This window comes from Mesorhizobium mediterraneum, assembly GCF_002284565.1.
In the GTDB taxonomy this organism is placed as follows: Bacteria; Pseudomonadota; Alphaproteobacteria; order Rhizobiales; family Rhizobiaceae; genus Mesorhizobium; species Mesorhizobium mediterraneum.
The window spans coordinates 56,963-112,655 of sequence record NZ_NPKI01000037.1; the positions used below are offsets into that span (position 1 = coordinate 56,963).

A 55,693-nucleotide genomic window follows, 5' to 3' on the forward strand; every position below is an offset into this window, starting at 1 on the left:
ATCCGCAAGACTGGCTGACCGAAGACCTCGCCGCCACCGGCCAGAAGCAGGCGTCCTGGCGCTCCGACCCCAAGCAGGCCGGCGCTGGCGGTGCGCTGGGCGACATCGGCACGCATGCCTACAATCTCGCGCGCTTCGTCTGCGGGCTGGAGCTCGATTCGCTATCGGCAGATCTCGATGCCTTCGTGCCGGGGCGGCAGCTCGATGACAATGTCAACGTGATGCTGCGCTTCAAACCGGTCGGCAAGTCGCACCCGGCCAAGGGCATGATCTGGGCGAGCCAGGTGGCGCCCGGCCACGAGAACGGGCTGAAGCTGCGCATCTATGGGTCGAAGGGCGGGCTTGAATGGGTGCAGGCCGATCCGAATTATCTCTGGTACACGCCGTTCGGCCAGCCGAAGCAGTTGATCACCCGCAATGGCGCTGGCGCGCTGCCCGTCGCCGGGCGCGTCAGCCGGGTTCCGTCAGGCCATCCGGAAGGCTATCTCGAAGGTTTCGCCAACATCTACCAGGAGGCGGCCCGCGCCATCCGCGCGGCGCGCCGCAAGGGCGGTAAGCCGGCTAAGGATGTCGTCTTCCCGACCATCCAGGATGGCGTCGAAGGCATGGCCTTTATCGAGGCCTGCGTGAAGTCGTCGAAGAAGAATGGAGCCTGGACGAAGCTTTAATCGCTGCGCCCGGTTAACGGGAAGCCCCCTCACCCGGATTGCCAGCCGAATTGCAAGGGCAATTCGGGGCAATCCGACCTCTCCCCGAGGGGAGAGGAGATCGCCGGCGCTGGCGTCTGCCTCTTCTCCCCAGCGGGGAGAAGGTGGCCGCGAAGCGGCCGGATGAGGGGGCTTGTGGCGAAGTCGGCGGAGGAGCCAGCCGGCTGTCAAAGGGGAGGGAGCGTCGATGAAAATCGGCATGTGCATGTTTTTGTGGACGACGGCCGTATCGAAGAAACACGAGTCATTGCTCAGAGATATCAAGGCGACCGGCTTTGATGGCGTCGAGATTCCGGTCTTTTCCGGCACGCCCGACGACTACACAAAACTTGGCGAACTGCTCGACCGCATCGGACTGGAGCGCACCGCGGTTTCGGCAATGGGCGATCCGGCGATGAATCTGATCTCGGCCGATGGCGGAACGCGCAAGGTCGGCATCGATTATATGAGATGGGCGATCGACTGCTCAGCTGCGCTCGGCGCCAAAACGTTGAGCGGCCCGCTGCATTCGACACTCGGCGCATTTTCCGGCAGCGGGCCGACGGCGGCGGAGAAGAAGCGCTCGGTCGCCTCGCAACGCGCCATCGGCGACCACGCCGGCAAGAAGAACGTCACAATCGGGCTGGAGGCGCTCAACCGCTTTGAATGCTATCTGCTCAACACCATGGACGATTTGTCGGAGCATGTCGACGCAATCGACCGGCCGCACATCAAGGCGATGTACGACACCTTCCACGCCAATATCGAGGAAGCCGACCCGATCGGCGCCTATACGCGCAACCGCAGGAATATCGTCCATATCCATATTTCGGAGAACGATCGCGGCGTGCCTGGGCGCGGCCACATTCCGTGGAAGGAGACGTTTTCGGCCATCCGCAAGAGCGGCTATGACGACTGGCTGACGATCGAGGCCTTCGGCCGCTCGCTGAAGGATTTGGCGGCGGCAACCAAGGTCTGGCGCGACTTTTCGGAAAGTCCGGAAGCCGTCTATCGCGACGGCTACAAGCACATCAAGAGCGGCTGGAAGAGGGCTGGTGCTTAGGACGCAGCTAAGCCTTCCTCTCAGGCGACCCGAGCTGCCGGCGGCAGGCCGGCGGGCGCTCGCTCGCGCCGCTCCTTGTTGCCGTTTCCGACCGATCCCATCAGTTTGCGGCGGAGAAAACTGGAAATGTTGTCGAAGATAAAGACGACAACCAGGATCAACAGAACCATATAGAAAACATTGGCCCAATTGGTGTTGGTGCGCATGGCCTCCCACAATTTCAGGCCGATGCCGCCGGCGCCGACAGCGCCTATGATCGTCGCTGACCGGGTGTTCGATTCCCAGAAATAGAGGGATTGGCTAAGGAATACCGGCAGAACCTGGGGCAGCACGCCATAGCGCTGCACCATTGCCGGCGTGGCGCCAACCGAGCGGATGCCCTCGCGCTGCTTGTCGTCGATGTTTTCCAGCGCCTCGGAATAGAGCTTGCCCAGGGTTCCGGTGTCGGTGAAGAAGATCGCCGACATGCCGGCCAGCGGCCCCGGACCGAAGCCACGCGTGAAGAACAGCGCCCAGATCAGCATGTCGACCGAGCGCAGGAAATCGAAGAAGCGTTTTGTTGCCTGGTTGGCAATCCGGCTCGGCGTGACGTTGCGCGCAGCCAGGAAGGCGAGCGGAAAGGCGACGATCGATGCCAGCACCGTGCCGACGAAAGCCATGACGATGGTCTGCAAAAGCTTCAGCCAGACGTCGCCGTGCTGCCACTCGGCGTTGTTGAGGATGTTGTCCCAGGCGAGCGCCGCGTTTGATCGCGACGGATCGATGCGTGCTCCGGAGATAATCAGTGAAGCGACCTCGCCGAACGGCTTTCCCCAGAATGGCGAGTTCGTGTCGAACACGAAATTGGCCCAGCCGAAGAAACGCCTCCAGGCAACGACTTCGTCGTTTTGGACTTCAGCGCGACCGAGAAATCCGAACGAGACATAGGCTGTCGAGCCTGGCCTGCGCTGCTCGATCCAGTCAGGCAGCGGTGTGCGCGGCGTCACAGAGCTGTCCTTGGCAATGTCGAAAATTACGCTTTCGCCGCCGCGCGTCACGGTGACAAGGTTTGGCGTGATGGCGATCTGACCACTGCCAAGAGTGACAGTCGCCGCCACAACTGCGTTTTCGCGCACCGTTTCAGGCACAGCCGGAGCGGATTGGTTTGACGGGGCGGCCGGGTTCTCGGCAGTTGGCGCACCAGGCGCCATAAACGATTCCTGCGACGACTTGTTCGTCGCGGCCGCCGGTGCAGGTGCGGCGTCGACCCGCCGCTCGATCACCGCCATCTGCTTGGCCACCCAGTCGGGATTTGGATTGGATCCCAGCTTGGAAAAGCGGGAGTAGTCGATCGTCAGATGGTTGTCTTTGAATTCGATGTCAGGCCGGATTTCGTAAGACACCCAGTCGGCGAGATACGCGCCGGCAAGGTTCCAGTTCGCTTTTTCGAGAACGGTAACGACCGAGAAGAACCAGGCGCAATAGAATGTGTAGAGGATGCAGAGAACGATACCGAGCGGGGCGGCATAGCGCTTCCATAGGGGTAGCCGGAACGCGTCCGGATGGCGAGTGGCGATGTCGTTGATGGCGTCGGCGTTCATCGCATTACTCTCCGCGCCCGTATGCGAACGCTTGCCGGCCGACAAGACGATGTCTCAGCCACGCCGAAAACTGATCGACGCCGACAATCGTGCAGAACAGCAGGAAGACGATGGCGATGGTCTTGGCCTCATGGCCCCGGCTGATCGAAAGACGCAGGGATTCGCCGATGCCGCCGGCGCCGACGGCGCCGAGAATGGTCGAAGCGCGCACATTGATCTCGAAGCGGAGCAGGAAATAGCTCATGAAGTTGGGCAGAACCTGAGGCACAATGCCGAACCACACGCGTTCGACCCAGTTGGCGCCAACGGCTCGCAAACCTTCTTCAGGCTTCATGTCGGCATTCTCGACCACTTCGAAGAACATTTTTCCGAGCGCACCGACGGTGTGGATGCTAACCGCGAGGATCGCCGGAATGGGTCCTAGCGAAAAGACCGCCAGAAAGAAGCCGGCGATGACGATTTCCGGAAAGGCGCGGACGATCTCAAGGAAGCGGCGCGTGGTGAAACGGAGCCAGCGGCTGGCCGTGATATTGCCCGCAGCCAGGAAGCAGAGCAGGAAACCGAATGTGGAGCCCACCAGCGTCGAAAACAGGGCGATGTTCAGCGTCTCGATCATCCGGTAGAAATATTCCGGAACGTAGATGCTTTGGGTCAGATAGACCCGGCCTTCTGGGTAGTCGAACTTGAGGCTGCCATCGTCGTAGGGGGACGGCAGGTCGAACAGCGCGCGCACCGGATCGAACCAGTCGCGCGGCTTCAATTCCGTGAAAAAGTCGGCGATATATGGAAGGCGGTCGAAGAACTTTCCGGCGTTGGTTTCGTTGGCGAACCAGAGCGAGCCAGAGAGCGCGAGAAACAGGAAAACCAGGCCTCCGATCGTGTAAAGGCGCCGGCGGGCGGCGAGGTCACGCCAGTGCCGCTCGACAGTGGCTCCCTCCGGTGAAAGCGCAGGCGCACGATAAACGTCGGTCGCACTCATTTATCGATCCCTGGCCCATGATGCGGCAACGCCGCCGGCGGCACATGGCCCCGGCGGCGTTGTGGCAGTTTACTTACGAGCCGATCTTCGCCTTACGGGCGTCGATGATTGCCTGATAGAATTCCGGGGTGACCGGCGAATAGCCCTTGAAGTCGCCGCCCTGTATCGCCGAGAAACAGGCTGGATCGGTTTCCGGAAGCTTGGTCAGGAAATCGGTGACCTTCTGTTTGGCGCCGGCATCGATCGACGCACGCAGCACCAGCGGGCCGTTCGGGATCATCGGCGACTGCCACAATTCGACAAGATCGTCCATCTTGAGGACGCCCTTGTCGACCATCTTGCGCAGATTGCCCGAGCTGTAGCCGTCCTTGAAGTCGCCGACGCCGGAGGCCCAGGTGGTGCCGGCATCGAAGGTGCCCTTCAGGACCTCGAGGACGAGCTGTTCATGGCCGCCACCAAAACCGGTCGACGCGAAGTAGCTCTTCACATCCATGCCGATGTCCTTGGGCAGTGAAGTGACCGGGATCAGGTAACCCGAAGTCGAATCGGGATCGGCGAAACCGAGTTTCTTGCCCTTCATGTCGGCGAGCGTCTTGATGCCGGAATCGGCACGGGCGACCATGACCGAATGATAGCCGGTCGAACCGTCGGTCTGGACCGTCGTCAGGATAGGCTCAACCGCGTCCTTGTTTTCGAGATAGATCTTGGCATAGGCGGAAGCGCCGAGCTCGGCATAGTCAAGCGTGCCGCCGAGCAGGCCCTGGATGACGCCGTCGTAGTCGGCGGCCGGGAACAGCGAGACTTTCTCGACACCGAGGACTTCCTTGATGTGGTCGGCGAAGCACTGGTAGTTGCGCAGACGGTCGGCTTCGTTCTCGCCGCCCAAAATGCCGACGCGGAATTCCTTCAGGTCCTGTGCCTGAACCGCGCCCATCGCCATGGCGACGATGGAAACAGCACCGAAAAGCATCTTTCTAAACATGTCGCGTCTCTCCTGTTGGTTCCGGCATCGCGCCGGTAGCGTTCGAATTTTGACAGCGCCCTTGACGCGGGCCGGCGATCCAGGCGCTCTTTTGCTTGTCCATGATCGTTTCCGGATACCGGTATCCACTTGTCGGGATCATGGAACTAGTAGCCCGGAAATGCGGGCTCGAGCGGTCCGGCGGATGCGGCGATTTTTTGCTTGATGGTGACGCTGGTCGAGGTGATGGCCTCGGAGATTTCGCCACCATTGCTATCGGCACCATAGACCAGGCGCACGGCCTCGCGGTTGAGGTCTTCGGGTGGGCCGTCGAACACGACCTTGCCGGCGGCCATGCCGATGATGCGGTTGCAATAGGTGCGCGCGGTATCCAGCGTGTGCAGATTGGTGACGACGGTGATGCCCTCGCGCAGATTGATGTCCTGCAGCGAATCCATAACCACCTTGGCGTTGAGCGGGTCGAGCGAGGCGATCGGCTCGTCAGCAAGGATCACCTTCGGCTGCTGCATCATGGCACGGGCAATCGCAACGCGCTGCTGCTGGCCGCCGGACAAGGTGCCGGCCGGCTGCAGCGCCGTGCGGGCAATGTCGAGACGCTCGAGCGCCGCGATCGCCTCGGCCCGTTCCTCGCGAGAAAAGACACCGAGCAGATTGACAACGGTCGAGCGGTGATTGAGCCGGCCGAGCAAGACGTTGGTCAGCACGTCGAGACGCGGCACCAGGTTGAACTGCTGGAAGATCATGGCGCAGTCGCGCTGCCAGCGCCTGAGCAGCGAGCCGCGCAGGCTGGAGACTTCGGCGCCGTCAAAGAAAATCGACCCTTGGCTGGGATCGATGAGGCGGTTGATCATGCGCAAAAGGGTCGACTTGCCGGCACCGGAACGGCCGATGATGCCGACCATCTGACCATGCGGGATCGAGATATCGACATTGCTGACGGCGGTGTTCTTGCCAAACCGGCGGGTGACGCCGCGGATTTCAAGCGTGGCTGAGGTTGCTGACATAGGCAAGTTCCAGTCCAGTCGCGTTTCGAAGGTCTGTTAACCTTCGCTAGCGCAGCCGCATGAACCTGCGGTGTCGGATTGATGTCAGTTTTGTTACTGCCCACAGGCAGAGACGTCGCGCCGTCAGCCCAGGACAAGAAGCTCCTCGAAATGCTTCATGTCCTTGAAGCTGCAAAATGCCGGAGGCCGCAGCTCGATCACCGGAGCCTGAAGGGCGAGCAGCGAGAGGCAGTCATCGAATAGCTGTTGCCATTGCGAGGCCCTTTCGTCGTCGAGGCGCCGGATCTGGTAGGCGAAAGTTATGTGGAAAGTATAGCTGTCGTGATCGGGATGCCGGTATCCGAACGGCACCGACAGGGCATCGCGCCACGCGCGCATGATGCGCTCGTCCTGGTCCGACACGCCGGTAACGGTAAGCCCGGTCGGCACGACATCGACAACCCTGACTTTAAACGCGCCATGGTCCCCGACGCCATTCAGGCGCTCCAGATAGAGCCGGGTCATGTCGTCGATGCTTGTGTCGAGGGGCACATCCTCAGGCCAGTAGGGAAGCCGGCGGCGATATTCGATGATGCCCTGGAACAGCGTCATATGCAGGCTGGAGATCGGCGTGAAGGCCAGCCTGTCGGCATCGGGCATAACGCGCATCCGCTCACGCACTTCGATGACCGCCGTTTCGGAAGCTGAGCCGCTGACGAGATGGCAGACGACCGTGTTGCCGGGCTCGGTCAGGAAATTGCCTGACGTGTCGTAGCGCGTGCCGAGATGCACGGGAGGGTTCGGGTTCGAGCCGGCAAAGAATCCGGCGAGCGAAGGTTTGATGGGCATGGCGATCTCCAGGGAAAGACCGCCTTTGTCCGAGTCATGTGTCAGGGATATGAATGGTGTGGTGGTGGGAGTGAGTAGTGTGTTGGGAGTGAGTAGTGAGTAGTGAGTAGTGAGTAGTGAAAAGAGAGACCTTCGTCCAATCCGCGACTTCCTATCTCCTACTCACTACTCACTACTCACCGTACTTCTCCAGAAACGCTTCCGCCGAAAGCGCGCGAAAATCGTCGAGCGCGGCGCGCAGCCTGATATGGTCCCAATCCCACCAGGCGAGCGCCTGATAACGTTCCGCCGTGCGGCGGTCGAAGCGTTCGCGGATCGGTTTCGCCGGCACACCGCCGACGATGGTGTAGGGCGCAACGTCCTTCGACACCACGGCGCCGGCGCCGACCGCCGCGCCATCGCCGACGGTTACGCCGGGCAGGATGGTCGAGCCGTGGCCAAGCCAGGTGTCATGGCCGATGGTGACGCGCTTGGCGCGACGCTGAGCGAAGAATTCGCTCTCGTGTTCGGCGTCGTCCCAATAGTCCGAGGCGCGATAAGTGAAATGGTGCAGCGTCGGCCGCCAGGTCGGGTGATTGGTGGCGTTAATGCGGACGCTGGCGGCGATGTTGGCGAACTTACCGATCGTCGCGCACCAGACACCGCAGTCCTGCATCATGTAGGAATAGTCGCCAATTGTGCTCTCCGAAACCCGGCAGCGGTCGGCGATCTCGGTCCAGCGGCCGAGCGTCGAGTTCTCGACTTCCGCCGTGTCGTGGACCAGCGGTGTTTCCGACAGCTTTCTGGTCATGCGGCGATTTTCCCGGCGGCAAAGGCGGTCACGTCGATGACGCGGTCGGCGACCGCCTCGCGCACGTCGTGGTCGTGGAAGATGCCAAGCAGGGCGACGCCGGTTGCCTTCTTGGCCGCGATCAGCGCAATCACCACATCGCGGTTCCTGGCATCGAGCGAGGCGGTCGGCTCGTCGAGTAGCAGGATCGGGTGCTCGGTGATGAAGCCGCGCGCGATGTTGACGCGCTGCTGTTCGCCGCCGGAAAACGTCGCCGGCGGCAGCATCCAGAGTTTTTCCGGCAAGTTGAGCTGCGCCAGCAAGGCGCGCGCCTTGTTGCGCGCAACCTCACGGTCCGCGCCGCGCTCGACCAGCGGTTCGGCGACGACATCGAGAGCGGAGACGCGCGGCACGGTGCGCAGGAACTGGCTGACATAGCCGATCGTGAGCCGGCGCACGGCAAGCACGGTGCGCGGGCTGGCCGTTGCGAGATCGATGAGCCCATCCTCGTGCTGGACGATGATCTGGCCTGCGTCGACGGCGTAGTTGCCGTAGAGCATCTTCAGGATCGAGCTCTTGCCGGCGCCAGAGGGGCCGCCGAGCACTGCACATTCACCGCTCCTGATCGAGAACGAGACGCCGGCGACGACAGGCAGTTTGATGCCGTCGCGCAGATGCATGGTGAAGCTCTTGGCGACATCGGAGACGACGACAGGGGTTGCCATCAGAAGGTGCTCCAATCGTCGTTCGTTGGCGGGACAGCACCCCCCTCTGGCCTGCCGGCCATCTCCCCCTCAAGGGGGGAGATCGGCTGTCGTATTCGGTTTCGCCATTCTCCTGCGTTGCAGAAGGGGCGAGGCATGAAAGCTGCTAATCTCCCCCCTTGAGGGGGAGATGGCCGGCAGGCCAGAGGGGGGTGACTTGGCGCCATCGTCAAACCTGCAAAATCGAGGAAACCAGCAATTGCGTATAAGGCGCGCGCGGATCGTCGAGCACGCGGTCGGTGAGGCCGCTTTCGACGACGCGGCCATCCTTCATCACCATCATGCGTTGCGACAAAAGCCGCGCCACCGCGAGGTCGTGGGTGACGACGACGGCCGCGAGGCCGAGATCGGTAACCAGGCCGCGCAACAAATCGAGCAGGCGCGCCTGCACCGATACGTCCAGGCCGCCGGTCGGCTCGTCCATGAACACCAGCCGCGGCCCGGTGACGAGGTTGCGCGCGATCTGCAGGCGCTGGCGCATCCCGCCGGAAAAGGCGCGCGGCTCGTCGTCGATGCGGTCTTCGTCAATCTCGACGCGCGACAGCCAGTCGACGGCGGTGGCGCGGATTTTTCCATAGTGACGGTCGCCGACCGCCATCAGCCGCTCGCCGACATTGGCGCCGGCGGACACCGTCATGCGCAGTCCGTCGGCGGGGTTCTGGTGGACGAAGCCCCAGTCGGTGCGCATCAGGAAGCGGCGCTCGGCCTCGCTCATCCGGTAGAGCTCGCGAAACTGGCCGTCGCGCATGCGGTAGCTGGCGGCGCCGGAACTCGGCAGCAGCCGGGTCGACAGGCAGTTGAGCAGCGTCGTCTTGCCGGAACCGGATTCGCCGACCACCGCCAGCACCTCGCCCGGCCACAGGCCGAAGGTGACGTTCTCGCAGCCGACGCGCGAGCCATAGAATTTGGAGAGCGCTGAAACGCGCAGCAGCGGCTCGTCGGTCATTGCGCCGGCTCCGTTTTTTCCAGGGCAAGAGGGGTTTCAGGCGCAAGGCGGCCGCGATGGCCTTGTTCGCGCCGCTTCTCGCAATGATCGGTGTCGGAGCACACGAACATGTGGCCGCCATGATCGTCGAGGATGACCTCGTCGAGATAGACGTTCTCAGCCGCGCACAACGCGCAGGGCTGGTCGAAGGTCTGCACCTCGAACGGATGGTCCTCGAAGTCGAGGCTGACCACATCGGTGAAAGGCGGCAGCGCATAGATGCGCTTTTCGCGGCCGGCGCCAAATAGCTGCAAAGCCGGCGAACGATGCATCTTCGGATTGTCGAATTTCGGTGTTGGCGAAGGGTCCATCACATAGCGGCCCTCGACTTTGACCGGATAGGCGTAGGTGGTGGCGATGCGACCGTGCCTGGCAATGTCCTCGTAGAGCTTCACATGCATGAGGCCGTATTCCTCCAGCGCATGCATCTTGCGCGTTTCGGTCTCGCGCGGCTCGAGGAAGCGCAGCGGCTCGGGGATCGGCACCTGATAGACCAGCACCTGGCCCGATGTCAGCGGATGTTCTGGGATGCGGTGGCGGGTCTGGATGATGGTCGCCTTCGCCGTCTCGGTGGTGACAGCGACATTGGCGACCTTCTTGAAGAAGGCGCGGATCGAAACGGCATTAGTGGTGTCGTCGGCGCCCTGGTCGATGACCTTCAGCACATCGTCCGGGCCGATGATCGAAGCGGTGACCTGGACGCCGCCGGTGCCCCAGCCATAGGGCATCGGCATTTCGCGCGAGGCGAACGGCACCTGATAGCCGGGAATGGCGATGCCCTTGAGGATCGCCCGGCGGATCATCCGCTTGGTCTGCTCATCGAGATAGGCGAAGTTGTAGGTGGCGATGTCGGTCGGTTGTGCGGTCATTCCGCTGCCTCCCTTTTCTCCTCGGCTTTGCCGGCGTTTTCGCGAGCATCATGCTCGGCGCGCATGCGGCGCACGAGGTCGAGCTCGGCCTGGAAGTCGACATAGTGCGGCAGCTTCAGATGCTCGACGAAGCCGGTCGCCTGGACATTGTCGGAATGCGAGATGACGAACTCCTCGTCCTGGGCCGCGGCGACGACATCTTCGCCGAATTCCGAAGCGCGTAACGCCCGGTCGCACAGCGCCATGGCCATCGCCTTGCGCTCGCTCTGGCCGAAGACGAGGCCGTAGCCGCGGGTGAATTGCGGGGGCGCCTTGGCCGAGCCCTTGAACTGGTTGACCATCTGGCACTCGGTGACGCGAACGGAGCCGAGCGGTACCGCGAAGGGCAGCTCCGCGACATCGAGTTCCAACTCGACCTCACCGATGCGAACCTCGCCGACGAAGGGGTGGTTGCGGGCATAGCCGCGCTGGGTGGAATAGCCGAGTGCGAGGAGAAAACCCTCGTCGCCGCGTGACAGCGCCTGCAGGCGGATGTCGCGCGCCATCGGGAATTCCAGCGGCTCGCGGGTGATGTCGCCGGGGACATGGTCCTGCGGCATGTCGCCGTCGGGCTCGATCAGGCCTTCGCGGGCGAGGATGGCGGAGACACGGGGCATGGCTTCCGCCTCGCTGGCACGCTGCTGCGGCTCGGCGACGTCGCGGCCCGCGGCAAGCTCGGGATCGAGCAGCCGGTGGGTGTAGTCGAAGGTCGGGCCGAGAAGCTGGCCGCCGGGAAGATCCTTGTAGGTCGCCGAGACACGCCGCTCGACCAGCATCGCGCCGGTGTCGATCGCCTTGGTGTAGCCGAAGCGTGGCAGCGTCGTGCGATAGGCGCGAACCAGGAAGATCGCCTCGATCATGTCGCCGCGCGCCTGGACGATGGCGAGCGCCGCCAATTCCCTGTCGTAGAGCGAGCCTTCGCTCATCACCCGGTCGACGCCGAGCGCAAGTTGCTCGACGATCTGGTCGAGGCGAAGCGCCGGCACCGAGCGGTCGCCGCGCCGGCGGTCGGCGAGCAGGGCGTGGGCGTTGGCAATGGCCGCTTCGCCGCCCTTTACCGCGACATACATATCACGCCTCCATCGTCTTGATGCGCGTCGTGCGCGGCAGGCAGGCGACGCCGTCCGGGGTGGCGAGGACGATGTCGACGCCACGCGGAAAGCGCTGGTTGTTCTGCTTCCACTGTTCGACGAAATGGCGCGGCATCTGTGCCGGCGCGATGCTTGCAGTCTTTTCGATGCCAGGACCTTCGAGCAACAGAGGGGCGCCTGAAACGAGATCTCCGACTTGCAGGATCAGCGTCGTGGAGCGGTCGGGATAATCCTGGGTGCCTTGTGAGAAGCCGTCGAGCGCCATCATTTCGGCCGGCGTGGCGATCAGCGCGAAATGCGCATCGGCCGGCGTGTTGGCCAGGGGCGCGCCGGTGTGGAAGCCGAGCCAGGATTTCACCGCTACCGGGGCCTGCAAAACGGGGTCGAGCCACAGCGGCGTGTCGTTGTCGCACAGCGCCAGCGCAATGGCGCCCGCGGTGGCTGATAGCGGCGCCGGCGGGCGGGCAAAGACCGGCAGAGGCTGCAGGGTGCCCGGCCGCGCCATTGCGTCCATCACGGCGCGGAACACCGTCTGGGCGTCGAACACCGGATCGGCAAAGCCGCCTTCGATCGCTTGGGTTACGATGTCCATCAGTCTTCTCCGCGTACCATGGTGAAGAAATCGACCTTCGTTGCCGCCGTCTCGGCGCGACGCCGTTCACGTGCGCTGGCCAGTGCGGCCTGCAGCGGCGCAATGAGTTTGGTCTCGACCTCACGGCGCAGGGCAGGGTCCTGCCAGAGCGCGTCGGCGATCGCCGCCAGTTTTGCTTTCTGCCTGTCACGGCCCAGCGCGTAGCAGTGGCCGACCTGTCCGGAGGCGAGCCGGACGGTAGCGCGGGTGACCGTCGCCTCGCCAACGTTGAACGGCGCGCCGCCGCCGCCGATGCGGCCGCGCACGGTGACCAAGCCGGTTTCGGGGCCGCGCAGGAGTTCCGCCTCAGAAGGCAGGCCGGCTTCGTTCCACAGCCGGACGATATCGTCGCCGGTCGATTGCGCCAGCGTTGCCATAACGGCCTTGCGCTGAGCCTGATCGCGCGCTTCCTGTCCTCGCATGGTTAACATTCCCTTGCATCGAAAATTTGTCTATTGATATAGACAATTATACAACTTATACCTATTATCTAATGCGTGTCTATGACGGGTGCATGACACGGGCGAAAAGATCGGGGCAAGACATGATCGGGCAGCCCAGCAGCATAGAGCGGCGCAGCGGCGTCTCGCTGTGGCGGCAGATCGCCGATCAAATCCTGCGTTCGATCGCCGTCGGCGACTTTGCCGAGAATACCGCGCTGCCGCCGGAAGTCGCGCTGGCCGAGCGCTATGGTGTCAACCGCCATACGGTGCGCAGCGCCATCGCAGCACTGGTGCAGGATGGCGTGCTCAGGGCCGAGCAGGGGCGCGGCACTTTCGTGCTTTCGCGCAAGCGCCTGTCCTATCCGATCGGCGCCCGCACCCGTTTTTCGGAGGGCTTGCAAGGGCAAGCGTCTGAGCGCCGCAGCGTGCTGCTCGAGTCGGCGGTCGAGCCGGCCAGCCGGCGTGTCGCCGAAGGCTTAGGTCTAGCCAAGGGTTCCAGCGTCATCCGCCTTGAGACACGCGGTGAAGCCGATGGACAGCCGGTCTCGCGTGCCACCGGCTGGTTCGATGCAAAACGCTTCGCAGGCATCGAGACCGCTATCGCGGAAACTGGATCGGTGACCGCTTCGCTCCAGCGTTTCGGCATCAGTGACTATCTCAGGCAATCGACGGTGCTGTCGGCGCGCCACGCGGATGCCGCCGACCTTGCCGATCTCGATCTGCAGCCCGGCGCCATCGTGCTGGTCACGGTCGCCGTCAACGTCACGCCGGACGGCCAGCCGATCCAGTTCGCCGAAACGCGGTTTCCGGCTGAGCGCGTCGAGCTCAAACTGTCGGCGCTGTAGGTAGTGCCGGCCTTATACGAGACCGTGATTTATCTGACCCACGCTGATATCATACCAGCTCGGTCGCGCTTACATGTCAGCGGCTTGGCGTTTGAGGACCGCCTTCCCCCACTCCGTCTCGGCTTCGCCGAGCCACCTCTCCCCCCTCCGGAGGGAGAGGAAGGGAGCCCGCTGACGGCGAGAGAAGTAGGGAGTCTGGTTGAGGAGCGTTGGCTGCAATAGGCTCGCACCCTTCCTCTACCCCGTCGCTCGGGGGAGAGGTGGCTCGGCGAAGCCGAGACGGAGTGGGGGTCGACCTGCGCGGGGCGTTGTCATTCGGGCCGGGCTCACCGCCTGCCGTGTTATGACCCGACTTCGATCACCGCCTTGATCAGGCCGGATTTCTCATGCGCCCAGCGGGCGAGGTCGCGCGGCGTCTCGCCCAGCGTCGTGCGATGGGTGACGAGCTTTGCCAGCGGCACGGCGCCATCGCGGATCGAGGCGGCGACATGGTCGAAATCGGCGCGCAGCGCATTGCGGCTGCCGATCAGCGTCATTTCGCGCTTGTGGAATTCGGGATCGGAAAAGACGATGTCGTCCTTGACGACACTGACCAGGACCAGCGTCCCGCCATGGGCGACATGGGCGAAGGCCGACTGGACGGACTGGGTGTTGCCGGTGGCGTCGAAAACCACGTCAAAACCTTCGCCGCCGGTCGCCTCCCGCACCAGATCGGTCGCAGACGTCCGCGAACCGTCGAGGGTCGCGAAGCCGAGTTCGCTAGCGGCGAAATCCAGCCTCTCCGCGCTCATGTCGAGCAGCGTCACGTCGAGACCGGCGATGCGGGCAAACAGCGCCGTGCCGAGCCCGATCGGCCCGGCGCCAATGACCAGGGTGCGCGCGCCTGGCTGTGCCAGCGAGCGCCGCACGGCATGCGCTCCGATCGCCAGGAATTCGACGGCGGCGGCATCGGCCAGCGACAGGCCGTTTGCCGGATAAAGATTTTGCGCCGGCACCAGGATGCGTTCGCACATGGCGCCGTCACGATGCACGCCGAGCACCTCGATCTTCACGCAGCAATTCGGTTTTCCTTGCCGGCAGGCGATGCATTTGCCGCAAGCGAGATAGGGGTTGATGACCACCGGCTCGCCGACGGCCAGATCGACGCCGTCGCCGGCCTCGATCATAGTGCCGGAAACCTCGTGGCCCATGATGCGCGGGTAGGCCAGGAACGGATGCTTGCCCTCGAAGATGTGATAGTCGGTGCCGCAGATGCCGACATGACTGACCGCGACCAGCGCCCAGCCCGGCGGTGGCGTGCTCGGCGCCGGACGGTCTTCCAGAACAAGCTCGCCGGGCGACCGGCAGACGACGGCTTTCATGCTTCAATCCAGTCTGTTCATGGAACCGCCGTCCCCGCTAGAGCCGGGCCGGCGGTTGTTAATATGGTCTACTTGCCGCGGCGGCGCAGGCCGTCGAAATAGACGATGACGATGATCAGCACCCCGGTGATGATGCGTTGCCAGAAGGCGTTGACGTTGAGCAGATTGGCGCCGTTGTTGATGGTGGCTAGGATGAAGGCGCCGAGCAGCGGTCCATGCACCGATCCGACGGCGCCGAACAGCGAGGTGCCGCCGATCACCGACGAGGCGATCGCCTGCAATTCCCAGCCCTCGGCCTGCGTCGGATTGCCGATGCCGATGCGCGACGCGAGCAGCACGCCGACGAAAGCCGCGCAGAGGCCTGAGAGCGTATAGGCCATGTAGATGGTGCGCTGGACATTGACGCCGGACAGACGCGAGGCCTCGGCGTTGGAGCCGACCGAGAACAGATACCGGCCCCAGCGGCTGTGATGCAGGAAGATATAGGCCGGGATGCCGACCAGGATCACCATCCAGAACAGATTGGGGACGCCGAGAAACGAGCTGCGCGAAAACAACTGGAAGGCGTCGTTGTTGATCGAGATCGAGTTGCCGTTGGTCATCAAGAGGCCGATGCCGCGCAAGGATGTCAGCGTCGCCAGCGTGATGATGAAGGGCGGCAGGCCCATCCTGACGATGCCGAAGCCGTGGAACATGCCGATGGCGACACCGACCAGCAAGGTGACCAGGATGGCGAGGAAGACCGGCACCCCGGCGTTGATCAGCATCGCTACGATGACGGTGGCGAAGCCGACCACGGCGCCGACGGAAAGGTCGATGCCTCCGGTGATGATGACGAAGGTCTGGCCGACCGCCAGGATGGCTATCATCGAGCCCTGCCGCAGCAGGTTCGAGATATTGTTGGCGGAGGCGAAGCTCGGCGTCGCCACCGACAGGATGATCCACAAAAGAACCAGCAGCGCCAGCAGCGTCAGCCCGAACAGCGCGTTGTAGTTGCGTTTCGGCCTTTCGGCCGGGATCGCCTCGGTGCTCATATCTGTCCTCCCGGTTTTTCTTGTTTCTCGGCGAGCGCCTGATTGAGAATGTCCTCATGATTGGCGGTGCGGAAACCATGCGTGGCCACCAGCTTGCCGCGCCGGAATACATGCAGCGTGTCGGCCAGTTCATAGACCTCGGGCAGATAGGACGAGATCAGGATGATGCCGGCGCCCTTGGACAACAGTTCGCCGAACAGACGGTAGATCTCCGCCTTGGTGCCGACATCGACGCCAACTGTCGGCTCGTCGAAGATGAACAGCTTGGCGCCGTGCGCCAGCCATCTGCCGATGACGATCTTCTGCTGGTTGCCGCCGGACAGGCTGGAGGCGAGCGCGTTGCGCGTCGGCGTCTTGATCCTGAGATTGGCGATCTGGCGATCCGCCTCGGTCTTCTCCTGTGCGCTGGAGATCAGCAGATTGCTGGAGATGCGCTTGTAGATCGGCAGATTGAGATTGAGGCCGACCGGCAGGTTGAGGCAGAGGCCCTGGTCACGGCGGCTTTCCGGCGCCAGCGCCATGCCAAGCCTGATAGCGTCATGCTCGGAGTTGACCTGAACCTCCTTGCCCTCCCAGAGGATCTGGCCGGCCGACTTGCGATGACGGCCGTAGAGCGTGGTGACGAACTCGCTGCGCCCGGCACCGATCAGGCCGTAGAGCCCGACGATTTCGCCGGCCCGGACCGTCATCGAGACATTTTCGAAGCCCTTGCCGGAGAGATTCCTGGCTTCGAGGAGCGTCGCGCCCGGGGTAAAATGCTCCTTGTGATAGACTTGCTCGATCGAGCGGTTGATCATCATCTTGACCAGCTCGGCGTCGTTGGTCTCGGCGATGTTCCTGGTGCCGACAAGCGTGCCGTCGCGCAGCACCGAGACGCGGTCGGCGAGCTCGAACACCTCTTCCATGCGGTGGCTGATGTAGATGATGGTGACGCCTTCGCCCTTCAGCCGGCGGATCAGCGTGAACAGCTGATCGGCTTCCTTCCGGGTGAGATAGGCAGTCGGTTCGTCGAAGATCAGGAACTTGGTGCCGCGCACGGTGGCGCGGGCGGCGGCGATCAGCTGCTGCTGGCCTATGGTCAGGTCACCCAGCACGACATGCGCCGGCAGATCGAAGCCGAGATCGTCGATGATCTTCTGCGCTTCCCTGACCATGGCCCGCTGCTGCAGGATGCCGAAGCGGGAATCCTCCTCGCCAAGGAACATGTTGGCCGCGACAGTGAGATGGCGGCACAGAACGACCTCCTGATGCACGGCATTGATGCCGAGCGCCATCGCCTCATGCGGCGTCGCCAGCGCTGCCGGCTTGCCCTCCCAGATGACGTCGCCGGAGGTGCGCGGCATGACACCGGTCAGCAGCTTGATCAGGGTGGATTTGCCGGCACCGTTCTCGCCGACAATGGCGTGGATTTCGCTGGCCTTGAAGGCGAGGTTAACCGGCTTCAGCGCGTGCGTGCCAGGATATCGCTTTTCCAGTCCCTTGAGTTCGAGGATCGTCCTGCCCGGCTCCAGCGTTAGGGCCGGATGCAGTTCCTGCGCCGTCGACGTCATGACAATCCTCCCAGATTGGCCTCACGATTGGCACTTGGTTGGAGTGTTTCCGGGGCAGAAAGGCCCCGGAAACAATGCACCTACGCCGATGCTCAGTCGAGTTTCGGATTGAGCAGCGCGTCGATCTTCGGATCCTTCATATTGGCCTTGGTGACCAGGTTGGCGCCGGTGTCGACATTGGCCTCGACCTTCTCGCCCTTCGAGGCGGCGAGCGCCGTCTTGATGCCGTCATAGCCCATCCGGTACGGATCCTGGACGACGAGAGCCGAAATGACGCCGTCGTTGAGGAACTTGATCAGCTTCTCGTCGCTGTCGAAGCCGACGAGCCCGACCTTGCCGGCCAGGCTGTTCTCGGCGATCGCCTGACCGACGCCCTGCGCCATGATCAGGTTGGAGGCGAAGATGCCCTTGAGGTTCGGATTGGCGGTGATCAGGTCGGTCGCGATGTTGAGGCCGGTCGTGGCCTGGCCGTCGGCATATTTGTCGGCGACGAGCTTGAGGCCCGGATATTTGGCGGCAAGCTGCTCCTTGAAGCCCTGGGCGCGCTGTTCGAGCGACCCGGCACCCGGAAGCGCGGTGATCAGGGCGACGTCGCCCTCGACTTTGCCGCCATTGGCCTCGCCGATGGCTGCCGCCAGGCCGTCGGCGGCGACGCGGCCGCCCTGGATGTTGTCGGTGGTCAGGAACGAGGTGAAGGCCTTGGAATCGGCGCCGGAGTCGATGCCGATGATTTTGACCTTGCTGGCAGCCTCATCGATCGGCTTGCCGAGCGCCTTGGCTTCGGTCGGTGCGATGACGACGGCGGCCGGGTTGCCGGCGACGGCGTTTTCAAGGATCGAGATCTGGCCGTTGACATCGGTCTCCGCCTGGGCACCGAGTTCCGGCACGTTGACGCCGAGGTCCTTGCCGGCCTTGCGGGCGCCGGCCAGAACGATCTGCCAGTAGAAAGAGGTGGTGTCCTTGACGATGATCGGAATGGTCACGTCCGCCGCCGAAGCCGGCGCCGAATGCATCACGCCGGCAAGCATCGAGGCGGCAGCGAGCGCCACGAATGCGCGGCGGTTGAGAATGCTGGTCACGAATTTCATTAGGTTTCCTCCCTAAGTCGCCCGGTGAACGTTGCGGAAGCTCGGTTTGGATAGGCGCTGCCCAAACGGAACTTTATCAATAAAAAACATTTACCGCATTTTGATAGTGCATAGGATGGGCCGGCGCAAGCGGTGTTTCGTATCGGTCTCCAGATGGCTAGACCGGAAGGGGCCTCCTTGCCGATCCTCATTTCCAACCCTACAGATCCTCTTCGAAAGGTATGGAATATTAATTCCACCAACCAGTCAATATGGAATATTCATTCTTTTTTGAGGCGTACGATTGTGACGCCTCCTGATCGCACCGTCCGCCGTTTAACCGGCGAACGGCGAAGGCCGCGGCGCATCAGCCAAGTTTCTGTACGACTGTGTAGGGATCATATTTGGCGAACTCTGTTTCGGGCACCGGGATGTCGAGCAGTTGGAGATTTCGCGCCAGATTGGCCGGTTTGGCGGTGCCCGTCAGCACAGAAGCTACCACAGGCTCATGCAGCGGAAACTGGAACGCCGCCGCGGCAAGCGGATAGCCGCCCTCGGCGGCGATTTTTTCCATGGCGCCGACGCGGTCGAGAATGTTCTGGGTGGCCGGCAGGTAGTCGAAATGCGCACCCGGCACCGGGCCGGTCGCCAAGATGCCGGAATTGAAGACGCCACCGATGATCAGCGAGGTCTGCCGCTGCCGGCAAAGCGGCAGCAATTCGGCTTCGGCGGTACGGTCGAGCAGCGAATAGCGGCTGGCAAGCAGGATGCAGTCGAGCGGCGCCTGGTGCAGCACATCGAGACAGATCTGCACCTCGTTGACGCCAAGGCCGTAGGCGGAAATGACCCTGGACGACTTCAGCTTTTCCAGCGCCTTCAGCCCGCCATCCATCAGCTGGCGGAAATGCAGCTTGGTTTTCTCGACGCCATGCGTGTAGACGCCGATGTCGTGGACGAACAGGATGTCGATTCGATTGAGGCCAAGCCGCGCATAGCTGAACTCGACCGAGCGCATGATGCCGTCGTAGGAATAGTCGTAGTCGAGCGCAAAGGGCAGCGGATCGACATAGGAATGGTCCGGAACCTGGTCTTTCGGCACCGGCCGGAACAGGCGCCCAACCTTGGTCGACAGCACGTAGGAGTCCCGCGGCTTGTCGCGCAGGAAATCGCCGAAGCGGCGTTCCGAGAGGCCGAAGCCGTAGAAGGGCGCCGTATCGAAATAGCGCAGGCCAGCATCCCAGGCGACCTGCAGCGTCTGCATCGCCGCCTCGCGCGGGCAAGCTCGGTAGAGGCCGCCGACCGCCGCGCCGCCGAAGCTGACCTCGGTTATTTCCAGCGCGGTGCTGCCGACACGGCGTTTCTTCATGCAAAGCCTCCCACCGGCCATTTGCCTGGCCGTCTATGTCGTAAGTCAGTTAGTGGCTGGTCTAGAGGGTCGCGCCGAGGTGCCAGGGCACGAACTCGTTGTCGCCGTAGCCGAACTCCTCGCTCTTGGTCTTGCGGCCGGAAGCCGTCTCGACGATCAGTTCGAAGATCTCGCGGCCCATGCCGGCAATGGTCTTTTCGCCCGAGGCGATGACGCCGCAATTCACGTCCATGTCCTCTTCCATCTGATGATACATGGTCGAGTTGGTGGCGACCTTGATCGACGGGGTCGGCCGGCAGCCGAAGCAGGAGCCGCGGCCGGTGGTGAAGACGATGACGTTGGCGCCGCCCGCAACCTGGCCGGTGGCCGAAACCGGGTCGTAGCCGGGCGTGTCCATGAACACCAGCCCGTGCCCGGTGACCTTCTCGGCATAGCCGAAGACGCCGTTGAGCGGCGTCTGGCCGCCCTTGGCGACCGCGCCAAGCGACTTCTCCAAAATGGTGGTCAGGCCGCCGCGCTTGTTGCCGGGCGAGGGATTGTTGTCGATGGAGGCTCCATGCTTGGCGACATGGTCTTCCCACCACTTCACATAGCCGTCCAGCTTGGCGGCGATCTCCGGGGTCGCCGCACGATAGGCGAGCAGATGCTCGGCGCCGTAGATTTCCGTCGTCTCGGAGAGGATGCCGATGCCGCCGACGCCCGCCAGGATGTCGACCGCGGCGCCCAGCGCCGGATTGGCGGTGATGCCGGACATGCCGTCCGAGCCGCCGCATTGCAGGCCGACGACGATCTCGCTGACCGGGATAGGCTCACGCTCAAGCTTGCCGACCTCCTCGGCGATCTCGGCCAGCACCAGCATCGCCTTCTCGACGGATTTGCGCGAGCCGCCGGCTTCCTGGATGTTGAAATGGCGTTTTCCTGCGGCGACGCCCTTCTGGCCGTAGAGGGTGAGCTGATTGACCTCGCAGCCGAGACCGACCATCAGCACGCCGCCGAAATTCGGATGGCGGGCATAGCCGGCAAGCGTGCGGTGCAGCACCATCATGCCGTCGCCGGTGGCGCTCATGCCGCAGCCCTGGCCGTGAACGATGGGAACGAAGCCGTCGATGCCCGGATATTTCGGCAGCAGCTCGCGGTTGGCCTGATCGGCGATGGAGTGGCAAACGGTGGCCGAGCAATTGACGCTGGCGACGATGCCGATGAAATTGCGGGTGCCGGCGCGGCCGTCGGCGCGGCGATAGCCCATGAAGGTGCGGGTGCGATCGGCCTCGGTCGCGTGCACGGCTTCGCTCGGCGGCACCACCGGCAGACGCCCGGACTCGAAGACCAGATTGTGCGAATGAACATGCTCGCCGGGCGCGATGGCTTCAGTGGCGCGGCCGATCGCCTGAGCGTATTTGACCACGGCCTCGCCAGCGGCGATCGGCTTGATCGCAACCTTGTGCCCGGGTTCGATCAACGCTGTGGCAACGGCGCCGCCCGGCAGCACCGCGCCGATCTCGATGCGGCCATTGGCGACCGCGACATTGTCGGCGGGAGACAGAAGAATGCTGTTTGCGGCGTTCACGGGCAGTTTCCTGGGTGTTCCTGGGATGTGCGAGCGGATTGACACGCGCCTGTTAAAAGATAATGTCTTTTATCGTGAAAAAACAGTTTTGCGTCAATTGTTTTTTCGCGAAAGCGTCGTGCGTTCTTAATGGATGTGCAGAGGGCCGGACACTGGAACCAGGGCTGACTTCCGAAAAGCGACTCCGCTTTTTGGGAGCCTGCGCTAGCAACGTTTGTCCATATCGCGCTTCAAGCCGGCCGCCGCAAGCGCTGGCGCGCAATGAGGCAGGGGATGTCGAAGAGCAACAACGTCTACAAGGACGCCTACAATCGCGGTCTGCGGCTGCTCGATGAAACGAAAAGCCTGCCGTCGGAGCCCGAGTTGGGCACGCTGCTCGGCGTCAGCCGCACCACCATCCGCACCATCCTTGCGCGCATGGAAGAGACGGGGCTGATCGCCTGGAACAAGCGTAGCAAGACGGTTTTGCGAGTGCCGCGACCGGACGATTTTTTCCCCGAGGAAGAGACCGACACGCTGTCGCAGATCATCGAGCGCTCTTTCATGCGGCGGCTGCTTGCCGGCGGCGCCGAGCCCGGCATGCAGATCAACGAGCTCGAGCTGGCGCGCGAGATCGGCGTCGGCACCACCAGCGTGCGCGAGTTCCTGATCCGCTTTTCCCGCTTCGGGCTGATCGAGAAACGCCGCAACAGCCATTGGGTGCTGAAAGGTTTTACCCGCGCTTTCGCGCTGGAATTGACCGAAATCCGCGAGATGTTCGAATTGCGCTCGGCCGCCGCCTTCGCCGCCCTGCCCGAAGACAGCCCGGTCTGGGCCGACCTCGACCTCCTGGAAGGCGAGCATCGCCTGCTGGCGCGCGAGATCGCCACGCGCTTCAATGAATTCTCGGAGCTCGACGAGCGCTTTCACCGGCTGATCCACCGCGCATCGCACAACCGCTTCATCGTCGATTTCTACGACGTCATCGCCATGATTTTCCACTACCACTACCAATGGAACAAGGCGCAGGAGCGCGAGCGCAACGAGGTGGCCGTCACGGAGCATCTGGCCTATATCGCCGCGCTCAAATCGCGCGATCTCGGCAAGGTCGACGCCGCCTGCCGCAAGCATCTGAAGTCGGCGCGCAATACGCTGCTGACTTCGATCCCCGAGGGCCAGCAGCCGCAACGGGCTTAAAGCGCGTCGCGTCTGAACAATGCGACGCGCTTTAAGTTCTTGTTCTTGTGCATGTCGTTCTCCCAAAACCGCTGCGCACTTTTGGGCGACATGCATTGATCGCGCCGCGTTGCCGCAGCAATGATTTGACGATTTTCCACCTGCTGAGCCCGTGCTAGATATCTGGCCGTTGCTGCGTGAAGAGGCAGGTCTTTGAATATCCGGCGGAGACGATGGAGCATGCCGGCCGCGTTCGCCGCGGCCTATTTGCTCGTGCTCCAGTCGGTGCTTGGCGCATTCGCCTTCGGCTTAAGCCCGAATGCCTCGCAACTCGACGCTTTCGGCAATGTCATCTGCACTCAGGAGGGCGCCGCCCAGCTTCCGGGCGGCGATCCGCACCAGCAGCACATGCCGGCCTGCTGCATGCTTGGCTGCGGTGTGGCCTCGGCTGCTTACGTGCCGCCGCCCGCTGCCGGGATGGTGCCCGGCAATTTTCCCGTCGAAACCGTCGCGTTTGTGCTGCCGGCGTTCCGGCACCTCGATTTCAGCCGCGACCGCTCGCCGTCGAATCCGCGCGCGCCGCCGGCGTCGGCCTGATCCGTTCCAGATCGCCTTGCGAAAGCCTTCGCAAGCGCATTCATTCAACATCGAAACTGTTCGCGACCGGCCGACGGCGCGATTTCTCAGTTCTTGGAGCTATCATGTCTCATTCTTTCCGCGCGCGGTTCGGCCGCAACAGCCTCTTCCTGCACAGCTTCGAGGAGCGGCTCGGCATCACCGTGTTCGTCCTCGCCCTCCTGTTCGTCAGCGCCCAGGCCGTTTTCGCGCATGAGTTCAGGGTTGGGGACCTCGAGATCGGGCATCCCTGGTCGCGCGCCACACCGCCCGGCGCCAAAGTGGCCGGCGGCTATTTCACCGTCACCAACACCGGCAGTTCGCCGGACCGGCTGCTGTCGATTTCCTCGGAAATTTCGGCCAAGGCCGAACTGCATGAAATGGGCGTGAGCGATGGCGTCATGACCATGCGGCCAGTCACCGGTGGCCTTGAGATTCCGGCCGGCGGCAAGGTCGCGCTGGCACCCGGCGGCTATCATCTGATGTTCGTCGGGCTGAAGCGGCAACCGAAGCAAGGCGAAGCGTTTCCAGCCACGCTGACCTTCGAGAAGGCCGGCGCCGTCACCGTCGACTTCGCCGTGGAAGGCATCGGCGAAACGGGCGGTATGGACAATCACGCTAACTGATCCGGCACGCCAACTGACGCGGTCAGATCCGGATAATTCGAAATTTGAGGGACCATCATGAACAGATATCTTTTGTCGGCCGGCGCGTTTTTTGTCTTGGGGACAAGCGCGGCCTTTGCCCACATCACACTCGAAACGCAGGAGGCGGCGGTCGGTTCGACCTACAAGGCCGTCCTGCGCGTGCCGCATGGCTGCGACGGCAAGGCGACGACCGCCGTGCGCGTGCAGATCCCGGAAGGCGTGATTTCGGTGAAGCCGATGCCGAAGCCGGACTGGACGCTGCAGGTCAAGAAAGGCAGATACGAGAAATCCTATCAGCTCCATGGTCAAGAGGTGAGCAACGGCGTCAAGGAAGTCGACTGGAGCGGCGGCAGCCTGCCGGACGAATTCTACGACGAATTCGTCTTCCGCGGGACTCTGGCGGTAGACCTGCCGGCCGGCCAAACGCTCTACTTCCCGGTGGTGCAGGAATGCGACGGCGTTGCCGAGCGCTGGATCGAGATTCCGGCGGCCGGCCAGGATGAGGATGCGCTGGAATATCCGGCGCCCGGCCTCAAGCTTTCGCCGAAGAAATGATTTTTGGCGGCGCGCTTTGTTCGAAAGAGCGCGCCGCCGCCTTTGTGACATTGACATGAGCCTGGCATCTTTTCGGTGGACGACCTGCAGGTTCGGCAAGCGCGCCGGTTGGCTTGCCATTGGCCTGCTGGCCGCGATCATGCTGCTCGCCGTCATTACCGCGCCAAATCAGGCTTTTGCCCACGCAGCGCTGGTCACAGCCGATCCGGCCGACGGCACGGTGCTGGCACAGAGCCCAGCGCAGTTCTCGCTGACTTTCAGCGAGCCGGTCTCGCCGCTGGTGCTGACCTTGGTGCGGCCTGACGGGACGGCGGTTCCGCTGACATCCTTTCGGCTCAATGGCCAGACGGTCGAGATCGACAATCCGCAGACGCTTGGATCCGGCACACATGTGCTGAGCTGGCGGGTGATTTCCGCCGATGGCCATCCGGTCGGCGGCTCGGTGCTGTTTTCCATCGGCGCGCCGAATGCTGAGCCGGCCGTCTCCGAAGCTGTCGACCGGGGTCTGAGGTCGGCGATCTGGATCGGCAAGGTCTTTCTCTATGTCGGCCTCTTTCTCGGCGTCGGCGGTGCTTTTGCCATCGCCTGGCTGGCGAAGGGCGGGCGTTCCGGCCAGCGCTTCGTCATCGCCGCAATCCTGTGCGGCCTTGTCGCGGCACCCTTGTCGCTCGGCTTGCAGGGACTGGACGCGCTCGGTGCACCGCTCGTCCGGCTGGCGCAGCCGGGCGTCTGGCAGGCCGGGCTCGGCACCAGCTTCGGTTGGACGGTGCTGGTCGCCCTGGTGGCGCTCGGGCTTGGCCTGCTGTCGCTGGTCGGGCCGCGCGGCAGTGCAAGACTGTTTGCCCTTGCCGGCTTGGCCGGTGTCGGTGCCGCCCTTGCCGCCAGTGGGCACGCAAGTGCCGCCGAACCGCAATGGCTGACAAGGCCGATGGTGTTTCTGCACGGTGCTGGCATTGCCTTCTGGGCCGGGGCGCTGACGCCGCTCGGTCTCGCCATGAGGCGGAAGCCTGTCGAGGCCACGCCTTTCCTGCGCCGGTTTTCCCAAGCGATCCTGCTCGTGGTGGCCGTGCTTGCTGCCACCGGCATCGTGCTGGCTGTCATCCAGGTGCAGGCGCCCGCGGCTTTGCTCGGCACTGCCTATGGCCAGTTGCTGCTGATCAAGCTGGGGCTGCTGTTCTTCCTGTTCACGCTCGCCGCGACCAACCGCTGGAAGCTGACCGCTCCGGCCGAAGCGGGGGAGACGGAAGTGCAGAGGAGGCTGGTCCGCTCCATCGGCGTTGAAATGCTGATCATTCTGGCGATCTTCGGCGTTGCCGCCGGCTGGCGCTTCACGTCGCCGCCACGCGCCCTGGCGATCGCAGCAGCGCAGCCGGCATCGATCCATATCCACACGCCGAAGGCGATGGCCGACCTCAGCATCACGCCCGGCCATGTTGGGCCGGTCACGGCGTCTATCGTCATCATGACCGGCGATTTCGGCCCGCTCGACGCTAAGCAAGTGACGGTGGTGCTGTCAAAACCCGATGCCGGCATCGAGCCGATCAAACGCGCGGCGACAAAGCGCGGCGATGGCACCTGGCGTGTCGACGATCTCGTCGTCCCGGTCCCGGGCCGATGGACGGCGCGGCTCGATATTCTCGTCTCGGATTTCGAGATCGTGAAGATAGAGGCCCCGATCGATATCAGGCGATGACGACCAGCCGGCAGTCTGCGCACACATTTCGGCGAGGCGGTTGACGCAGGCTTGAAGGCCCGTCATTCATTTTCGACAAGAATGGCATCCCAAGAAGAACGGGCATCGCTACAAATCGCGGCCTCAACAAAAGATCCGAAAGCAGGGAAGAAACGATGGAAAAAGCCGAAATCGGCCTGATCGGCCTTGGCACGATGGGTTCCAACCTGGCGCTCAACATCGCCGAGAAGGGGCACCGCATAGCCGTCTTCAACCGCACCGCCGCACGCACCGACGCCTTTGTCGAGAATGCCGGGGCGCTGAAGAACATGGTCGTGCCCTGCTACAGCCTGGAGGAACTCGCCGCCGCCATCCGGCCGCCGCGTCCGATCATCATCATGGTGCTGGCCGGCAAGCCGGTCGACGAGCAGATTGCGGCGCTGCGCGGCGTGCTGTCGGCCAACGACATCGTCATCGATGCCGGAAACGCCAATTTCCGTGACACGATGCGGCGCTTTTCCGAGCTTTCCGATTCGGGTCTCACCTTCATCGGCATGGGCGTGTCCGGTGGCGAAGAGGGCGCGCGGCATGGACCGTCCATCATGGTCGGCGGCACGGAAGAGTCCTGGAAACGCGTCGAGAAGGTGCTGACCGCCATTTCGGCCAAGTTCAGGGATGAGCCCTGTGCGGCATGGCTTGGCACCGATGGCGCAGGGCATTTCGTCAAGACCATCCACAACGGCATCGAATATGCCGACATGCAGATGATCGGCGAGATCTACGGCATCTTGCGCGACGGCTTGGGCATGGGGCCGAAGGAGATCGCACAAGTGTTTGCCGGCTGGAACAAGGGCCGGCTCAACTCCTATCTGATCGAGATCACCGCCAAGGTGCTGGCCGCCGACGATCCGAAGACCGGCAAGCCGGTGGTCGACATCATCCTCGACCGCGCCGGCCAGAAGGGCACCGGCAAATGGTCGGTCATCGAGGCGCAGCAGCTCGGCATTCCCGCCACCGCGATCGAGGCCGCGGTGGCAGCGCGTGTGCTGTCGTCGATCAAGGACGAAAGGCTGGCCGCCGAAAAGGCCTATGGCAACAGCGGCGTGACGAAGATTGCCGGCGACAAGGCTGCTCTTCTCGGGGATCTCGAACTGGCGCTGTTCGCCGGCAAGATCGCTGCCTATGCGCAAGGCTTCGCGGTGATGAGCGGAGCCTCGAAGGAATTCAACTGGAACCTGCCGATGCCGACCATCGCAAAGATCTGGCGGGCCGGCTGCATCATCCGTTCGCAAATGCTGGACACGATGGCAGAAGCCCTTGGCGCCGGTGGCGCTTCGACCAATCTGTTGATGGCGCCGGCGTTCATTGCGATGATGAAGGAGGCGCATCCGTCGCTGCGGCGCATCGTGGCAAGGGCGTCGGAGGCTGGCTCGCCGGCGCCGGCGCTGTCGTCGGCGCTGGCCTATTTTGATAGCTACCGCCAGGGCCGCGGCACCTCGAACCTGATCCAGGCACAACGCGATTTCTTCGGAGCGCACGGCTTCGAACGCATCGACGGGCCGGGCGCATTCCATGGCCCGTGGGGGAGCGGAGCGGCGGGTTAGCGCCGCGACTTGGACCTAGAGTCCAATTTTGCGGTTGCCAGAAAGCAGACATCTCCAGCGACCAACTGGGTGTCGGGTCGCGCCAGGAACCTGCTATGCCGGTAGAGACGATTGACGGTCTCATCGGTATCGGCGGAGCCGCGAATCTGTGGTAAGCCGCCGCTCAACCAACCAAAGGACGACACCTGTGAGCGAACCGACCGTGGCCCAGGCGACCGAAAGTATCTATGCCTCGCTGCGGGCGGACAATGCCGACATCGACGCACATATCGCGACGCTTAAAGCGGCGCTGACACGAGAAGGGATAAAACAGGCGGTGTTCGATCCGACCAAGCTGGCGCAGAACAACCGCTCGGGGCGCAAGTTGATGCAGGCCTATTTTCGGCAGCGCGGCGTGAGCGTGAGGTTTTCGGACTAGTAGAGCCGCGCGCGGGTGATCTCAAGCGCGCCGTTGGGAGTTCTCGGGCCGGTCCGGCGGTTCGCCATCTGGACGTCGGGACTGCGCTACATTTCGGCCGGTTGGGTCGCCTTGAGGCTGCCGTGAAAGCTGCCGGTGACCTGCCGACATGCAGCGTGGTGCAGGCATGGCCGGCCTTGGGCGCGGTCATCGGAGTTCCGTTCAGCCGCTGTTGAGTGCTTCGTCCAGTGCCGTCGTCTGGGCCTTGACGAAGGCCTGGGAGATGGCGGCTTTCGCTTCGATGGCGTCGAAGTTGTGGTAGGCGCCGGGCACTACGTGCAGGGTGCTGGCGACGCCGGCCTGCTGCAGTCGCCGAGCGTAGGTGACGTCCTCGTCGTGGAACAGGTCGTTGGTGCCGACGCCGATCCATGCGGGCGGCAGGCCGGAGAGGTCGTCATAGCGGGCCGGCGCGGCTAGCGGGGGCACGTTGCCGTCCGGGGTGGCTGGGCCGAGGTAGGAGCGCCAGCCGAACCGGTTGCTGGCCGGGCTCCAGAGGCGGAGCCGCCGCGGGTCGATGTCGATGCGGGTGGTGGTCCGGTCATCCAGCATTGGGTAGGACAGCAGTTGCAGGACCGGACGGATCTCGCCGCGTTCCTTCGCCAGCAGCGCCAACGCGGCGGCCAGACCGCCGCCGGCGCTGGCGCCGCCGATGGCGATGCGTGCGGGATCGATGTCGGGTTGGCCGGCGAGCCATTGCAGCGCGGTGTAGCAGTCTTCCAGCGGCGCCGGGAACGGGTGCTCGGGCGCGAGCCGGTACTCCACCGAGACGACGACGATGTTGAGCTGATCGGCGATCAGGCGGCAGAAGGCGCTGTCCTGCGCCGCGTCGCCGAGCACCATTCCGCCGCCGTGGATCCACAACAGTGCAGGAGTCCGAGGCCGGGCCGAAGCCGGGCGAAAGACGTGTACCGACACGTTGGCGTCCACGGATACGACCTGCGCGTCCGGCCGCCGGGTGATCCCGGTGAGCTTGGTGAGGAGACGGAGCGCGGGAAGCGTTCCGGCGGTGATGATGGTGCGGGGAAGGAACCGCGCGGCTCGCAGTTGTGGGTTGAAGGGTTGCTCGGTCATCGTGGTTCCTGTCTGATGGAGGGCGACGTCGCCGGGTGTGCCGGGGCTTGTCACAGAAATGAGGGTCATGGTCGGAGCTCGGCGTCCACCAGGGCCAGGGCGTTGCGGAGGCCCTGCTCGAGGAGGTCGTCGGAGAGTTGTCGGTCGGTCAGGGCGCGGCAGAGTTGTAGCGTCCCGGCCATCAGGCCGAGGAGGCTGAGCGCCTTCACGCGGGCCGAGGGCGGATCTTCGGGTGCCATGCGGGCGGCGAGGCCGTCGATGACGACCAGCACGCCGTCGGTGTACGCCTGCCTGATTGCGTCCGCGCTGCGCCCGATCTCGTCGAGCAGGGCGGCGTTGGGGCAGCCGTCGCCGGGGTTGTCACGGTGGTGGGCCGACAGGTACCAGCGCACGATCTGTTCGAGGCCGGCCAGGCCGGGCTCCGCCAGCTCGACGATGTTCGCGTGCAGTGTGTGCAGTTGGTCGGTGACCGCCTCCGCGACGAGGCCGTCCTTGGATTCGAAGTGGGCGTAGAAGGCGCCGTTGGTCAGGTCCGCGTCCTTCATCAGCGTCGCGACTCCGGAGCCGTCGATACCGTCCCGCTTGAGCCGTCGACCGGCCGTCGCAACGATCCGCTGCCTTGTCTCCTGCTTGTGTTCTTTCGTGTAACGCACCATGCGTTCCTCTATCTCAACCGGGCTTCGCGCTCCGGATACCGCTATGTCTTGGTCAGTTGTCAGTGGATCTAAGCAGCGATCAGCTCGGCATCCGGTTGAATCTGCGGATGACGCGGTCGAAGATCCGGGCCGGGGCGACGCGGTGCACCGCGTTGATGATCCGGGCGGTCGTACCGGCGGTGCGCCGTAGTTTTGGGTTCCGGTCGGTGGCCGCCGCGACGATCACCTTGGCGACGACGGCGGGGTCGTCGCCGCTGCTGAGGTTCTTCTCCAGCAGCTCGTCGTAGTTGCGCCGTCCCGCCGCGTAGAGCGGCATGGGGGTGTCGGCCTCCACGCTGTGGCCTGCGAACGGAGTGTTGATCGGGCCGGGCTCGACGAGCAGGACCCGGACGCCGTAATCGCGAACCTCGTGGTCCAGCGATTGGGAGTAGCCTTCGACCGCGTGCTTGGTCGAGACGTAGAGGGCCATGAACGGGCTGGGGACGAATCCGCTGAGGGAGGAGACATTGATGATGCGTCCGCGGCCTTGGACGCGCATGTGCGGCAGGACCGCCTTGGTCGTCCGCATGATGCCGTAGACGTTAATGTCGAAGATGTCCTGCGTCTGGGTAATCGAGAACTCCTCGGCTGCGCCGGTTGTGCCAACGCCGGCGTTGTTGACCAGGACGTCGATGTGGCCGAGCCGATCGATCACCTGCTTGACCGCTGAGGCGACCAATTCGTCGCTGGTCACGTCGAGGTCGAGGTAGGTCACCCCGGCGGGCGCGGTGAGTTGCGCGGTGTTGCGGCCGGTTCCGATCACCTGGAAACCTGCGGCGGCCAAGGCGATCGCTGTGGCCTTGCCGATGCCTGAGGTGGCGCCTGTTACGAGCGCAACCTGCGGAGTTGTTGTCATCATGAGCTCCTGAAGTTTTGAATTACGTTCGTACGACAATAGCCGTTTGGTAGTCGCAAAGCAACGATTAAATTATGTTCGTACTTTCATGGAGGGCGAGACGAGGACCACAGCGGGCCGGACGGGCGAAGGTATGCCGGTCTCGCATGAGCCGGCCTTCGTGGCCGACGTGGATTGCATCTGCGATCCAGCGACCGTGGTCGAGATCCTGGAGGGCTATCTGGCGAGGCTGATCGTCGATGGCCGCAGCCTCTGTTGAAATCATTGATGTTGCAGCTGATTTGCAATCCGGTGCGTGTGCCATCCGAACGGTGGTCCCGTCGGAGTGACCGCTATCCGCGTTTCGACGCCAAAAAGCAGACAGGCGCTTTCGGCCCCAAGGCTGCCAGTCAGCAGCGCGTTTTTTGCAGGCAAGTGGAATCACTGGCGTCGCAGAAATGCGGCTAAGGCAAATAGATGGAGCCGGATGCCCAGTTCAATTTGAACGTATCCCGCTCTAGTCGGGACGGCGATAGGCCAGGACTTCGGTCGGCACGCTCAGGCTCTGCAGTGAGCCAGGTGCGGCGCCGCCGATCCAGCCCAGCACGGAACGGGCCAGCTCGGCGCCGGCCAGCCGGAAGTCCTCGTTGACGACCAGCAATTCCCTGCGGAACAGATGCAGCAGGTCCGACGATTGCTTGGACACCACATCGACGTCCCGGCCGAGCTTGAGGCCGGCGTCCTCGATGCCGGCGACGATGGCGAGTGTCGCGGCGGCGGCGCTGCTGACGAAGCCATCCGGCCTGACGTCGCGACGCATCAGCTGCGCGGTCCTCATCCTGATCTGCTCGATCGAGTGGTCGATCGAAACGGTGTTGAACGGGATCTCGCTGGCGCCGACCTCGCTCAGCGCATCGGTAAAGCCGTTCAGCGCATGGCGGTGATAGGTCAGCTCGACTGGTGGTGCCAGCAGAGCCAGCCTGCGGCGGCCGATGCCGGCCAGGTGGCGCACAGCCTCGGTCGCGAACGCGTAGTTGTCGAAATCATGATAGGGGTGGATCAACCCCATATCGGTGCGGCCGTGCGTGGCAAAGGGGATGCCACGCTCCAGCAGGTAACGGGCCCTGGGGTCATTCGGCTGGGTTCGCGAAATGATGACGCCGTCGGCGGAGCCGGTTTCCACCAGATAGCGTATCGGGTCCAGGGGATCCTGCGAGCGTGAGTACGGCGTGACGATCAGGTGATAGGGCGTGTCGGCGATGACTTCCGAGACACCGTAGATGATATCCGAGACAAAGCTCATGATCTCGTGCTCGGTGTTGAGCACGAGACTGATGACGTTGGTCTTTCCGGTCCGCAGGCGCACGCCGGCACGGTTGGGGCGGTAGCCGATCTGCTTGGCGACGAGCTGGACGCGCCGCCTGGTCTCGGCGCCGATTTCGGGCGCGTCCTTCAGCGCCCGCGACACGGTGGTGACGCCCAGCCCGGTCATGAAGGCAAGCGTCTTCAGCGTCGGCCGGCCCTGTCCCGACGCCTCGTCGTCCTTTTCCGTTCGATGTCTGTCCATTCACCCCGCCCGTCAGGCGCATAGCAGTTGCCGTGCAGGCCGGCAATCGGCGGATTGCGGCTCGCCAGCGACTCTCCGCCTGGTGAACATCCTATATACTGAAACGTTACAGATTGTCACTTGCCATCGCGCAGCGGTTCGGGGCAGGTTCTCTGCACGCGCGACGTTTCATTCGAGGCAAAGTCGTTGGACGTTGGCAAGGGCTTGCCAGCGGGAAACAGAATTTGGCCGACTTTCATGCGTGCAGCATCATTTTTTGCGGTGCAACCTGTCTTGCTGCGACGCAACGGCCGGCAATTGGCATGCGGATTTGTTCGCGGCTCGAAAAAAATGTCGAGCCGCTCCTATTTCGGGGGTTGCACGCCCAACGCAATTGCCGTATCGAAAATCTGTAACGTTTCAGATTCTGGGAGGAGCCGAAATGCGATACCAAGTCATGACCGCTGCGTTGGCGGTGACAACCGCGCTGCAATTCGCCGGCCCGGCGGCAGCGACGGATCTGGAAGTCACCCATTGGTGGACTTCGGGCGGCGAAGCGGCGGCGGTCGCCGAGTTCGCCAAGGCATTCGACGCGACAGGTAATCATTGGGTCGACGGCGCTATCGCCGGCTCCGGCGGCACGGCACGGCCGATCATGATCAGCCGCATCACCGGCGGCGATCCGATGGGCGCCACCCAGTTCAACCATGGCCGGCAAGCGGAAGAATTGGTGCAGGCCGGTCTGATGCGGGACTTGACCGATCTCGCCACCAGGGACAAGTGGGCGGAAATCGTGCAGCCGAAGAGCCTGCTCGACGGCTGCACCCTCGACGGCAAGATCTATTGCGTGCCGGTCAACATTCACTCCTGGCAGTGGCTGTGGCTGTCGAACGCGGCATTCGAAAAGGCCGGTGTGCCGGTGCCGAAGAATTGGAATGAATATGTTGCAGCTGCGCCCGCGCTGGAGAAGGCAGGCATCATACCGCTCGCGCTCGGCGGGCAGCCCTGGCAATCCTCGGGCGCCTTCGATGTGCTGCTCACGGCGGTCGGCGGCACGGACACTTTCTTGAAGGTTTATCGCGACAAGGATGCGGAATTCGCCGCCGGGCCCGAGGTCGCCAAGGTGTTCAAGGCCGCGGACGATGCCCGCAAGATGGCAAAGAACACCAATGTGCAGGACTGGAACCAGGCCACCAATCTTGTCATCTCCGCCAAGGCCGGCGGCCAGATCATGGGCGACTGGGCGCAGGGCGAGTTCCAGGTTGCCGGCCAGACCGCCGGCAAGGACTATACGTGTCTTCCCGGCCTTGGCCTGAACGAGGTCATCGCCACCGGCGGCGATGCCTTCTACTTCCCGCTGCTGCAGGACGCTGAAAAATCCAAGGCGCAGGAAGCGCTGGCCGAAACGCTGCTCGATCCCAAGACGCAGGTCGCCTTCAATCTCAAGAAGGGCTCGCTGCCGGTGCGCGGCGATATCGACCTCAAGGCCGCGAACGACTGCATGAAGAAAGGGCTCGACATCCTGGCCAAGGGCAGCGTGATGCCCTGGACGGACCAGCTGCTGTCGCAGGACACCCAAAAGCAGAAAGAGGACCTTTTCTCCGAGTTCTTCGCCAAGCCGGACATGACCGTGGAAGAAGCGCAAAAGCGCTTCGCCGACATCGTCGCCTCAGCGGACTGACGATCGACGAACCGCTCGCTCCCGGCCCGCCGCGGGGCCGGGAGCTCAGGGTCAAGGCCCTAACCCTTCGGCCTTGACCCTCCCGTCCTTACCCAATCCAGCCCGGCTGTGCAGATGAGCAAGAGCGAACGTCCCAATCAACTCTTCCGCAACCTTAACGCCAAGGTTGCCTCTATTCCGATGGTCCTCACCGCACTGGTGATCTTCGTCGGCGGCAGCGCGTGGACGGTGCTCTATTCCTTCACCAATTCGAAGCTGCTGCCGCGGCTGAACTTCGTCGGGCTCGACCAGTATTATCGGCTATGGTCGACGCCGCGTTGGCTGGTCTCCATTGAGAACCTCCTGGTCTACGGCGTGCTGTCGCTGGTGTTCTCTCTCGTGATCGGCTTCCTGCTGGCGGCGCTGCTCGACCAGAAGATCCGCTTCGAGGACACGTTCCGCACCATCTTCCTCTATCCCTTCGCGCTCTCGTTCATCGTCACCGGCCTTGTCTGGCAATGGCTGCTCAATCCGGAGTTCGGAATCCAGGGGGTGGTGCGCGGCCTCGGCTGGGAGAGCTTCAACTTCGATCCGCTCTACAATTCCGACATTGTCATCTACGGCATATTGATCGCCGCGCTATGGCAAGGCACGGGGCTCATCATGTGCCTGATGCTGGCAGGCCTGCGCGGCATCGACGAGGATATCTGGAAGGCCGCGCGGGTGGATGGGATACCCACCTTGAAGACGTATCTCTTCATCATCATCCCGATGATGCGACCGGTCTTTATCACCGCGCTGGTCATCATCGCTGCCGGTATCGTCAAGGTCTATGACCTGGTTGTCGCCCAGACCAGCGGCGGTCCCGGCATCGCCTCCGAAGTGCCGGCCAAATATGTCTACGACTACATGTTCTTCGCCCAGAACCTTGGCCAGGGCTTCGCCGCCTCGACCATGATGCTGCTGTCGGTGGTGGTCGTCATCGTGCCGTGGGCCTATCTCGAATTCGGAGGCAAGAAGCGTGGCTGATCATGCCGTTTCCCTGCCTGCCGGTACGGGCTCTATCGGGCTTGAGGCATCCGGGCCGCGGGGACCGAAGCCGCGGCATGTGTTCTCGCGCCGCAACATCTTCCTCTATGGCACGCTCATCGTGGTGGCGCTGTACTATCTCCTGCCGCTCTATGTGATGGTGGTGACGTCGCTCAAGGGCATGCCGGAGATACGCCTTGGCAACATCTTCTCACCGCCGCTCGAAATCACCTTTGAGCCTTGGGTGAAGGCCTGGTCCAGCGCCTGCACCGGCCTCAACTGCGACGGGCTCTCGCGCGGCTTCTGGAATTCGGTGCGCATCACCGTTCCGTCGGTCATCCTGTCGATCGCGATCGCTTCCGTGAACGGCTACGCGCTTGCCAACTGGCGCTTCAAGGGAGCCGACACCTTCTTCGTGATCCTGATCGTCGGCGCCTTCATCCCCTATCAGGTGATGATCTATCCGATCGTCATCATCCTGCGCGAAGTGGGCCTCTACGGCAGCCTGAGCGGTCTGGTGATCGTCCATTCCATCTTCGGCATGCCGATCCTGACATTGTTGTTCCGCAACTATTTTTCTTCCATGCCGGAGGAATTGTTCCGGGCGGCGCGCGTCGACGGCGCCGGCTTCTGGGGCATCTATTTCCGTATCATGCTGCCGATGTCGCTGCCGATCTTCGTCGTCGCCATCATCCTGCAGGTGACCGGCATCTGGAACGACTTCCTGTTCGGTGTCGTCTACACCCGCCCCGACACCTATCCGATGACGGTGCAGCTCAACAACATCGTCAATTCGGTGCAAGGCGTGAAGGAATACAACGTCAACATGGCCGCCACCATCCTGACCGGCCTGGTACCGCTCGTCGTCTACTTCGTTTCCGGCAAGCTCTTCGTGCGCGGCATCGCCGCCGGCGCGGTGAAAGGATGATGATGACAAGAATGGAAAATCCCAGCGTCTCGATCCGGGACCTGTCGCTGAATTTCGGCGCGATTTCGGTGCTGGAGACGCTCAACATCGATGTCGCCGAAGGCGAGTTCATCGTGCTGCTCGGTCCGTCCGGCTGCGGCAAGTCGACCTTGCTCAACTGCATCGCCGGCCTGCTCGACGTTTCGGACGGCCGCATCTTCATCAAGGGCAAGAACGTCACCTGGGAGGAACCCAAGGACCGTGGCATCGGCATGGTGTTCCAATCCTATGCGCTCTATCCGCAGATGACGGTGGAGAAGAACCTGTCCTTCGGGCTGCGCGTCGCCGGCATCGCCAAAGACGAGATCGCCAAGCGCATCGCGCGGGCCGCCGAGATCCTGCAGATCGAGCCGCTGCTGCAACGCAAGCCGTCGGCGCTTTCGGGCGGCCAGCGCCAGCGTGTCGCCATCGGGCGGGCGCTGGTGCGCGACGTCGACGTTTTCCTCTTCGACGAGCCGCTTTCCAATCTCGACGCCAAGCTGCGCGCGGAGCTGCGTGTCGAAATCAAACTGCTGCACAGCAAGCTGCAGAACACCATGATCTATGTCACCCACGACCAGATCGAGGCGATGACGCTGGCCGACCGCATCGCGGTGATGAAGGGCGGCGTGATCCAGCAGCTCGATGCACCGCAGACGATCTACAATCGCCCGGTCAACCGTTTCGTCGCCGGCTTCCTCGGCTCGCCGGCGATGAATTTCCTCGACGGCAGGCTGGAGAAGGACGATGGCAGCTGGCACTTCGTGGCCGAGGATGTGCGGATCCCGCTTGCCACCTACGCTTTCGAAAAGGAGCCCGTGCCGGGAGCGGCCGTGTTCGGTATCCGGCCCGAGCATGTCGCGTTCAACAGCGGCGCTGGATGGCCGTTTACAGCCATGTCAAATGTCGTGGTCGTCGAGCCCATGGGTTCCGACACGCTGGTCTGGCTGAAGCTCGCAAATCAGAATTTCACGGTGCGGGTGACATCTGAGCGCACGCCAAACAACGCCGACGCTGTGAGCATCGGTTTTGATCCGATGCGCGCTTCGCTGTTCGACGCCACAACCGGCACCCGCCTTTAACGCCGCAAAACCTCATTCCCAACAATTTCACCTCAAACACATCCATCCCCAGAGAACGGACAGAGACGATGAATTGGTCATTCCAACTTTACAGCGCCCGCAATTTCCAACCCTGGGAAGGGGTGCTCCAGATGCTGGGCGAGCTCGGCTACGCGCAAGTCGAGGGGTTCGGCGGCGTCTATGACGACCCCAAGGCATTTCGTGCTGAACTCGACAAGAACGGGCTCACCATGCCGACCGGCCATTTCTCGATGGATGCGCTCGAGAAGGATTTCGACGGTGTGCGCAAAATCGCCGACGCGCTCGGCATCACGCTGCTCATCTGCCCCTATCTGGTCGCCGAGAGCAGGCCGACCGACACGGAAGGCTGGCGCGGCTTCGGCGCACGCCTGGCCAAGGTCGGCGAGACGGCTGAGAAAGCCGGCTACGGCTTTGCCTGGCACAACCACGATTTCGAGTTCAAGAAGCTTGCCGACGGCTCTGTGCCGCAGGACCATATCCTGGCGGCAGCGCCCGACATCGCCTGGGAGATGGACGTGGCCTGGGTGGTGCGCGGCGGCGACGATCCGCTGCCCTGGATCGAAAAGTATGGCAAACGCATCGCCGCCGTCCATGTCAAGGACATTGCCAAGCCCGGCGAGGGTCTCGACGAGGACGGCTGGTCGGATGTCGGCCACGGCACGATCGACTGGGCCGGTCTGATCACGGCGCTGCGCGCCAAGAGCGCCGCCAAATACTACGTCATGGAACAGGACAACCCCAACGACATCGCGCGCTTCGCCCGCCGCTCGATCGCAGCCGCCAAGACCTATTAGGAGCAAACCAGCATGGCAAAAAAACTTGGGATCGGCGTCATCGGTTGCGGCAACATCTCGAAGGCGTATTTCTCGTTTGCGCCGCTGTTTCGCGGCATCGAGATGCGCGCCTGCGCGGATATCAACATGGATGCGGCCAAGGCGCGGGCGAAGGAGTTCAAGCTGCGCGCCGAGACAGTCGAAGGGCTGCTCAAGGCCGACGATATCGACATCATCGTCAACCTCACCGTTCCGGCGGTGCACTACGAGGTGTCGAAACAGATCCTCGATGCCGGCAAGCACGTCTATTCCGAAAAGCCGTTCGTGCTATCGGTCAAGGAAGGGCTCGACCTGAAGAAGCTGGCCGAGAGAGACGGACTGCGCATCGGCTCGGCGCCCGACACTTTCCTCGGTGGCGCGCACCAGCTTGTCCGCAACCTGATCGATACTGGAAAGCTCGGCAAGATCACCAGCGGCACATGCCATGTGATGAGCCATGGGATGGAGCATTGGCACCCCAATCCGGACTTCTTCTTCCAGCCTGGCGCTGGCCCGGTGCTCGATATCGGACCCTATTACATCACCAATTTGATCCAGCTGATCGGGCCGGTGAAGCAGGTGGCAGCCTTCGCTTCGATCCCGAAGACAGAGCGCACCATCAGTTCGAAGCCGCGCGCCGGCGAAAAAATCCTGGTCGCAACGCCGACGACGATCCACGGCGTAATGGAGTTCGAGAATGGCGCCGTGGTGACACTCAATACCAGCTGGGACGTGTGGAGCCATGGCCATGCGCCGATGGAGCTCTACGGCGAGTTGGGTACGGTGTTTTTGCCGGATCCGAATTTCTTCGGCGGCGACGTTCGCGTCACCGACGCCGCCAAGCCGGTCAAGAAGCTGCCGAAATGGAAGCATCCGTTCGGCGTGCCCAACCAGATGCATTCGCATGGCATGATGGCCAACTACCGCACCGCCGGTCTCGCCGACATGGCACTGGCGATTGCGGAAGGCCGGCCGCATCGGTGCTCGATGGAACTGGCGCTGCATGCCGTCGATGTGATGACCGGCATGTTGCGGTCGGGCGCGAGCGGAAAGTTCGTTGCCATGCAGACCACCTGCGAACGGCCTGCGGCACTGGGCGTCAAGGATGCGGAAGCGCTTTTGGCGAAGAAGAAAGGGCTCTCGGCGAAGAAGAAGTAGGGTAAGCGCTTTAGTGATTTGCGGACACGTGCTGTTTACCGTCCCTCTCCCCATAGAAACGGGGAGAGGCTAAGGGTGAGGGGCAGAGCCGACTCACCCTTTTTCGCGGTGGCAACTGCCGGGCTCGCTTTTGATTTGAGGATCTCCCATGCCCTATGTGCCCGCCGAAAACCGCTACGAGAAAATGGTCTACAATCGCTGCGGGCGATCCGGCCTGAAATTGCCGGCGATCTCGCTCGGGCTCTGGCACAATTTCGGTGACGACACGCCGCACCGGACCAAGCAGGCGATCGCGCGCAAAGCCTTCGATCTCGGCATCACGCATTTCGACCTCGCCAACAATTACGGCCCGCCGCCTGGTTCGGCGGAAATAGCTTTTGGCGAAATCCTGCGGACCGATTTCTCCTCCTATCGCGACGAGCTGATCATCTCGACCAAGGCCGGTTATGAGATGTGGGCCGGACCCTACGGCGAATGGGGCGGGCGCAAATATGTGCTGGCCAGCCTCGACCAGAGCCTGAAGCGGATGGGGCTCGACTATGTCGACATCTTCTATTCGCACCGCTTCGACCCTGAAACGCCGCTGGAAGAAACGATGGGCGCGCTCGATCACGCGGTACGCTCGGGCAAGGCGCTTTATGCCGGCATCTCCTCCTACAATTCGCAGCGCACGCGCGAGGCCGCCGACATATTGAAGCAGCTCGGAACGCCTTGCGTCATCCATCAGCCGAGCTATTCGATGCTCAATCGCTGGGTCGAGGACGATGGTTTGCTCGACACGCTGGAGGGGCTCGGCGTCGGCTCGATCGTGTTCACGCCGCTGGCGCAAGGTATGCTGACCGACAAATATCTCGGCGGCATCCCCGAGGGTAGCCGCGCCAGCCAGGGAAAGTCGCTGAGGCCGGCCTTCATCAACGACAAGACCATCGCCAACATCAAGGCGCTGAACGCCATCGCCGGACGCCGCGGGCAGACCCTGGCGCAGATGGCGCTGGCCTGGGTGCTGCGCAAGGGTCGGGTGACTTCGGCGCTGATCGGCGCCAGCCGGCCGGAACAGGTCGAGGACTGCGTCGGCGCGCTGAAGGTGCTCGACTTCAGCGATGCCGAGCTCGCCGAAATCGACACGTACGCGCGCGAAGCCGATATCAATCTGTGGGCCGCCTCCGCCGAGCGCAAAGGACCACCACGCAAGTGATCCACTACGGAAGTGATCCACTACGGAAATGACGGGCGACACATAACCGAACAGGTACGGCGGGAACTGCTCCCGCCGTTTCATTTACTCGGCCCGGAGTTGGCCGGCTTCTGGTCCATGCCGGCACAGAAACAGTAGCAAAAACGCCCGTTCGTCGCTATCTGGATAGAATTGAAGCCGCTTGCATGCGGAAATGACGTGCAACCGGCGCAAAACGGGTTGGATACAGAATCATGGCGGCAAGGGATGTGCTGACGAAAAACCAGTTGTGCGTGCTCGAGAAGCTCGAGGCCGCCAGCGGGCCGCTCAGCGCCTATACATTGCTCGACCAGCTTCGCGAGCGGGGCTTCCGTGCACCGCTGCAGGTCTATCGCGCGCTCGACACGCTGGTGAAGTCCGGTTTCGTGCACAGGCTCGAAAGCCTCAATTCCTTTGTCGCCTGCGCCGAGCCGCACGACCACAGCCATTCGATGACCGCCTTTGCCATCTGCGACACATGCGGGCAGGTGACCGAATTTTCCGACCATGATGTCGGGCACCGGCTCGACGAATGGGTGCGCTCGACCGGCTTCGCCGCCAAGAAAGCCGTGATCGAGTTCCGCGGTACCTGTGCGAAATGCCTGGCCGAGGCAGCTTAGATCAAGGAAGCGGATCGGTTCGAAGCCTCGCTGGGTGCCAATGATGGCACTAGGTATGCCGGATGTGCAGGATCTCGATTGCATCGGCATGGGCGCGGTAGAAAACTTTGTAGGGATAGTGACCTATGAAGAGAACGCGAACGTCAGCGATATCGGTCGCGTGACCACTTTCTGGAAATTCGGCAAGTCGCGAAATTCCAGCTTGGATCCGGGAAATGACTGAATAAGCACCCTGAGGCGACCGCTCTTCGAGGTAGTTGAAATCGCTTCGCGTTCGGCAAAGGCTTGCCGTGTGAATCGGATATTCATAGCCTGCGGCGAATGTCGGCAGCGCGAACCGTATCCTCATCTATGAAGGTGCCGTGATCGGCCTCTGCGAGTCCTGCTGTTACAGCGCGGCGCTCTGTTTCCGACGTGGCATACAGACCGGTTCGGCGCGCTTCAATGACGCGGGCATAGTCGGCGAGCTCTTCTTGGTCTTCGCGAGGCCAAGCTTCCGCGTGCTTTACCAGGTTCTCAAGTGTCTTGGTGATCATGAGGCAGTATAGCACACCGCTGCTTCTCGTGAAGCTTGAACCGAAATATGGCTCGACGGCAGGCGCACAACCTGAGAAGCGCGAGCCACACCCGATACTGCCTTCCTAAACGGGAAATCGATAGCGTCCCCGAACTAATGCGCCTCTTCCCAATTGTTGGCGGCGCGGGCGTCGACATGCAGCGGCACTGACATCGACACCGCCGGCATCGCGGCGTTCTCCATCACATGGCGCACGACGGGGATCGTCGCCTCGACCTCAGCTTCCACCGTCTCGAAGACCAGCTCGTCATGCACTTGCAGCAGCATGCGGGCCGACAGCTTCGCCTTTTCCAGCGCATCGTCCATGCGGATCATGGCGCGACGGATGATGTCAGCCGCGGTGCCCTGCAGGCGTGCGTTGATCGAGGCGCGCTCGTTGAAGGCGCGGACCGAAGGATTGGAAGAGCGTATCTCCGGATAGTGGATGCGGCGGCCGAAGATCGTTTCGACGAAGCCGTGCTCGCGGGCATAGGCCTTGGTTGCGTCGATATAGTCGCGGATGCCCGGGAAGCGCTCGAAATATTTCTTGATGTAGGCGCCGGCCTCTTCGCGCGGGATCGACAGCTGGTTGGCGAGGCCAAAGGCGGAAATGCCGTAGATAATGCCAAAATTGATCGCCTTGGCGCGGCGGCGTATCTCCGAGGGCATGCCCTCGACCGGCACGTTGAACATTTCCGACGCGGTGATGGCGTGGATGTCGGCGCCGTCGGCAAAGGCCTGTTTGAGCTGCGGGATTTCGGCGACATGGGCGAGCACGCGCAGCTCGATCTGGCTGTAGTCGGCGGAAACCAGCTTGTTGCCCTTGTCGGCGATGAAGGCCGTCCTGATCTTCCGCCCCTCGACGGTGCGTACCGGAATGTTCTGCAAATTGGGATCGGAGGACGACAGCCGTCCTGTCGTCGTCGCGGCAAGGGCATAGGAGGTGTGGACGCGCTTCGTATCGGGATGGACGAAACCGGGCAGCGCATCGGTATAGGTCGATTTCAATTTGGTCAGCTGGCGCCAGTCGACGATCTTGCGCGGCAGTTCGTGGCCTTCGGCGGCGAGGTCTTCCAGAAGTTGCGCCGAGGTCGACCACTGGCCGGTCTTGGTCTTGGAGCCGCCGGGCAGGCCCATCCTGCCGAACAAGATGTCGCCGAGCTGTTTTGGCGAGCCGATATTGATGCGCTCGCCGACGAGCTGGTAGATTTCATCCTCCAGCCGCGCGGCGCCCTGTGCCAGTTCGCCGGAGAGCCGCGACAGGATCTGCCGGTCGACGGAGATGCCGCGCTGCTCCATTCTTGCCAGCACCGGCACCAGCGGCCGTTCCAGCCGCTCGTAGACCGAGACGAGGCCCTTGGCGGCAAGCCGTGGCTTCAGCACCCGCCAGAGCCTGAGCGTCACATCTGCGTGCTCCGCGGCATAGGCCGTTGCCTTGATGATATCGACCTGGTCGAAGCCGACGAAGCTTCTTCCCGAGCCGGCCAGCTCCTTGAGGGCAATGGTCGAGTGGCCGAGCCACTTTTCCGACAGAGCCGCCATGCTGTGGCCGCCGGACGTGCCTGCGTCGAGCACGTAGGAAATCAGCATGGTGTCGTCGAAGGGGGCGACATCGATGCCGTGGCGGCTCATGACGACGAGGTCGTATTTCAGCTCCTGAACGATCTTGAGAACCGACTTGTCCTCCAGCAACGGCTTCAGAATGCCAAGCGCCTCACGGATCGGGATCTGGTTTTCGACCACTCCGCCGCCGAGCAGGTCGCCGTTGCCGCTTTTGTGGGCGAGCGGCACATACGCGGCGCGACCGGGCGCGGTGGCCATGGAGAGGCCGATCAGCTCGGCCTGCATCGGATCGGCTGACGTGGTCTCGGTGTCGAAGGCGACGATGCCGGTCTCCATCGCCTCGGCCACCCACGCCTTCAGCGCTGCTGTGTCGCGGATGGTGACGTAGGCGCTGGTGTCGATCTTGCTGGCGGTGGCGTCCTCGAAGCGAAGCGCCGAGAGAAGCGAAGGGGTGTCGCCTTCCTTGGGTTCCACCTTGACGGTGGCCGGCACCGCTTCCCCGGCTTCGTCTGTCACTGCGCCTGCCGCGCTTTCGGCGGCTGCCGGCACTCCAAACCCGACATCGGGACCATGCGCGGTGTCGGCGCGCTCGATAATGACGGGAACGGCCTTGACATCAGCCGCATCCGTTCCGGTCGCTTCCGCCACGCGGCGGGTCAGCGAGGAGAATTCCATCGTCTTGAGGAAGCCGATCAGCTTTGGCCCGTCGGGCGGGTGCAACACGAAATCATCGAGCCCACCGATCCCCGGCACGTCGTTCTTCAGCGTCACCAGTTCACGCGAGATGCGCGCCTTGTCGGCATTGGCGATGATCGATTCGCGACGCTTGTCCTGCTTGATCTCGCCGGCGCGCGCCAGCAGCCCGTCGAGGTCGCCGAACTGCTCGAGCAATTGCGCCGCCGTCTTCGGCCCGATGCCGGGCACGCCCGGAACATTGTCGACCGAATCGCCGGTCAGCGCCTGCAGGTCGATCATCTTTTCGGGCGGCACGCCCCATTTCTCGACGACTTCGGGAATGCCGATCTGGCGGTCCTTCATCGGGTCGTACATGCCGACCGTTGCGCCGACCAGCTGCATCAGGTCCTTGTCGGAGGAGATGATGGTGGTGTCGGCGCCGGCTTCGCAGGCAAGCCGGCAATAGGTGGCGATCAGGTCGTCGGCCTCGAAGCCTTCCATCTCGATGCAAGGCAGGTTGAAGGCCCTGGTCGCCTGGCGGATCAGGCCGAATTGCGGGATCAAATCCTCCGGCGGCGCCGAGCGGTTGGCCTTGTATTCGGGGTAGAGATCGTTGCGGAAGGTTTTCGACGAATAGTCGAAGATGACGGCGAAATGCGTCGGCACCACGCCGACATCGGTGTTGCGGGCGTCCTGCGTCAGCTTCCACACCATGTTGCAGAAGCCGAGCACGGCACTGGTCGGCAGCCCGTCGGATTTGCGGGTGAGTGGCGGCAGTGCGTGATAGGCACGGAAGATGTAGCCGGAGCCGTCGACAAGGAAGAGATGATCGCCTTTTTTCATGGGACGAAGGGATAGCGCGGCGCAGCGCCGTGGTCCATGCCAAAGGCGGCCTCAACCACCGGTTCCCGCAACATCCCTGACAAGTCGATCGGATCACGGGTATGTTACAAAAGTGTAATCTTCGTGCCCTTGAATCGCCACGTTCGGAGACACAGATAAACGCCATCGGCATTTTTCGCCGAAGTCCGGAGCAAGGCCCGTCCCCCGCCTATCCCGGACACTTGCGGCAGCCTATCCCCCCTCTCCGGGCTGCCGCATCGTTTCGAGTAAAGGCCGCCGTGGTTCCCCCTCCACCACGGCGGCATTTTTTTACCTTTCGACGCCCGTGGTCCAACGACCGCCGGCTTTTCGTTTCTGCCTCGCAGCTTTAGGGTTGCCGCTCAGAATCGAAAGGCTGATAAAAATGTCCACAATTTCCCCCGTCCTCGACCGTCTCGACAAAAATCTCGACGAGAGCCTGGAGCGCCTGTTCGGCCTGCTCAGGATCAAGTCGATCTCCACCGATCCGGCCTACGCCGCCGACTGCCGCAAGGCGGCGGAATGGCTGGTGGCGGAACTCAAGCTGATCGGGTTCGATGCCAGCGTGCGTGACACGCCAGGCCACCCGATGGTGGTGGCGCATCATGACGGGCCGGCGGGCGCGCCGCATGTCCTGTTCTACGGCCATTATGACGTGCAGCCGGTCGACCCGATCGAGCTCTGGGAAAGCGACCCGTTCTCGCCTTCGGTGAAGGAGATCGAGCCCGGCCACCAGGTGATCACGGGGCGTGGCTCGGCCGACGACAAGGGGCAATTGATGACCTTCGTCGAGGCTTGCCGTGCCTGGAAGCAGGTGCATGGCGGGCTGCCATGCCGCATCACGATCCTGTTCGAGGGCGAGGAGGAGTCCGGCTCGCCCTCGCTGAAGCCGTTCCTCGAAGCAAACGCCGCCGAACTCAAGGCCGACTTCGCGCTTGTCTGCGACACCGGCATGTGGGACCGCGATACGCCGTCGATCTGCGTCGCGCTGCGGGGGCTGGTCGGCGAGGAGATCACGGTGAAAGCCGCCGACCGCGACTTGCATTCCGGTCTCTATGGCGGTGCTGCCGCCAATCCAATTCGCATCCTGGCCAGGATCCTGGCCGACATCCACGACAAGGACGGCCATGTCACCATTCCGGGGTTCTATAACGGTGTCGAGGAGACCCCTTCGCAGATCCTGAAGTCATGGGAGACGCTCGGCGAGACCGCCGAGACATTCCTTGGGCCTGTCGGACTGTCGATCCCGTCTGGCGAAAAGGGCCGCTCGGTGCTCGAGCTCACCTGGGCGCGACCGACGGCCGAGTTCAACGGCATTACCGGCGGCTATACCGGCAAGGGGTTCAAGACAGTGATCGCAGCGGAAGCCTCGGCAAAAGTGTCCTTCCGCCTCGTCCACAAGCAAGACCCGGAAAGGATCCGCGCCGCTTTCCAGGCCTTCGTGAGGGAGCGCATCCCGGCCGACTGCTCAGTCGATTTCCACCCACATGGCGGCTCGCCGGCGATCCAGCTTTCCTACGACTCGCCGTTTCTCGCCAAGGCCAAGGACGCGCTGTCCGACGAGTGGCCGAAGCCGGCGGTGACGACGGGAAGCGGCGGCTCGATCCCGGTGGTCGGCGATTTCCAGACCTATCTCGGCATCGAATCCTTGCTGGTCGGTTTCGGGCTCGACGATGACCGCATCCATTCGCCGAACGAGAAGTACGAGATGAGTTCCTTCCACAAGGGACAACGCTCCTGGGCACGCATTCTCGATGCGCTGACACGCTGACAGGGCAAGAATTCAACTTTCTGTTGATTTTTCATCGGATCGCGGCGAGGACGGGCTAGAGCGACGTGCGTCCGGTTGGGTGCACAAATCACCGCACGGGCTGCGACCGGAGAATACGATGAGCGATATCCGCTTCCATAAGAACGACCTGCCCGGGCTCTTGCACTACGACGTCGGGTCGGTCGCTATCGACACGGAGACGCTGGGGCTCAATCCGCATCGCGACCGGCTTTGCGTGGTTCAGATCTCGCCGGGCGACGGTTCCGCCGACGTCATCCAGATCGCGCCCGGCCAGAAGAAGGCGCCAAACCTCGTCAGCCTGCTCAGGAACCGCAGCATAACCAAGCTCTTCCATTTCGGCCGTTTCGATCTCGCCGTGCTCTATAATGCCTTCGGCGTCATGCCGGAGCCGGTGTTCTGCACCAAGATCGCCTCGCGGCTTACCCGAACCTACACCGACCGGCACGGGCTGAAGGACATCTGCTTTGAGCTTCTCGGCGTCAGCCTGTCGAAGGCGCAGCAATCGTCGGACTGGGCGGCGGAGACGCTGTCTCCCGAACAACTCGAATACGCAGCCTCCGACGTGCTCTATCTGCACCAGCTGCGCGATGTGCTGACGGCCCGGCTGGCGCGCGACAACCGGACCAAGGAGGCCGAGGCCTGCTTCCGCTTCCTGCCGACGCGTGCGAAACTCGACCTGATGGGCTGGGATGAGGCAGACATCTTCGCCCACAGCTAAGGTGGAACCAGATGTTCGCCGCGACGTTCTGTCGGTCCACGGAGGGGATGAAATGGCTGCCCGGAAACCAATCGAAACGGCGCCTAAGGATGGTTCCAAGGTCACCGTCTACTGGAAGGACAGCGACGGCGTGATGAACGAATCCATCGCGCAGTACCGGTCGCTAGATCGGCTGAAAGCGGCCGGCGGCGACTGGGACGAGAATGACACCGGCTGGTGGGCCTATACGGACGGTCATACGCAAAAGAAGATCGAGCCGATCAGCTGGCGGCCTGCATCGGGGGATGACGACGGCGAATGACGCCGCTGGCGGGGCCGTCTCGTTTCCAATAGTTTGGGCCTGTTGCAATCGGGGGTCGATTCGGAGCTTTCTGCTCCGCGACCGTTCGCTCAGGAGGGATCTGCAATGGGTACTGAGAGCCTGCTTGTCTTCATCATCATCGGTGCGATCGCCGGCTGGCTCGCCGGCTTGATCGTCAAGGGTTTTGGCCTCGGCCTGGTCGGCAATATCGTCGTCGGCATCGTTGGTGCCTTGATCGCCGGCTGGCTCTTCCCAAGGCTGGGGTTCGCCATAGGCGGCGGTATATTTGCCTCCATCATCCACGCCACGATCGGCGCGGTCATCCTGCTCGTGCTGATCAAGCTGGTGAAGCAGGCCTGATCCTTCGAAAGACATCAAGGGCGCGCCATGAAACAGAACTCGCTCTATCTCATTATCGGCGCGCTCGTCGTCGTGGTCATCGCGCTCGGCATCTATGTCTATCGCGAGCAAACCAGGCCGAAGGGCGTTGAGCTTAAGATCGACGATAAAGGTATTTCGATCCTGCAGAACTGAGCGCGCCGGGTTCTGCCGCGCAAGGGTGCCGATGACATTACCCCATCCTGTCCGTCGTTCTCGCCCTTCAGGCCAGGCTCTCAGGTGATATCCCGAATCGACTTCAAAGCCAGCGATTCTGTACGAGCCGCGCTCTCGACCATCGGACGCACGGAAGACCTGCGCTTTTCGCCGGACAATCGATTGCTGGCAATTGCTGGATACACGCGAGAGCGCTGTCTGATCCTGCGGGTCGACGTCGAAGCGGCGCCGAGCGGCCCACGAGTCACCGTCCATGATTTCATGGAGCTGACGTCGGAAAGCATGGGCGAGGTCCACGGTCTCGATTTCATCGATGACCGAACCCTGGTGATTGCCAATCGTGATGGGCTGGTTGCGATATTTGCCTTGCCCTCGGGAGAGCCGGCCGGCCGCCAGTGCGACATTGTACCCATTCGCGAGATCACGGGCGGGCTGTTTTGCAAGCTGAAAACGCCAGGGTCGGTCGCGGCCAGGCATGAGTCGCGTGGCCGAGTCAGCCTCCTGGTCTGCAACAATTACAGGGACCGGGTCACGCGGCATGTCGTCGACCGGTGGGGCTACCGCGCGTGGAAGAACCAGGCGCTTCTGAAGCGCGGCCTGAGCATACCCGATGGCATTGCGCTCAGTCATGATGGCCAATGGATCGCCGTCAGCAGCCACGGCACCAACGATGTGAAGCTCTACAACATGTCCGCGCGGCTGGGGCCGGATACCGAACCCGCCGGAATCCTGCAGAACGCCAATTACCCGCATGGCCTGCGTTTTACGGGCGATGACCGGCAGATCCTTGTCGCCGATGCAGGCAGCCCACTGCTTCACGTGTACGATCGCGACGCGGGCTGGAGCGGCAGCCGCACGCCCTCCCGCTCTGTTGCCGTCCTTGACGACGAGACTTTCGGGCGCGGCAGGGCCAGTGTCGAAGAAGGCGGCCCGAAGGGTCTCGACATCGATCGCTCGAACAGCGTTGTGGCGGTGACCTGCGAAGAGCAGACGCTGGCCTTCTTCTCGCTGACATCGATAACCGGTCGACCACCGAAGTTTGAGCCCAGTTAATGCAAGTCATTGGTTTTGTTGCCGCTATTGCCGACGAGACCAAAAATTGACGCCAAGGCAGGGCCGCTCCATCCTTCGATGCGCCCGGAGAGAAAAGCCAGGCCGAATATCGAATGAGAGTGACGTATCGACACATCCGCGGTATGATCTTGGCACAGGGAGTTTTGGGGCCAACCCACCTACTTTTAGGAGGTTGCCATGAGGCACCAAACACTGGACCAACTGCATACGGTGGCAAAGGTACACAGAGACCCAACACCTCCTGGAATGGACCGAACCCAGCGTCTCGAACGTTGGTCAAAACTTCTCGAACGGCAGCCCAATCGGCTCCTTACCGCACTTACCGGGACCGAATATCGTTCGTCGCCCGAGCGCGACGTAATGCGTGGCGAAGGCTCGCCAATATCGGTTGCCTTCGACGATCCGATTCTGCGCGATGAGGGGTTGAAAGACGACACTTATGGCGAAGCAAAGCGTTTCTTCGAACTGACCGACGATCAGCTCCACGAAATCGTCTGCTACTGCCATGTGGGCGAGACGATGCAATCATCCCGGGCAGCGCTTTGCGTTCGTGATGCGATCGACTAACGGATGATCCACCAAGGTGAATGACTTTGGTGACAAGTCATATGCAGATTCAATTGTTTAGAGCGCGATCGAATGTAAACCCACTTTACCGGTCGCGCTCTAATGACGGCATAAATTACGGCTACCTTGCTATGAGCGGTTCGCGCCGAACGACGGTGGCTGAGCAGTTGACGCCGAATGCGAGAAGGCGCCGCCGTCTCGCCAGGGATTCCGTTGTTGCAGACCGCCAGAAGCAAGAAACGCAGCGGTGACATGCATAACGCATTGAATTAACTTTGAACCATTTAACCCGCCCTTAAATCGCCGCATCTACTCTCCACCCCGGACGCCATGGAGCGACGTGCGACCGTTCGGACGCACAGAGTACGCTCTTGAAGCTTCGCATCGTGCTTTCCGAAAATCGATTCCGATTTCGGGCCGATGCGATAGGCATCGGGATAGACAGCACAGCGCATGGCGAACCGCAGAGACAGCCGCATCGAACCCAGCTTCGAGGGACCGCCACGGGCGAAATCCTCGGCCGGTTTTTCGGTGAGCGAGGAGGATCGCGTCGTGCCGAGCAACCGGAAGACCTCTGCAAAGCGCCAATCGGCCAAGACAAAATCGTCGCGTCGCGGACGCGGCAAAAGCCGGCGCGGTCTGTTCGGCGTGCTCGGCCGGTTGTTCTACTGGTGCTTCGTGCTGGCCATCTGGGGCGGGATCGCGACTGCCGGCATCGTCGTCTACTACGGTGCGAAAATGCCGGCGGCCACCACCTGGGCCATTCCCGACCGCGCGCCCAATATCAGGATCGTCTCCGTCGATGGAAAGCTGCTCGCCAATCGCGGCATGAGCGGCGGCGAAGCCGTCGGCCTGCATGAAATGTCGACCTATATTCCCGAGGCTGTCATCGCCATCGAAGATCGCCGCTTCTATTCGCATTTGGGCATCGATCCGATTGGTCTGTCCAGAGCCATGGTGGCCAACGTTGTCGGCGGGCGTTTTTCGCAGGGCGGCTCGACGCTGACCCAGCAATTGGCGAAGAACCTGTTCCTGACACCCGATCGCACGCTGGAACGCAAGGTGCAGGAAGTGCTTTTGGCGCTGTGGCTCGAGCACAAGCACACCAAGGACCAGATCCTCGAAATGTATCTCAACCGGGTCTATTTCGGCTCCGGCGCCTATGGTGTCGAAGCGGCCTCGCGCCGCTATTTCGGCAAGAGCGCGCGCGATGTCACGCTGCCCGAGGCCGCACTTCTCGCTGGCCTGTTGAAGGCGCCGTCGCGACTGTCTCCGGCGCGTGACCCGAAGGCGGCCGAGCAGCGCTCGCAGCTCGTTCTTGCCGCCATGCGCGACGAAGGCAAGATCAGCGCCAAGGAACTGACCACGGCGATGAGCGCACCAGCGACGCGGGTGGCATCCTACTGGACGGGCTCGGAAAACTATGTCGCCGACACAATCGTGGAAGAACTGCCCGACCTGATCGGCGATGTGCGCAGCGACATCATAGTCGACACCACCGTCGACCTCACGCTGCAGAAGCTCGCCGAACAATCGATCCGCCGGCTGATCGACGGGAGCGGCAAGAAGCTCAATGCCAGCCAGGGTGTGCTGGTGTCGATCGACAATTCCGGCGCGGTGCGTGCCATGGTCGGCGGCTATGATTATTCGACCAGCCAGTTCGACCGTGCCTCGGAGGCGCGCCGCCAGCCGGGCTCGGCGTTCAAGCCCTTTGTTTACATGGCGGCACTGGAGGCCGGCCGCACGCCCGACAGCGTGCGCAATGACGCGCCGATCAGAATAGGCAAATGGACGCCAACCAATTACGGCGGCAAGTATTTCGGCAAGGTGACGCTGGCGACGGCGCTGGCGAAGTCGCTGAACTCGGTGGCCGCCCAGCTGACCATGGAAGTCGGACCTGACGCCGTGGTCGAGGCGGCGCATCGCATGGGCATCCAGTCCGACCTCACGGCCAACACCTCGATCGCGCTCGGCACATCTGAAGTGACGCCGCTGGAATTGACGTCGGCCTATGTCCCCTTCGCCAATGGCGGCTACCGGCCGGAGGTCCATTTCATCCGCCGCGTGACGACAACCGGCGGCAAGGTGCTCTACGACAACAATGGCGGCGGCGCCCCGCGCGTCGTCAAGCCCGAGATCGTCGGTATGATGAACTCGATGATGACCGGCACGGTCGAAATCGGCACTGCCAGGAAGGCGGCCTTTGCCTGGCCGGCAGCCGGCAAGACCGGCACCAGCCAGAATTCGCGCGATGCTTGGTTCATCGGCTATACCGCCAATCTCACCACCGGCGTCTGGTTCGGCAATGACGATGGCAGCCCGATGAAGAAGGTCACCGGCGGCGCGCTGCCGGCGCAGGCCTGGCATGAGTTCATGGTCGCTGCGCATGAAGGCGTGCCGGTGCGGCCGCTGCCTGGAACTTGGCGGTCGACGCCTGCGGATACGATCGTGCAGGACGAAATACCGTCCAACACGGCGCAACCGGCGCCGGTGCCGTCCGCTTCGGTTGGCCAATCCGCGCCGTCCGCCCAAAAAGCGTCATCGCCTCGCGCTGTGCGTCCCGCCGAAACGATCGATGGCGGCGGCTTCGGCATCCCGGGCGGTGACAGCGCCACCGCATCGATCAAGCGCCCGGTGCCGCCGGGCGATGTCGGCGGCCCGGTCAAGAAGCGGCAGACCTCGATCCTCGACATCCTCACCGGCGGCTGACCCCTCGTCATCGCTGCCGTGTTCCGCTACATCTCCGGGTTAAAAGTGCTAGAGCGTACTTTGTGCGTCCAAAGGGACGCACGTCGCCCTAGAGAGATCGCGAATGGCCGAAACCGACACCAGAAAGACAATCGTGCTGACCGGCGCCAGCCGCGGCATCGGCCATGCCACGGTCAAGCGCTTTTCGCGCGAAGGCTGGCGCGTCATCACCTGCTCGCGCCAGGCCTTTGCCGAGGACTGCCCGTGGCCGGCCGGTCCGGAAGACCACATCAAGGTCGATCTCGCCGACCAGGAGGATGTCGGCATCGCGATCTCGGAAATCCGCCATCGGCTGGAGGCGCATGGCGGCCAGCTTCATGCGTTGGTCAACAATGCCGGCATCTCGCCGAAGCTCAAGGACGGCAACAGCCGCATGAATTCGATCGACACGCCGATGCATGTCTGGCGCGACGTATTCCAGGTCAATTTCTTCGCGCCGATCATGCTGGCGCGAGGATTGTTTAGGGAATTGGCATCGGCCAAAGGCTCGATCGTCAACGTCACCTCGATCGCCGGCACCCGCGTGCATCCCTTCGCCGGCACCGCCTATGCGACGTCGAAGGCCGCGCTCGGCTCGCTGACGCGCGAAATGGCGCATGATTTCGGCCCGCACGGCATCCGCGTCAACGCCATTGCACCCGGCGAGATCGACACGGCGATCCTGTCGCCGGGCACCGAAAAGATCGTCGAGACGATTCCGCTGCGGCGGCTGGGCACCACGGCAGAAGTCGCCGACATCATCTTCTTCCTGTGCTCGCAGCAGGCTTCCTATGTGACGGGCTCGGAAATCCACATCAATGGCGGCCAGCACGTGTGAGACTTGAGGCTAAGGACTGCTCATCCGGTTATGGTGAGAACAGCCTTGCCGCTGATGCTGCGCCGTCGCAGTGCGTCCAGGGTTTGGGCGATGTCTGTCCACTGCACGGTCAAGGCCACGCGGGTTTCTAGCCGGCCAGCCGCGACCAGAGCGAGCAGCGAGGCGATGTCCGCGCCAATGCCCGGGCCAGAGGCGTAGTAGGCGAAAGTCTGAAGCCTCGCCCCCTCGTGACCCGGAACGAACTGACGGAATCCAACTGATGTGAGTTCGCCGCTGCTCGAACCGAACATGACGATGATCCCGCCAGGTGTGACACGTTCGATCGCGTGTGCGAGGCTTTCACCGCCGACTGACTCAGTGATCAGCGAAAACGGCCCCTCAGCCAATTCGATCGACTCGACAACTTGCTCGGCTCCAAGGCCGCGGAGATCGTCAGCATGCCGGGCGGCGGCGATCGCGGTCACAGACGCGCCCTGCTGACGGGCGATCTGGATCTGGAAACGACCGACCGCGCCGCTTGCGCCGGTGATTAGGATCTGCTGGCCGGCCAGGTCGCCGCCATGGCGCAAAGTCCTTAGCGCCGTCGTGCCCGCGACCGGAAGCGTGGCTGCGGAAACGAAGCTGACTCCATCCGGCAGGACGGCGAGACGATCGGTTGAAACGGCAACACGTTCGGCCCAGCCGGCCTGGTCGACCAAAGCCGCAACCCGGTTGCCCACGGCTGGCCCGGAGCCATCGGCTGCTGCCCGTTCGACAACCCCAACGATGTCCTGGCCGGGTATCCAGCCGTTCGGACGTATGGTGAGCAGGCGCAGCTCGCCGCGGTTCAACGAGGTTGCGTGGACCGAGACAAGCGCCTCGTTTGCGAGGGGCTGAGGTTCCTCGGACTCGGCGAACCTCAGCCCGGTGGCGCTGTCGGGAGACGTGACTAGGGCGAGCATGGGGATCGTACCTTCTTACTGGTTTGTGGACGCCAGCTTCCTCCTGGAAAGCACGGCAAGCTGGCCCACTCAGAATACTCATCGAGATCGCAAGTCATGCCGGCGATGGGCGCGCGCGCAGCGTCAACGCGATCAACTGCTGCCTGCCATATTTTTGACCGGGGGGCGCAAACCGAAGCCTATCGACTTTCCCGGTTAAAGAATTTAGCTATCATGGCGTTTAATCGCTAAAAGCCGTCAATCATGAGACAGCCTCTTCGCTGGCCCTGGCCCGATCTCGATGTGGATGATGTGCTCGCGCCGGCGATTGCGGTGCGCGTTGACGTCACCGAAACCAGAGCGGAGGTGCCCGTCCATCGGCACCGCAAAGGCCAACTCGTCTTCGCGCTCGGAGGCGGCGTCACATGCCACGTTCCAAGCGGCCTATGGATGGTCCCGCCTCATTGCGGGGTCTGGATTCCCGGCGACATGGAGCACAGCAATGTTGCGACGGCCAACGCCCTAATTTTTTTCGTGTACGTTGAGCCGGAAGCCGCCGATCTGCCGGACCGGTGCTGCACCCTTTCGATCTCGCCGCTGCTCCGCGAACTGATCATCGAGCTGTCTGATGGCGTGCAGGACGACCACGCGAGGGATGAGCTTTTGACCAAGATCCTGCTGACCGAATTGCCGCGTATGCCTGTCCAGCGGCTGCATCTGCCGATTTCATCCGAGCCACGCTTGAGGAGGATCGCCGAAGCGTTGGCGCAAGACCCTGCCGACCGTAGCACATTGGCGGAATGGGCCAACCGCGTCGCGCTCAGCGAGAGCAGTCTCGCTCGCCTCGTGGTTAAGGAGACAGGGCTGAGCTTCGGGCGCTGGCGCCAGCAATTGCACTTGATCGTCGCAATTCGAGAACTGGCCTCCGGTGCCAGCGTCCAGCAGGTCTCGGGTGATCTCGGCTATGGTTCCGTCACGGCCTTCATCACCATGTTCAAGAAGGCGCTTGGGAAGCCGCCGGCAAAATACCTCGGCAGTATCACTCAAAATGGTGGCTCTGCATTCGTGGCGTGATCAACTCGCTGCGGGCGGAGATCGACTGTGCGATCTTCCGCCGGCCATCGGCCAGTGGCGACCAGTACGCATGATCGTGCAGGATCGGCTCAGGCAGCGGACGGTTCAGCCGCCTCTGGCTTGTGACCAAGCACCACTTCGACGATACCACGGGCGATCTCGCGCTCGCCCATGATCACCGTGTCGGCACCGAGCCCTTTGAGATGCTCGACCTCGGCATCGGAGTGGGCGCGGGCGATGACGTTGATCTTCGGGTTGGCGGCGCGGGCGCGCAGCACGATCTGTCCCGCCTCGAAGGCATTGGGGATGGCGAGGATCAGCCGCTTCGCGCCCTCGGGATTGGCAGCGGCGAACACCTCGCTGTTCGCGGCGTTGCCGGACACGGTCTCGGTGCCGTCATCCCTGAGCTTCGCCAGCGTCTTGTCGGCATCCTCGATGACGAGGAAGGGCAGGGCGGCCTCCTTCAATGATGCGCCGACGAGGCTGCCGACACGGCCGTAGCCGACCAGGATTGAATGGCCGGTAAGCGCTGTCCTGGGCGGCGGCCCGTCCTCTTTCACCGGTGCCGCAACCGAA

The 55,693-nt window shown here is 62.9% G+C and carries 56 protein-coding genes (2 of these 56 cut by a window edge); 29 read left to right on the forward strand and 27 right to left on the reverse strand.

Annotated features, from left to right (window positions below; translation table 11 throughout):
• A protein-coding gene (locus tag CIT25_RS27415) for a Gfo/Idh/MocA family protein (protein WP_095488256.1) crosses the window boundary here: on the forward strand, positions 1 to 668 show its 3' portion. Its footprint begins 520 nt before the window's first position; the window shows 668 of its 1,188 coding nt (coding positions 521–1,188); the start codon falls outside the window, past its left edge; its stop codon occupies positions 666 to 668.
• A 226-nt stretch (positions 669 to 894) separates the two neighbouring features.
• Positions 895 to 1,749, forward strand: coding sequence for a sugar phosphate isomerase/epimerase family protein (locus tag CIT25_RS27420; protein ID WP_095488258.1), 855 nt, complete (start codon positions 895 to 897; stop codon positions 1,747 to 1,749).
• A gap of 20 nt (positions 1,750 to 1,769) precedes the next feature.
• On the opposite strand, the gene phnE (CIT25_RS27425) is transcribed toward CIT25_RS27420, so the two are convergent.
• The 12 genes from phnE (CIT25_RS27425) to phnG all read right to left on the reverse strand — a co-directional run bounded on the left by phnE (CIT25_RS27425) (position 1,770) and on the right by phnG (position 12,692).
• Entirely contained in the window at positions 1,770 to 3,329 is a 1,560-nt protein-coding gene (phnE, locus tag CIT25_RS27425) for a phosphonate ABC transporter, permease protein PhnE (protein ID WP_095488260.1), read from the reverse strand.
• Positions 3,330 to 3,333: 4 nt separating this feature from the next.
• Positions 3,334 to 4,308: a phosphonate ABC transporter, permease protein PhnE gene (gene phnE / locus CIT25_RS27430; protein WP_095488262.1), complete on the reverse strand. Its 975-nt coding sequence runs from the start codon at positions 4,306 to 4,308 to the stop codon at positions 3,334 to 3,336.
• A 73-nt stretch (positions 4,309 to 4,381) separates the two neighbouring features.
• Positions 4,382 to 5,290, reverse strand: coding sequence for a phosphonate ABC transporter substrate-binding protein (gene phnD / locus CIT25_RS27435; protein WP_095488264.1), 909 nt, complete (start codon positions 5,288 to 5,290; stop codon positions 4,382 to 4,384).
• Between the two features lie 146 nt (positions 5,291 to 5,436).
• Positions 5,437 to 6,294 (reverse strand): phosphonate ABC transporter ATP-binding protein, encoded by an 858-nt coding sequence (gene phnC, locus CIT25_RS27440; RefSeq protein WP_095488266.1) that lies wholly within the window; start codon positions 6,292 to 6,294, stop codon positions 5,437 to 5,439.
• A gap of 123 nt (positions 6,295 to 6,417) precedes the next feature.
• On the reverse strand, positions 6,418 to 7,122 hold the full coding sequence (locus tag CIT25_RS27445) for a DUF1868 domain-containing protein (protein ID WP_206073003.1): 705 nt from the start codon (positions 7,120 to 7,122) through the stop codon (positions 6,418 to 6,420).
• 172 nt (positions 7,123 to 7,294) lie between these two features.
• A complete protein-coding gene (locus tag CIT25_RS27450) occupies positions 7,295 to 7,912 on the reverse strand; it encodes a DapH/DapD/GlmU-related protein (RefSeq protein WP_095488270.1) in 618 nt (205 codons plus the stop codon).
• On the reverse strand, positions 7,909 to 8,616 hold the full coding sequence (phnL, locus tag CIT25_RS27455; protein WP_095488272.1) for a phosphonate C-P lyase system protein PhnL: 708 nt from the start codon (positions 8,614 to 8,616) through the stop codon (positions 7,909 to 7,911). The genes CIT25_RS27450 and phnL overlap by 4 nt, the downstream gene beginning before the upstream one ends.
• Positions 8,617 to 8,824: 208 nt before the next feature.
• Entirely contained in the window at positions 8,825 to 9,601 is a 777-nt protein-coding gene (gene phnK, locus CIT25_RS27465; RefSeq protein WP_095488276.1) for a phosphonate C-P lyase system protein PhnK, read from the reverse strand.
• Positions 9,598 to 10,509, reverse strand: a complete 912-nt coding sequence (locus CIT25_RS27470) for an alpha-D-ribose 1-methylphosphonate 5-phosphate C-P-lyase PhnJ (protein ID WP_095488278.1) — start codon at positions 10,507 to 10,509, stop codon at positions 9,598 to 9,600. Before CIT25_RS27470 ends, phnK begins: the two co-directional genes overlap by 4 nt.
• Positions 10,506 to 11,618 (reverse strand): carbon-phosphorus lyase complex subunit, encoded by a 1,113-nt coding sequence (locus tag CIT25_RS27475; protein WP_095488280.1) that lies wholly within the window; start codon positions 11,616 to 11,618, stop codon positions 10,506 to 10,508. The genes CIT25_RS27470 and CIT25_RS27475 overlap by 4 nt, the downstream gene beginning before the upstream one ends.
• 1 nt (position 11,619) lies before the next feature.
• Positions 11,620 to 12,231, reverse strand: a complete 612-nt coding sequence (gene phnH, locus CIT25_RS27480; protein WP_095488282.1) for a phosphonate C-P lyase system protein PhnH — start codon at positions 12,229 to 12,231, stop codon at positions 11,620 to 11,622.
• Positions 12,231 to 12,692, reverse strand: coding sequence for a phosphonate C-P lyase system protein PhnG (phnG, locus tag CIT25_RS27485; RefSeq protein WP_095488284.1), 462 nt, complete (start codon positions 12,690 to 12,692; stop codon positions 12,231 to 12,233). Before phnG ends, phnH begins: the two co-directional genes overlap by 1 nt.
• A 122-nt stretch (positions 12,693 to 12,814) precedes the next feature.
• Here phnG and phnF point away from each other — a divergent pair, with 122 nt between their 5' ends.
• A complete protein-coding gene (phnF, locus tag CIT25_RS27490) occupies positions 12,815 to 13,558 on the forward strand; it encodes a phosphonate metabolism transcriptional regulator PhnF (RefSeq protein WP_095488286.1) in 744 nt (247 codons plus the stop codon).
• A 341-nt stretch (positions 13,559 to 13,899) separates the two neighbouring features.
• On the opposite strand, the gene CIT25_RS27495 is transcribed toward phnF, so the two are convergent.
• The 6 genes from CIT25_RS27495 to CIT25_RS27520 form a co-directional block, all read right to left on the reverse strand.
• Positions 13,900 to 14,919 (reverse strand): zinc-binding alcohol dehydrogenase family protein, encoded by a 1,020-nt coding sequence (locus tag CIT25_RS27495; protein WP_095488288.1) that lies wholly within the window; start codon positions 14,917 to 14,919, stop codon positions 13,900 to 13,902.
• 68 nt (positions 14,920 to 14,987) lie between these two features.
• Positions 14,988 to 15,953 (reverse strand): ABC transporter permease, encoded by a 966-nt coding sequence (locus CIT25_RS27500; RefSeq protein ID WP_095488290.1) that lies wholly within the window; start codon positions 15,951 to 15,953, stop codon positions 14,988 to 14,990.
• Positions 15,950 to 17,503, reverse strand: a complete 1,554-nt coding sequence (locus CIT25_RS27505) for a sugar ABC transporter ATP-binding protein (RefSeq protein WP_095488292.1) — start codon at positions 17,501 to 17,503, stop codon at positions 15,950 to 15,952. The genes CIT25_RS27500 and CIT25_RS27505 overlap by 4 nt, the downstream gene beginning before the upstream one ends.
• A 92-nt stretch (positions 17,504 to 17,595) precedes the next feature.
• On the reverse strand, positions 17,596 to 18,591 hold the full coding sequence (locus CIT25_RS27510; protein WP_095488293.1) for an ABC transporter substrate-binding protein: 996 nt from the start codon (positions 18,589 to 18,591) through the stop codon (positions 17,596 to 17,598).
• Positions 18,592 to 18,937: 346 nt separating this feature from the next.
• Positions 18,938 to 19,936, reverse strand: a complete 999-nt coding sequence (locus CIT25_RS27515) for an aldo/keto reductase (RefSeq protein WP_095488295.1) — start codon at positions 19,934 to 19,936, stop codon at positions 18,938 to 18,940.
• Between the two features lie 61 nt (positions 19,937 to 19,997).
• Entirely contained in the window at positions 19,998 to 21,503 is a 1,506-nt protein-coding gene (locus CIT25_RS27520; RefSeq protein WP_095488297.1) for a UxaA family hydrolase, read from the reverse strand.
• A gap of 273 nt (positions 21,504 to 21,776) precedes the next feature.
• Between CIT25_RS27520 and CIT25_RS27525 the strand changes: the two genes are divergently transcribed.
• The 7 genes from CIT25_RS27525 to CIT25_RS27555 all read left to right on the forward strand — a co-directional run bounded on the left by CIT25_RS27525 (position 21,777) and on the right by CIT25_RS27555 (position 28,169).
• Positions 21,777 to 22,679 (forward strand): GntR family transcriptional regulator, encoded by a 903-nt coding sequence (locus tag CIT25_RS27525; RefSeq protein WP_095488299.1) that lies wholly within the window; start codon positions 21,777 to 21,779, stop codon positions 22,677 to 22,679.
• A 219-nt stretch (positions 22,680 to 22,898) separates the two neighbouring features.
• Entirely contained in the window at positions 22,899 to 23,255 is a 357-nt protein-coding gene (locus CIT25_RS27530) for a DUF2946 family protein (protein WP_095488301.1), read from the forward strand.
• Positions 23,256 to 23,359: 104 nt separating this feature from the next.
• Positions 23,360 to 23,899 (forward strand): copper chaperone PCu(A)C, encoded by a 540-nt coding sequence (locus CIT25_RS27535; protein ID WP_095488303.1) that lies wholly within the window; start codon positions 23,360 to 23,362, stop codon positions 23,897 to 23,899.
• 57 nt (positions 23,900 to 23,956) lie between these two features.
• Positions 23,957 to 24,475, forward strand: a complete 519-nt coding sequence (locus CIT25_RS27540) for a YcnI family copper-binding membrane protein (protein ID WP_095488305.1) — start codon at positions 23,957 to 23,959, stop codon at positions 24,473 to 24,475.
• Positions 24,476 to 24,530: 55 nt separating this feature from the next.
• Positions 24,531 to 26,168, forward strand: coding sequence for a copper resistance CopC/CopD family protein (locus tag CIT25_RS27545; RefSeq protein ID WP_095488307.1), 1,638 nt, complete (start codon positions 24,531 to 24,533; stop codon positions 26,166 to 26,168).
• Positions 26,169 to 26,323: 155 nt separating this feature from the next.
• On the forward strand, positions 26,324 to 27,751 hold the full coding sequence (gene gndA / locus CIT25_RS27550; protein ID WP_095488309.1) for an NADP-dependent phosphogluconate dehydrogenase: 1,428 nt from the start codon (positions 26,324 to 26,326) through the stop codon (positions 27,749 to 27,751).
• Positions 27,752 to 27,938: 187 nt separating this feature from the next.
• A complete protein-coding gene (locus tag CIT25_RS27555; RefSeq protein ID WP_095488311.1) occupies positions 27,939 to 28,169 on the forward strand; it encodes a hypothetical protein in 231 nt (76 codons plus the stop codon).
• Positions 28,170 to 28,370: 201 nt separating this feature from the next.
• Here the strand turns inward: CIT25_RS27555 and CIT25_RS27560 are convergent, their stop codons facing one another.
• The 3 genes from CIT25_RS27560 to CIT25_RS27570 form a co-directional block, all read right to left on the reverse strand.
• Complete coding sequence (locus CIT25_RS27560) at positions 28,371 to 29,279, reverse strand: alpha/beta hydrolase (protein WP_095488313.1); 909 nt, start codon at positions 29,277 to 29,279, stop codon at positions 28,371 to 28,373.
• A gap of 65 nt (positions 29,280 to 29,344) precedes the next feature.
• Entirely contained in the window at positions 29,345 to 29,935 is a 591-nt protein-coding gene (locus CIT25_RS27565; RefSeq protein WP_095488315.1) for a TetR/AcrR family transcriptional regulator, read from the reverse strand.
• 79 nt (positions 29,936 to 30,014) lie between these two features.
• Positions 30,015 to 30,830 (reverse strand): oxidoreductase, encoded by an 816-nt coding sequence (locus CIT25_RS27570; RefSeq protein ID WP_342587119.1) that lies wholly within the window; start codon positions 30,828 to 30,830, stop codon positions 30,015 to 30,017.
• A gap of 133 nt (positions 30,831 to 30,963) precedes the next feature.
• Here CIT25_RS27570 and CIT25_RS38190 point away from each other — a divergent pair, with 133 nt between their 5' ends.
• Entirely contained in the window at positions 30,964 to 31,089 is a 126-nt protein-coding gene (locus tag CIT25_RS38190; protein ID WP_280953389.1) for a hypothetical protein, read from the forward strand.
• A gap of 237 nt (positions 31,090 to 31,326) precedes the next feature.
• Here CIT25_RS38190 and CIT25_RS27580 read toward each other — a convergent pair whose 3' ends face one another.
• Positions 31,327 to 32,376 (reverse strand): LacI family transcriptional regulator, encoded by a 1,050-nt coding sequence (locus tag CIT25_RS27580; RefSeq protein ID WP_095488321.1) that lies wholly within the window; start codon positions 32,374 to 32,376, stop codon positions 31,327 to 31,329.
• Positions 32,377 to 32,797: 421 nt separating this feature from the next.
• Between CIT25_RS27580 and CIT25_RS27585 the strand changes: the two genes are divergently transcribed.
• The 8 genes from CIT25_RS27585 to CIT25_RS27620 all read left to right on the forward strand — a co-directional run bounded on the left by CIT25_RS27585 (position 32,798) and on the right by CIT25_RS27620 (position 40,896).
• On the forward strand, positions 32,798 to 34,036 hold the full coding sequence (locus CIT25_RS27585) for an ABC transporter substrate-binding protein (protein WP_095488322.1): 1,239 nt from the start codon (positions 32,798 to 32,800) through the stop codon (positions 34,034 to 34,036).
• Between the two features lie 114 nt (positions 34,037 to 34,150).
• Positions 34,151 to 35,044 carry a carbohydrate ABC transporter permease gene (locus tag CIT25_RS27590; RefSeq protein WP_095488323.1) on the forward strand — a complete coding sequence of 298 codons (894 nt, stop codon included), beginning with the start codon at positions 34,151 to 34,153 and terminating at the stop codon, positions 35,042 to 35,044.
• Complete coding sequence (locus CIT25_RS27595; RefSeq protein ID WP_095488325.1) at positions 35,037 to 35,972, forward strand: carbohydrate ABC transporter permease; 936 nt, start codon at positions 35,037 to 35,039, stop codon at positions 35,970 to 35,972. The genes CIT25_RS27590 and CIT25_RS27595 overlap by 8 nt, the downstream gene beginning before the upstream one ends.
• Before the next feature lie 2 nt (positions 35,973 to 35,974).
• On the forward strand, positions 35,975 to 37,072 hold the full coding sequence (locus CIT25_RS27600; RefSeq protein WP_095488472.1) for an ABC transporter ATP-binding protein: 1,098 nt from the start codon (positions 35,975 to 35,977) through the stop codon (positions 37,070 to 37,072).
• Positions 37,073 to 37,140: 68 nt separating this feature from the next.
• Positions 37,141 to 37,887: a sugar phosphate isomerase/epimerase family protein gene (locus tag CIT25_RS27605; RefSeq protein WP_095488327.1), complete on the forward strand. Its 747-nt coding sequence runs from the start codon at positions 37,141 to 37,143 to the stop codon at positions 37,885 to 37,887.
• A gap of 12 nt (positions 37,888 to 37,899) precedes the next feature.
• Entirely contained in the window at positions 37,900 to 39,063 is a 1,164-nt protein-coding gene (locus CIT25_RS27610) for a Gfo/Idh/MocA family protein (protein WP_095488329.1), read from the forward strand.
• 148 nt (positions 39,064 to 39,211) lie between these two features.
• On the forward strand, positions 39,212 to 40,258 hold the full coding sequence (mgrA, locus tag CIT25_RS27615; RefSeq protein WP_095488331.1) for an L-glyceraldehyde 3-phosphate reductase: 1,047 nt from the start codon (positions 39,212 to 39,214) through the stop codon (positions 40,256 to 40,258).
• Between the two features lie 233 nt (positions 40,259 to 40,491).
• Positions 40,492 to 40,896: a Fur family transcriptional regulator gene (locus tag CIT25_RS27620; RefSeq protein WP_023675234.1), complete on the forward strand. Its 405-nt coding sequence runs from the start codon at positions 40,492 to 40,494 to the stop codon at positions 40,894 to 40,896.
• 49 nt (positions 40,897 to 40,945) lie between these two features.
• Here CIT25_RS27620 and CIT25_RS38575 read toward each other — a convergent pair whose 3' ends face one another.
• From CIT25_RS38575 to polA, 3 genes are all read right to left on the reverse strand, one after another.
• A complete protein-coding gene (locus tag CIT25_RS38575; RefSeq protein ID WP_095488333.1) occupies positions 40,946 to 41,245 on the reverse strand; it encodes a type II toxin-antitoxin system RelE/ParE family toxin in 300 nt (99 codons plus the stop codon).
• Positions 41,202 to 41,432, reverse strand: a complete 231-nt coding sequence (locus tag CIT25_RS36535) for a hypothetical protein (RefSeq protein WP_158302660.1) — start codon at positions 41,430 to 41,432, stop codon at positions 41,202 to 41,204. The genes CIT25_RS38575 and CIT25_RS36535 overlap by 44 nt, the downstream gene beginning before the upstream one ends.
• Before the next feature lie 134 nt (positions 41,433 to 41,566).
• Positions 41,567 to 44,533: a DNA polymerase I gene (gene polA, locus CIT25_RS27630; protein WP_095488335.1), complete on the reverse strand. Its 2,967-nt coding sequence runs from the start codon at positions 44,531 to 44,533 to the stop codon at positions 41,567 to 41,569.
• A 403-nt stretch (positions 44,534 to 44,936) separates the two neighbouring features.
• Here polA and CIT25_RS27635 point away from each other — a divergent pair, with 403 nt between their 5' ends.
• The 9 genes from CIT25_RS27635 (at position 44,937) to CIT25_RS27675 (ending at position 53,123) form a co-directional block, all read left to right on the forward strand.
• Positions 44,937 to 46,322 carry a M20/M25/M40 family metallo-hydrolase gene (locus CIT25_RS27635; RefSeq protein WP_095488473.1) on the forward strand — a complete coding sequence of 462 codons (1,386 nt, stop codon included), beginning with the start codon at positions 44,937 to 44,939 and terminating at the stop codon, positions 46,320 to 46,322.
• Between the two features lie 118 nt (positions 46,323 to 46,440).
• Positions 46,441 to 47,061, forward strand: a complete 621-nt coding sequence (locus CIT25_RS27640) for a ribonuclease D (RefSeq protein WP_095488337.1) — start codon at positions 46,441 to 46,443, stop codon at positions 47,059 to 47,061.
• Positions 47,062 to 47,113: 52 nt separating this feature from the next.
• The gene (locus tag CIT25_RS27645) at positions 47,114 to 47,362 is read left to right on the forward strand and encodes a hypothetical protein (RefSeq protein ID WP_095488339.1); all 249 of its coding nucleotides are present in this window, start codon (positions 47,114 to 47,116) and stop codon (positions 47,360 to 47,362) included.
• Between the two features lie 105 nt (positions 47,363 to 47,467).
• Complete coding sequence (locus CIT25_RS27650) at positions 47,468 to 47,722, forward strand: GlsB/YeaQ/YmgE family stress response membrane protein (protein WP_095488341.1); 255 nt, start codon at positions 47,468 to 47,470, stop codon at positions 47,720 to 47,722.
• Between the two features lie 27 nt (positions 47,723 to 47,749).
• Complete coding sequence (locus tag CIT25_RS27655; RefSeq protein ID WP_095488343.1) at positions 47,750 to 47,896, forward strand: hypothetical protein; 147 nt, start codon at positions 47,750 to 47,752, stop codon at positions 47,894 to 47,896.
• A gap of 303 nt (positions 47,897 to 48,199) precedes the next feature.
• Complete coding sequence (locus tag CIT25_RS27660) at positions 48,200 to 48,970, forward strand: YncE family protein (RefSeq protein WP_245330009.1); 771 nt, start codon at positions 48,200 to 48,202, stop codon at positions 48,968 to 48,970.
• A gap of 198 nt (positions 48,971 to 49,168) precedes the next feature.
• Positions 49,169 to 49,558 (forward strand): hypothetical protein, encoded by a 390-nt coding sequence (locus CIT25_RS27665; protein ID WP_095488347.1) that lies wholly within the window; start codon positions 49,169 to 49,171, stop codon positions 49,556 to 49,558.
• 453 nt (positions 49,559 to 50,011) lie between these two features.
• On the forward strand, positions 50,012 to 52,267 hold the full coding sequence (locus CIT25_RS27670; protein WP_095488348.1) for a transglycosylase domain-containing protein: 2,256 nt from the start codon (positions 50,012 to 50,014) through the stop codon (positions 52,265 to 52,267).
• A gap of 103 nt (positions 52,268 to 52,370) precedes the next feature.
• Complete coding sequence (locus CIT25_RS27675) at positions 52,371 to 53,123, forward strand: SDR family NAD(P)-dependent oxidoreductase (protein ID WP_027153080.1); 753 nt, start codon at positions 52,371 to 52,373, stop codon at positions 53,121 to 53,123.
• Positions 53,124 to 53,143: 20 nt separating this feature from the next.
• Here CIT25_RS27675 and CIT25_RS27680 read toward each other — a convergent pair whose 3' ends face one another.
• Positions 53,144 to 54,064 (reverse strand): zinc-binding dehydrogenase, encoded by a 921-nt coding sequence (locus CIT25_RS27680; RefSeq protein WP_095488350.1) that lies wholly within the window; start codon positions 54,062 to 54,064, stop codon positions 53,144 to 53,146.
• A 243-nt stretch (positions 54,065 to 54,307) separates the two neighbouring features.
• Between CIT25_RS27680 and CIT25_RS27685 the strand changes: the two genes are divergently transcribed.
• A complete protein-coding gene (locus CIT25_RS27685) occupies positions 54,308 to 55,117 on the forward strand; it encodes an AraC family transcriptional regulator (protein ID WP_095488352.1) in 810 nt (269 codons plus the stop codon).
• Positions 55,118 to 55,206: 89 nt separating this feature from the next.
• Here the strand turns inward: CIT25_RS27685 and ybaL are convergent, their stop codons facing one another.
• A protein-coding gene (gene ybaL, locus CIT25_RS27690; protein WP_095488354.1) for a YbaL family putative K(+) efflux transporter crosses the window boundary here: on the reverse strand, positions 55,207 to 55,693 show its 3' end. Its footprint extends 1,286 nt past the window's final position; the window shows 487 of its 1,773 coding nt (coding positions 1,287–1,773); its start codon lies beyond the right edge, outside the window; it ends in the stop codon at positions 55,207 to 55,209.

Bases quoted from the DNA above. Each gene is read 5' to 3' on its own strand.
- CIT25_RS27420 (WP_095488258.1), top strand. From the start codon at position 895: ATGAAAATCGGCATGTGCATGTTTTTGTGGACGACGGCCGTATCGAAG.
- phnE (WP_095488260.1), bottom strand. From the start codon at position 3,329: ATGAACGCCGACGCCATCAACGACATCGCCACTCGCCATCCGGACGCG.
- phnE (WP_095488262.1), bottom strand. From the start codon at position 4,308: ATGAGTGCGACCGACGTTTATCGTGCGCCTGCGCTTTCACCGGAGGGA.
- phnD (WP_095488264.1), bottom strand. From the start codon at position 5,290: ATGTTTAGAAAGATGCTTTTCGGTGCTGTTTCCATCGTCGCCATGGCG.
- phnC (WP_095488266.1), bottom strand. From the start codon at position 6,294: ATGTCAGCAACCTCAGCCACGCTTGAAATCCGCGGCGTCACCCGCCGG.
- CIT25_RS27445 (WP_206073003.1), bottom strand. From the start codon at position 7,122: ATGCCCATCAAACCTTCGCTCGCCGGATTCTTTGCCGGCTCGAACCCG.
- CIT25_RS27450 (WP_095488270.1), bottom strand. From the start codon at position 7,912: ATGACCAGAAAGCTGTCGGAAACACCGCTGGTCCACGACACGGCGGAA.
- phnL (WP_095488272.1), bottom strand. From the start codon at position 8,616: ATGGCAACCCCTGTCGTCGTCTCCGATGTCGCCAAGAGCTTCACCATG.
- phnK (WP_095488276.1), bottom strand. From the start codon at position 9,601: ATGACCGACGAGCCGCTGCTGCGCGTTTCAGCGCTCTCCAAATTCTAT.
- CIT25_RS27470 (WP_095488278.1), bottom strand. From the start codon at position 10,509: ATGACCGCACAACCGACCGACATCGCCACCTACAACTTCGCCTATCTC.
- CIT25_RS27475 (WP_095488280.1), bottom strand. From the start codon at position 11,618: ATGTATGTCGCGGTAAAGGGCGGCGAAGCGGCCATTGCCAACGCCCAC.
- phnH (WP_095488282.1), bottom strand. From the start codon at position 12,231: ATGGACATCGTAACCCAAGCGATCGAAGGCGGCTTTGCCGATCCGGTG.
- phnG (WP_095488284.1), bottom strand. From the start codon at position 12,692: ATGCGAGGACAGGAAGCGCGCGATCAGGCTCAGCGCAAGGCCGTTATG.
- phnF (WP_095488286.1), top strand. From the start codon at position 12,815: ATGATCGGGCAGCCCAGCAGCATAGAGCGGCGCAGCGGCGTCTCGCTG.
- CIT25_RS27495 (WP_095488288.1), bottom strand. From the start codon at position 14,919: ATGAAAGCCGTCGTCTGCCGGTCGCCCGGCGAGCTTGTTCTGGAAGAC.
- CIT25_RS27500 (WP_095488290.1), bottom strand. From the start codon at position 15,953: ATGAGCACCGAGGCGATCCCGGCCGAAAGGCCGAAACGCAACTACAAC.
- CIT25_RS27505 (WP_095488292.1), bottom strand. From the start codon at position 17,503: ATGACGTCGACGGCGCAGGAACTGCATCCGGCCCTAACGCTGGAGCCG.
- CIT25_RS27510 (WP_095488293.1), bottom strand. From the start codon at position 18,591: ATGAAATTCGTGACCAGCATTCTCAACCGCCGCGCATTCGTGGCGCTC.
- CIT25_RS27515 (WP_095488295.1), bottom strand. From the start codon at position 19,936: ATGAAGAAACGCCGTGTCGGCAGCACCGCGCTGGAAATAACCGAGGTC.
- CIT25_RS27525 (WP_095488299.1), top strand. From the start codon at position 21,777: ATGTCGAAGAGCAACAACGTCTACAAGGACGCCTACAATCGCGGTCTG.
- CIT25_RS27530 (WP_095488301.1), top strand. From the start codon at position 22,899: ATGCCGGCCGCGTTCGCCGCGGCCTATTTGCTCGTGCTCCAGTCGGTG.
- CIT25_RS27535 (WP_095488303.1), top strand. From the start codon at position 23,360: ATGTCTCATTCTTTCCGCGCGCGGTTCGGCCGCAACAGCCTCTTCCTG.
- CIT25_RS27540 (WP_095488305.1), top strand. From the start codon at position 23,957: ATGAACAGATATCTTTTGTCGGCCGGCGCGTTTTTTGTCTTGGGGACA.
- CIT25_RS27545 (WP_095488307.1), top strand. From the start codon at position 24,531: ATGAGCCTGGCATCTTTTCGGTGGACGACCTGCAGGTTCGGCAAGCGC.
- gndA (WP_095488309.1), top strand. From the start codon at position 26,324: ATGGAAAAAGCCGAAATCGGCCTGATCGGCCTTGGCACGATGGGTTCC.
- CIT25_RS27560 (WP_095488313.1), bottom strand. From the start codon at position 29,279: ATGACCGAGCAACCCTTCAACCCACAACTGCGAGCCGCGCGGTTCCTT.
- CIT25_RS27565 (WP_095488315.1), bottom strand. From the start codon at position 29,935: ATGGTGCGTTACACGAAAGAACACAAGCAGGAGACAAGGCAGCGGATC.
- CIT25_RS27570 (WP_342587119.1), bottom strand. From the start codon at position 30,830: ATGACAACAACTCCGCAGGTTGCGCTCGTAACAGGCGCCACCTCAGGC.
- CIT25_RS38190 (WP_280953389.1), top strand. From the start codon at position 30,964: ATGCCGGTCTCGCATGAGCCGGCCTTCGTGGCCGACGTGGATTGCATC.
- CIT25_RS27580 (WP_095488321.1), bottom strand. From the start codon at position 32,376: ATGGACAGACATCGAACGGAAAAGGACGACGAGGCGTCGGGACAGGGC.
- CIT25_RS27585 (WP_095488322.1), top strand. From the start codon at position 32,798: ATGCGATACCAAGTCATGACCGCTGCGTTGGCGGTGACAACCGCGCTG.
- CIT25_RS27590 (WP_095488323.1), top strand. From the start codon at position 34,151: ATGAGCAAGAGCGAACGTCCCAATCAACTCTTCCGCAACCTTAACGCC.
- CIT25_RS27600 (WP_095488472.1), top strand. From the start codon at position 35,975: ATGACAAGAATGGAAAATCCCAGCGTCTCGATCCGGGACCTGTCGCTG.
- CIT25_RS27605 (WP_095488327.1), top strand. From the start codon at position 37,141: ATGAATTGGTCATTCCAACTTTACAGCGCCCGCAATTTCCAACCCTGG.
- CIT25_RS27610 (WP_095488329.1), top strand. From the start codon at position 37,900: ATGGCAAAAAAACTTGGGATCGGCGTCATCGGTTGCGGCAACATCTCG.
- mgrA (WP_095488331.1), top strand. From the start codon at position 39,212: ATGCCCTATGTGCCCGCCGAAAACCGCTACGAGAAAATGGTCTACAAT.
- CIT25_RS27620 (WP_023675234.1), top strand. From the start codon at position 40,492: ATGGCGGCAAGGGATGTGCTGACGAAAAACCAGTTGTGCGTGCTCGAG.
- CIT25_RS38575 (WP_095488333.1), bottom strand. From the start codon at position 41,245: ATGAGGATACGGTTCGCGCTGCCGACATTCGCCGCAGGCTATGAATAT.
- CIT25_RS36535 (WP_158302660.1), bottom strand. From the start codon at position 41,432: ATGATCACCAAGACACTTGAGAACCTGGTAAAGCACGCGGAAGCTTGG.
- polA (WP_095488335.1), bottom strand. From the start codon at position 44,533: ATGAAAAAAGGCGATCATCTCTTCCTTGTCGACGGCTCCGGCTACATC.
- CIT25_RS27635 (WP_095488473.1), top strand. From the start codon at position 44,937: ATGTCCACAATTTCCCCCGTCCTCGACCGTCTCGACAAAAATCTCGAC.
- CIT25_RS27640 (WP_095488337.1), top strand. From the start codon at position 46,441: ATGAGCGATATCCGCTTCCATAAGAACGACCTGCCCGGGCTCTTGCAC.
- CIT25_RS27645 (WP_095488339.1), top strand. From the start codon at position 47,114: ATGGCTGCCCGGAAACCAATCGAAACGGCGCCTAAGGATGGTTCCAAG.
- CIT25_RS27650 (WP_095488341.1), top strand. From the start codon at position 47,468: ATGGGTACTGAGAGCCTGCTTGTCTTCATCATCATCGGTGCGATCGCC.
- CIT25_RS27655 (WP_095488343.1), top strand. From the start codon at position 47,750: ATGAAACAGAACTCGCTCTATCTCATTATCGGCGCGCTCGTCGTCGTG.
- CIT25_RS27660 (WP_245330009.1), top strand. From the start codon at position 48,200: ATGGGCGAGGTCCACGGTCTCGATTTCATCGATGACCGAACCCTGGTG.
- CIT25_RS27665 (WP_095488347.1), top strand. From the start codon at position 49,169: ATGAGGCACCAAACACTGGACCAACTGCATACGGTGGCAAAGGTACAC.
- CIT25_RS27670 (WP_095488348.1), top strand. From the start codon at position 50,012: ATGGCGAACCGCAGAGACAGCCGCATCGAACCCAGCTTCGAGGGACCG.
- CIT25_RS27675 (WP_027153080.1), top strand. From the start codon at position 52,371: ATGGCCGAAACCGACACCAGAAAGACAATCGTGCTGACCGGCGCCAGC.
- CIT25_RS27680 (WP_095488350.1), bottom strand. From the start codon at position 54,064: ATGCTCGCCCTAGTCACGTCTCCCGACAGCGCCACCGGGCTGAGGTTC.
- CIT25_RS27685 (WP_095488352.1), top strand. From the start codon at position 54,308: ATGAGACAGCCTCTTCGCTGGCCCTGGCCCGATCTCGATGTGGATGAT.